This is a genomic window from Rhizobium sp. GR12, from assembly GCF_036596185.1.
Classification (GTDB): domain Bacteria; phylum Pseudomonadota; class Alphaproteobacteria; order Rhizobiales; family Rhizobiaceae; genus Agrobacterium; species Agrobacterium nepotum.
This window is the reverse complement of sequence record NZ_JASXTH010000005.1, coordinates 112,675-168,661: the sequence shown is the minus strand read 5'-3', so window position 1 is coordinate 168,661 and position 55,987 is coordinate 112,675. Positions and strand designations below refer to the sequence as shown.

Annotated in this window: 57 protein-coding genes and 2 tRNA genes (2 of these 59 running past the window's edge); 18 read left to right on the top strand and 41 right to left on the bottom strand. The window is 59.4% G+C overall.

What is annotated here, in order from left to right:
* Positions 1–119: the 5' portion of a YqaA family protein gene (locus QSK43_RS10570; protein ID WP_332303437.1), read on the bottom strand. Its footprint begins 469 nt before the window's first position; 119 of the gene's 588 nt are visible here — the first part of the coding sequence; it begins with the start codon at positions 117–119; the stop codon falls past the left edge of the window.
* A 515-nt stretch (positions 120–634) separates the two neighbouring features.
* Here QSK43_RS10570 and QSK43_RS10565 point away from each other — a divergent pair.
* The gene (locus QSK43_RS10565) at positions 635–1,273 is read left to right on the top strand and encodes an exopolysaccharide biosynthesis protein (RefSeq protein WP_332303436.1); all 639 of its coding nucleotides are present in this window, start codon (positions 635–637) and stop codon (positions 1,271–1,273) included.
* A gap of 2 nt (positions 1,274–1,275) precedes the next feature.
* On the opposite strand, the gene QSK43_RS10560 is transcribed toward QSK43_RS10565, so the two are convergent.
* Positions 1,276–1,560: a hypothetical protein gene (locus tag QSK43_RS10560; protein WP_332303435.1), complete on the bottom strand. Its 285-nt coding sequence runs from the start codon at positions 1,558–1,560 to the stop codon at positions 1,276–1,278.
* Positions 1,561–1,736: 176 nt separating this feature from the next.
* Here QSK43_RS10560 and QSK43_RS10555 point away from each other — a divergent pair.
* Positions 1,737–1,811, top strand: a tRNA-Asn gene (locus tag QSK43_RS10555).
* Positions 1,812–1,917: 106 nt separating this feature from the next.
* On the opposite strand, the gene QSK43_RS10550 is transcribed toward QSK43_RS10555, so the two are convergent.
* Positions 1,918–2,280 (bottom strand): DUF2934 domain-containing protein, encoded by a 363-nt coding sequence (locus QSK43_RS10550; RefSeq protein WP_332303434.1) that lies wholly within the window; start codon positions 2,278–2,280, stop codon positions 1,918–1,920.
* A gap of 169 nt (positions 2,281–2,449) precedes the next feature.
* Here QSK43_RS10550 and QSK43_RS10545 point away from each other — a divergent pair, with 169 nt between their 5' ends.
* Entirely contained in the window at positions 2,450–2,689 is a 240-nt protein-coding gene (locus tag QSK43_RS10545; RefSeq protein ID WP_332303433.1) for a hypothetical protein, read from the top strand.
* Positions 2,690–2,755: 66 nt separating this feature from the next.
* Here QSK43_RS10545 and QSK43_RS10540 read toward each other — a convergent pair whose 3' ends face one another.
* From QSK43_RS10540 to QSK43_RS10530, 3 genes are all read right to left on the bottom strand, one after another.
* Positions 2,756–3,199, bottom strand: a complete 444-nt coding sequence (locus QSK43_RS10540; protein ID WP_084686338.1) for a TIGR02594 family protein — start codon at positions 3,197–3,199, stop codon at positions 2,756–2,758.
* A gap of 113 nt (positions 3,200–3,312) precedes the next feature.
* Positions 3,313–3,870, bottom strand: coding sequence for a methylated-DNA--[protein]-cysteine S-methyltransferase (locus QSK43_RS10535; protein ID WP_332303432.1), 558 nt, complete (start codon positions 3,868–3,870; stop codon positions 3,313–3,315).
* A 111-nt stretch (positions 3,871–3,981) separates the two neighbouring features.
* Positions 3,982–4,269, bottom strand: coding sequence for a DUF982 domain-containing protein (locus QSK43_RS10530; protein ID WP_045017279.1), 288 nt, complete (start codon positions 4,267–4,269; stop codon positions 3,982–3,984).
* Between the two features lie 188 nt (positions 4,270–4,457).
* Here QSK43_RS10530 and QSK43_RS10525 point away from each other — a divergent pair, with 188 nt between their 5' ends.
* From QSK43_RS10525 to sseA, 4 genes are all read left to right on the top strand, one after another.
* Entirely contained in the window at positions 4,458–5,897 is a 1,440-nt protein-coding gene (locus QSK43_RS10525) for a cryptochrome/photolyase family protein (protein ID WP_332303431.1), read from the top strand.
* Between the two features lie 122 nt (positions 5,898–6,019).
* A complete protein-coding gene (locus QSK43_RS10520) occupies positions 6,020–7,057 on the top strand; it encodes a cysteine synthase A (RefSeq protein ID WP_332303430.1) in 1,038 nt (345 codons plus the stop codon).
* A 12-nt stretch (positions 7,058–7,069) separates the two neighbouring features.
* A complete protein-coding gene (locus QSK43_RS10515; RefSeq protein ID WP_332303429.1) occupies positions 7,070–7,807 on the top strand; it encodes an alanyl-tRNA editing protein in 738 nt (245 codons plus the stop codon).
* Between the two features lie 16 nt (positions 7,808–7,823).
* The gene (sseA, locus tag QSK43_RS10510; protein ID WP_332303428.1) at positions 7,824–9,245 is read left to right on the top strand and encodes a 3-mercaptopyruvate sulfurtransferase; all 1,422 of its coding nucleotides are present in this window, start codon (positions 7,824–7,826) and stop codon (positions 9,243–9,245) included.
* A gap of 145 nt (positions 9,246–9,390) precedes the next feature.
* Here the strand turns inward: sseA and QSK43_RS10505 are convergent, their stop codons facing one another.
* Positions 9,391–10,035, bottom strand: coding sequence for a dihydrofolate reductase family protein (locus tag QSK43_RS10505; RefSeq protein ID WP_332303427.1), 645 nt, complete (start codon positions 10,033–10,035; stop codon positions 9,391–9,393).
* A 55-nt stretch (positions 10,036–10,090) separates the two neighbouring features.
* Positions 10,091–10,975 carry a DUF4344 domain-containing metallopeptidase gene (locus QSK43_RS10500; RefSeq protein ID WP_332303426.1) on the bottom strand — a complete coding sequence of 295 codons (885 nt, stop codon included), beginning with the start codon at positions 10,973–10,975 and terminating at the stop codon, positions 10,091–10,093.
* A gap of 162 nt (positions 10,976–11,137) precedes the next feature.
* Here QSK43_RS10500 and QSK43_RS10495 point away from each other — a divergent pair, with 162 nt between their 5' ends.
* The 3 genes from QSK43_RS10495 (at position 11,138) to QSK43_RS10485 (ending at position 14,234) form a co-directional block, all read left to right on the top strand.
* Positions 11,138–11,605, top strand: a complete 468-nt coding sequence (locus QSK43_RS10495; RefSeq protein ID WP_332303425.1) for a DUF1203 domain-containing protein — start codon at positions 11,138–11,140, stop codon at positions 11,603–11,605.
* Between the two features lie 98 nt (positions 11,606–11,703).
* The gene (locus QSK43_RS10490) at positions 11,704–12,039 is read left to right on the top strand and encodes a PilZ domain-containing protein (protein ID WP_045016733.1); all 336 of its coding nucleotides are present in this window, start codon (positions 11,704–11,706) and stop codon (positions 12,037–12,039) included.
* A 206-nt stretch (positions 12,040–12,245) separates the two neighbouring features.
* Positions 12,246–14,234, top strand: a complete 1,989-nt coding sequence (locus tag QSK43_RS10485) for a bifunctional 2',3'-cyclic-nucleotide 2'-phosphodiesterase/3'-nucleotidase (protein ID WP_332303424.1) — start codon at positions 12,246–12,248, stop codon at positions 14,232–14,234.
* Between the two features lie 194 nt (positions 14,235–14,428).
* Here QSK43_RS10485 and QSK43_RS10480 read toward each other — a convergent pair whose 3' ends face one another.
* Positions 14,429–15,397: a LysR family transcriptional regulator gene (locus tag QSK43_RS10480; protein WP_332303423.1), complete on the bottom strand. Its 969-nt coding sequence runs from the start codon at positions 15,395–15,397 to the stop codon at positions 14,429–14,431.
* A gap of 148 nt (positions 15,398–15,545) precedes the next feature.
* Here QSK43_RS10480 and QSK43_RS10475 point away from each other — a divergent pair, with 148 nt between their 5' ends.
* Positions 15,546–16,163, top strand: a complete 618-nt coding sequence (locus QSK43_RS10475) for an FMN-dependent NADH-azoreductase (protein ID WP_332303422.1) — start codon at positions 15,546–15,548, stop codon at positions 16,161–16,163.
* 167 nt (positions 16,164–16,330) lie between these two features.
* On the opposite strand, the gene QSK43_RS10470 is transcribed toward QSK43_RS10475, so the two are convergent.
* Both QSK43_RS10470 and ilvA read right to left on the bottom strand, forming a co-directional pair.
* Positions 16,331–16,639 (bottom strand): HlyU family transcriptional regulator, encoded by a 309-nt coding sequence (locus QSK43_RS10470; protein WP_332303421.1) that lies wholly within the window; start codon positions 16,637–16,639, stop codon positions 16,331–16,333.
* Between the two features lie 77 nt (positions 16,640–16,716).
* Positions 16,717–17,991: a threonine ammonia-lyase gene (gene ilvA, locus QSK43_RS10465; protein WP_332303420.1), complete on the bottom strand. Its 1,275-nt coding sequence runs from the start codon at positions 17,989–17,991 to the stop codon at positions 16,717–16,719.
* 80 nt (positions 17,992–18,071) lie between these two features.
* Here ilvA and QSK43_RS10460 point away from each other — a divergent pair, with 80 nt between their 5' ends.
* The gene (locus QSK43_RS10460) at positions 18,072–19,529 is read left to right on the top strand and encodes a TrkH family potassium uptake protein (protein ID WP_332303419.1); all 1,458 of its coding nucleotides are present in this window, start codon (positions 18,072–18,074) and stop codon (positions 19,527–19,529) included.
* 107 nt (positions 19,530–19,636) lie between these two features.
* Complete coding sequence (locus tag QSK43_RS10455; protein WP_003496638.1) at positions 19,637–19,891, top strand: heavy-metal-associated domain-containing protein; 255 nt, start codon at positions 19,637–19,639, stop codon at positions 19,889–19,891.
* 400 nt (positions 19,892–20,291) lie between these two features.
* Here QSK43_RS10455 and QSK43_RS10450 read toward each other — a convergent pair whose 3' ends face one another.
* The 16 genes from QSK43_RS10450 to QSK43_RS10375 all read right to left on the bottom strand — a co-directional run bounded on the left by QSK43_RS10450 (position 20,292) and on the right by QSK43_RS10375 (position 36,020).
* Positions 20,292–21,785, bottom strand: coding sequence for an ABC transporter substrate-binding protein (locus QSK43_RS10450; protein WP_332303418.1), 1,494 nt, complete (start codon positions 21,783–21,785; stop codon positions 20,292–20,294).
* A 239-nt stretch (positions 21,786–22,024) separates the two neighbouring features.
* Entirely contained in the window at positions 22,025–23,035 is a 1,011-nt protein-coding gene (locus QSK43_RS10445; protein ID WP_332303417.1) for an ABC transporter ATP-binding protein, read from the bottom strand.
* A 12-nt stretch (positions 23,036–23,047) separates the two neighbouring features.
* The gene (locus QSK43_RS10440) at positions 23,048–24,112 is read right to left on the bottom strand and encodes an ABC transporter ATP-binding protein (RefSeq protein WP_332303416.1); all 1,065 of its coding nucleotides are present in this window, start codon (positions 24,110–24,112) and stop codon (positions 23,048–23,050) included.
* A 100-nt stretch (positions 24,113–24,212) separates the two neighbouring features.
* Complete coding sequence (locus tag QSK43_RS10435) at positions 24,213–25,121, bottom strand: ABC transporter permease (RefSeq protein WP_045016751.1); 909 nt, start codon at positions 25,119–25,121, stop codon at positions 24,213–24,215.
* Positions 25,111–26,055 carry an ABC transporter permease gene (locus QSK43_RS10430; RefSeq protein WP_045016752.1) on the bottom strand — a complete coding sequence of 315 codons (945 nt, stop codon included), beginning with the start codon at positions 26,053–26,055 and terminating at the stop codon, positions 25,111–25,113. Before QSK43_RS10430 ends, QSK43_RS10435 begins: the two co-directional genes overlap by 11 nt.
* Positions 26,056–26,127: 72 nt before the next feature.
* Complete coding sequence (gene cueR / locus QSK43_RS10425; protein WP_045016754.1) at positions 26,128–26,616, bottom strand: Cu(I)-responsive transcriptional regulator; 489 nt, start codon at positions 26,614–26,616, stop codon at positions 26,128–26,130.
* 11 nt (positions 26,617–26,627) lie between these two features.
* Complete coding sequence (locus tag QSK43_RS10420) at positions 26,628–27,650, bottom strand: 2Fe-2S iron-sulfur cluster-binding protein (RefSeq protein WP_332303415.1); 1,023 nt, start codon at positions 27,648–27,650, stop codon at positions 26,628–26,630.
* A 12-nt stretch (positions 27,651–27,662) separates the two neighbouring features.
* Positions 27,663–30,167 carry a heavy metal translocating P-type ATPase gene (locus tag QSK43_RS10415; protein ID WP_332303414.1) on the bottom strand — a complete coding sequence of 835 codons (2,505 nt, stop codon included), beginning with the start codon at positions 30,165–30,167 and terminating at the stop codon, positions 27,663–27,665.
* Between the two features lie 160 nt (positions 30,168–30,327).
* Positions 30,328–30,413: transfer RNA gene (locus tag QSK43_RS10410), tRNA-Leu, on the bottom strand.
* 124 nt (positions 30,414–30,537) lie between these two features.
* Entirely contained in the window at positions 30,538–31,266 is a 729-nt protein-coding gene (locus QSK43_RS10405; protein WP_332303413.1) for a nuclease, read from the bottom strand.
* A gap of 116 nt (positions 31,267–31,382) precedes the next feature.
* On the bottom strand, positions 31,383–31,916 hold the full coding sequence (locus QSK43_RS10400) for a MerR family transcriptional regulator (RefSeq protein ID WP_045016763.1): 534 nt from the start codon (positions 31,914–31,916) through the stop codon (positions 31,383–31,385).
* A 272-nt stretch (positions 31,917–32,188) separates the two neighbouring features.
* On the bottom strand, positions 32,189–32,527 hold the full coding sequence (locus QSK43_RS10395) for an integration host factor subunit alpha (protein ID WP_003512530.1): 339 nt from the start codon (positions 32,525–32,527) through the stop codon (positions 32,189–32,191).
* A gap of 243 nt (positions 32,528–32,770) precedes the next feature.
* Positions 32,771–33,742, bottom strand: a complete 972-nt coding sequence (locus QSK43_RS10390; protein WP_045016765.1) for a beta-ketoacyl-ACP synthase III — start codon at positions 33,740–33,742, stop codon at positions 32,771–32,773.
* Positions 33,743–33,746: 4 nt separating this feature from the next.
* Positions 33,747–34,808 (bottom strand): phosphate acyltransferase PlsX, encoded by a 1,062-nt coding sequence (plsX, locus tag QSK43_RS10385; protein WP_332303412.1) that lies wholly within the window; start codon positions 34,806–34,808, stop codon positions 33,747–33,749.
* A gap of 100 nt (positions 34,809–34,908) precedes the next feature.
* Positions 34,909–35,472, bottom strand: a complete 564-nt coding sequence (locus QSK43_RS10380) for a YceD family protein (RefSeq protein ID WP_332303411.1) — start codon at positions 35,470–35,472, stop codon at positions 34,909–34,911.
* Between the two features lie 8 nt (positions 35,473–35,480).
* Entirely contained in the window at positions 35,481–36,020 is a 540-nt protein-coding gene (locus tag QSK43_RS10375) for a ubiquinol-cytochrome C chaperone family protein (RefSeq protein WP_332303410.1), read from the bottom strand.
* Positions 36,021–36,278: 258 nt separating this feature from the next.
* Between QSK43_RS10375 and QSK43_RS10370 the strand changes: the two genes are divergently transcribed.
* Entirely contained in the window at positions 36,279–36,809 is a 531-nt protein-coding gene (locus tag QSK43_RS10370) for an outer membrane protein assembly factor BamE (RefSeq protein WP_045016773.1), read from the top strand.
* 75 nt (positions 36,810–36,884) lie between these two features.
* On the opposite strand, the gene QSK43_RS10365 is transcribed toward QSK43_RS10370, so the two are convergent.
* The 12 genes from QSK43_RS10365 to QSK43_RS10310 form a co-directional block, all read right to left on the bottom strand.
* Positions 36,885–39,023, bottom strand: coding sequence for a sodium-translocating pyrophosphatase (locus QSK43_RS10365; protein WP_332303409.1), 2,139 nt, complete (start codon positions 39,021–39,023; stop codon positions 36,885–36,887).
* Between the two features lie 221 nt (positions 39,024–39,244).
* Positions 39,245–40,468 carry an MFS transporter gene (locus tag QSK43_RS10360; protein WP_332303408.1) on the bottom strand — a complete coding sequence of 408 codons (1,224 nt, stop codon included), beginning with the start codon at positions 40,466–40,468 and terminating at the stop codon, positions 39,245–39,247.
* A gap of 21 nt (positions 40,469–40,489) precedes the next feature.
* Entirely contained in the window at positions 40,490–40,987 is a 498-nt protein-coding gene (gene nusB / locus QSK43_RS10355; protein WP_045017285.1) for a transcription antitermination factor NusB, read from the bottom strand.
* Between the two features lie 4 nt (positions 40,988–40,991).
* Positions 40,992–41,438 (bottom strand): 6,7-dimethyl-8-ribityllumazine synthase, encoded by a 447-nt coding sequence (ribH, locus tag QSK43_RS10350; RefSeq protein WP_045017287.1) that lies wholly within the window; start codon positions 41,436–41,438, stop codon positions 40,992–40,994.
* A gap of 164 nt (positions 41,439–41,602) precedes the next feature.
* Positions 41,603–42,235 (bottom strand): LysE family translocator, encoded by a 633-nt coding sequence (locus QSK43_RS10345; protein ID WP_332303407.1) that lies wholly within the window; start codon positions 42,233–42,235, stop codon positions 41,603–41,605.
* Positions 42,236–42,504: 269 nt separating this feature from the next.
* Complete coding sequence (locus tag QSK43_RS10340; protein ID WP_332303406.1) at positions 42,505–43,116, bottom strand: riboflavin synthase; 612 nt, start codon at positions 43,114–43,116, stop codon at positions 42,505–42,507.
* A complete protein-coding gene (ribD, locus tag QSK43_RS10335) occupies positions 43,116–44,360 on the bottom strand; it encodes a bifunctional diaminohydroxyphosphoribosylaminopyrimidine deaminase/5-amino-6-(5-phosphoribosylamino)uracil reductase RibD (protein WP_332303405.1) in 1,245 nt (414 codons plus the stop codon). The genes QSK43_RS10340 and ribD overlap by 1 nt, the downstream gene beginning before the upstream one ends.
* A gap of 2 nt (positions 44,361–44,362) precedes the next feature.
* A complete protein-coding gene (gene nrdR / locus QSK43_RS10330; RefSeq protein ID WP_003512508.1) occupies positions 44,363–44,842 on the bottom strand; it encodes a transcriptional regulator NrdR in 480 nt (159 codons plus the stop codon).
* Between the two features lie 12 nt (positions 44,843–44,854).
* Positions 44,855–46,144, bottom strand: coding sequence for a serine hydroxymethyltransferase (glyA, locus tag QSK43_RS10325; protein WP_045016785.1), 1,290 nt, complete (start codon positions 46,142–46,144; stop codon positions 44,855–44,857).
* A 363-nt stretch (positions 46,145–46,507) separates the two neighbouring features.
* A complete protein-coding gene (locus QSK43_RS10320) occupies positions 46,508–47,839 on the bottom strand; it encodes a L,D-transpeptidase family protein (RefSeq protein ID WP_045016787.1) in 1,332 nt (443 codons plus the stop codon).
* 376 nt (positions 47,840–48,215) lie between these two features.
* Positions 48,216–48,725, bottom strand: a complete 510-nt coding sequence (gene ldtR / locus QSK43_RS10315; protein ID WP_174035327.1) for a transcriptional regulator LdtR — start codon at positions 48,723–48,725, stop codon at positions 48,216–48,218.
* Positions 48,726–48,959: 234 nt separating this feature from the next.
* Complete coding sequence (locus QSK43_RS10310) at positions 48,960–49,397, bottom strand: DUF6163 family protein (RefSeq protein ID WP_332303404.1); 438 nt, start codon at positions 49,395–49,397, stop codon at positions 48,960–48,962.
* 195 nt (positions 49,398–49,592) lie between these two features.
* Between QSK43_RS10310 and hemB the strand changes: the two genes are divergently transcribed.
* The 3 genes from hemB to QSK43_RS10295 all read left to right on the top strand — a co-directional run bounded on the left by hemB (position 49,593) and on the right by QSK43_RS10295 (position 52,100).
* A complete protein-coding gene (gene hemB, locus QSK43_RS10305) occupies positions 49,593–50,606 on the top strand; it encodes a porphobilinogen synthase (protein ID WP_045016791.1) in 1,014 nt (337 codons plus the stop codon).
* A gap of 98 nt (positions 50,607–50,704) precedes the next feature.
* Entirely contained in the window at positions 50,705–51,163 is a 459-nt protein-coding gene (locus QSK43_RS10300) for an RDD family protein (RefSeq protein WP_332303403.1), read from the top strand.
* A gap of 178 nt (positions 51,164–51,341) precedes the next feature.
* Positions 51,342–52,100, top strand: coding sequence for an arginyltransferase (locus QSK43_RS10295; RefSeq protein WP_045016795.1), 759 nt, complete (start codon positions 51,342–51,344; stop codon positions 52,098–52,100).
* A gap of 97 nt (positions 52,101–52,197) precedes the next feature.
* Here the strand turns inward: QSK43_RS10295 and parC are convergent, their stop codons facing one another.
* Complete coding sequence (parC, locus tag QSK43_RS10290; RefSeq protein ID WP_332303402.1) at positions 52,198–54,450, bottom strand: DNA topoisomerase IV subunit A; 2,253 nt, start codon at positions 54,448–54,450, stop codon at positions 52,198–52,200.
* Between the two features lie 230 nt (positions 54,451–54,680).
* Between parC and QSK43_RS10285 the strand changes: the two genes are divergently transcribed.
* Positions 54,681–55,871 carry a hypothetical protein gene (locus tag QSK43_RS10285; RefSeq protein ID WP_332303401.1) on the top strand — a complete coding sequence of 397 codons (1,191 nt, stop codon included), beginning with the start codon at positions 54,681–54,683 and terminating at the stop codon, positions 55,869–55,871.
* 43 nt (positions 55,872–55,914) lie between these two features.
* Here QSK43_RS10285 and QSK43_RS10280 read toward each other — a convergent pair whose 3' ends face one another.
* Positions 55,915–55,987: the 3' end of a SulP family inorganic anion transporter gene (locus QSK43_RS10280; RefSeq protein WP_332303400.1), read on the bottom strand. The gene runs 1,409 nt beyond the window's last position; the window shows 73 of its 1,482 coding nt (coding positions 1,410–1,482); its start codon lies off the right edge, out of view; the stop codon is at positions 55,915–55,917.

The window sequence follows — 55,987 nt, the reverse complement described above, 5'->3', positions numbered from 1 at the left end:
AGCACATCCGCAGGAACGACGAAGACCGAGCTTTCGACGAAGGCCACGATCGCCAGCCACCACACGGCGGTCTTGCGCGCCGCAAGAGCCATCGTCCAAGCGTAGATGTTTTTCAGCATTTCATGTTCCCGGGAAAGATCATTGTGGGGGCGAGGTAGAGCCAAGGCCTCTCAGCGGCGGTTATGCGGTTTGTCGTCAGGTGCGGGCTTGAGCGGCCAGCCGCCAGATCAGGATTAGACACAACGCAAGAGAATGGCAAATGTTGGAAGATTTATTTTGCATTGCGAAGAACGGAAAAGACGAGCAATTCCAAGCTGCGATGGCAGCCGGTTGCTGCGATGCGAAATTTCATCCTTAGGTAGATAAGTCGGCCTTTTTGTTGTAGAATAAGGCGTGGCGGACAAGAGGAGGAAGTTATCATGGACTATGTAGGCTTCATTACGTCGATCAATCCGGTCATACTCGCGATCCTGCTGATTGTTCTTCTCGCAGGCGTCTATAGCAAATGGGTTTCCCACTAGCCGGGACGAACAATATTGCCAGCCGACAAAGGCGCCGATCTTCCATCGGCGGTAGGCATTCGGACGGATGAATGTTATCAAACCCGGAGTTAAAACAACTTCCGGGAAGCGGTATGTCGAAGGCATTCACTGATACATCTGAAAAGCTCAGCGCCACGCTCGAAAAGCTGATCGGAAAACTGCAGGGTCAGACGATCACGTTGCGCGAGCTTATGGAAGCGATCGGCGAACAGGGCCTGTTGCTGATCTGTGCGATAGCCTCCCTGCCCTTCCTCATTCCGGTCTCCATTCCGGGTGTCAGCACCGTGTTCGGCGCGGCGATCATTCTTGTCAGTCTCGCAATCACCCTCAACCGCCTGCCATGGCTGCCCGCCAGGATTCTCGACAGGCAGATGGAAACGGCAAAGCTGGTGCCGGCGCTGAAAAAAGGCATCGCCGTCGTCTCGAAGCTCGATCGCTTCATCCGCCCGCGCATTCCCGTGCTGACGACGGGCATTGTCGCCAACAGAATAAACGGTCTTGCTTTGATGACGGCGGGCGTGTTGCTGATGATGCCGCTCGGCTTCATTCCCTTTTCGAACACGCTGCCGGGCGTCGCCATCCTGCTTCTGTCGGCGGGCATGATCCAGAGGGACGGCGTCACGGTGCTTGGCGGTTATTTGTTCCTCGGCCTGACGGCGATCTATTTCACCGCGCTCGCCTATGCCGCCTTCTGGGCCGGACAGGGCATCAGCAGTTCCATCGGCGGCTGAGCCTATCGCTGGCCTCTGTTGCGGGTGTCGCGGTCGCGGCGGTTGCGCCGCGATGCCCACCAGACCGCCAGCCGTCGCCGCCCGCGGCGAACTGCCGGCAGATCGTGGGAGAGCACGATAAGACCGAGCGGGACCATCCAGAAACCGAGAATGGGCAGGAACCCAAGCGTTCCACCCACCACCAGCGCCGAGCCGGTGACGATCCTGCCAACGCGCGAACGCGGCATCGCGACGCTCCATTTTCCCAGATTGAGGCGACCCGTCCTGTGGTCTATTCCGAATTTCATTCCATACTGCCCTTTAGCATGCGGCCTGTGGATAATTTTTTGACCGTCGATAAGCCCGGAAAATCGGGACTCCGGCGAGATAAAACAAGATGAATGCGTTTTTTTTGAAAAAACCGCTTGGCAAATCGGAAAAGCATTTGTATTACCCCGCTCACACCGCGCCAAGCAGCGCACGTTCCCTGGTAGCTCAGCGGTAGAGCATTCGACTGTTAATCGACAGGTCGCCGGTTCGAATCCGGCCCGGGGAGCCAATTCTTCCAAAACATATAATGAAGAGCGAAGTGCAACTGCACTCTCGCCCAATCCGGATCGTGATCGTGGCGTCTCATCCCGACCGATAGCCGGGCCGCACGGATGTCAGGTCTTGCTGGCCGCGCGCTTTGTCGCTTTTGTCGTACCGGTGAGTGCCGGCGGATCGCTGGCCGGGAAACTTTCCTCCAGGCTCTCGGTCAGATCATCGTCTTCTTTTTTGTGGCTCGCGGCCTTCCGTTCTTTCTGAAGTGATTTTACCGCCGGTGACCTGGTTTTTTTCGTCGGGACCTTTGCGGCGGCGGGTTTCGTCGCGCCGTTTCCGCCTCTGGTCTTGACGGTTTCCGCAGCTGCTGAGACCTCCCGTTCAGCCTCCGTCCAGTGTCGCTCGTGGTGCCCTTCCGGCCTTCCTTCCCTCTCCCATATTGCACGCGCTTTTTCACGGATTGCAGCTTCGCGATCATGGTTCATAGCGGACCTCCCTCTTTCGTTGCGCCGGTTTTAATTGTGCCGAGGGAAAAACAGAAAAGCTCGGAGATTGTTCCGCCTTCCACGTAAGGAATGCGCATTTCCTCAGAAATAGGGAACCGTCCTCTCCGCCAGATCGTTTGCCCGGCAGGAACCCGCAGGAGGACCATCCATGAGCGATCCGAAACAGAAGAAAAACGAACCTCTCGATATCAGAGACGAGGACGTGCCGCATTTCGAAACAGACAGCGAGCTTAAATCCAAGGAAGGCGAGATTTATCCGGACGAATCTATGAACCTGCGTGCACGCCGGCAGGCGGCGCGGCAGCATGAGGACGCCTTCATCGTCGCCACGGACCTTGAGGACGACGACCAGCGCGAGGCCGCGCCCGGCGTCAGGGAACAGCCATAAGTCCCCTAAAACGCATAAGGCGGGCCGTAGCCCGCCTTTATAAGGATTGCAGTCCCTGTCCGGTCGTCAGCGACGGACGGAAACGATGGTCTTGCGGTTGAAGTTCGACACCTGCACCCGGCCGGACTGATTGCCGCCGAGGATTTGCGCGGTCTTGCCGCTCATGCTCTTCAGAATCCCGACGTGATAACCGCGACCGTTGCGAACAACGACGACATCACCCGGCTTGGCCGCACCGAGGGGAACGGCATAACCGAAGGAGGACCAGGATTTCGCAAATCCGTAGGATTTGGGAGACTGCCGGCCGGCCTTGCTGGCGACGGCATGCAGGAACAGGCCGCACCACGGCGTGCTGCGGGGATTTGCCCCGAGAATATTCTTCAGGCTCTTGTTGTTTTTGGATTCATGCAGCCCGGTGTATCGTTCAGCCTGGTTCAGCATGCCCGCCGAAGCGGACGCCACGGCTGTAAAAGACAAGGCTACGGATAGAATTAACGTGGATACTCTCAAACGTCTCGCCCTTATGTTAGAGGGCGCCCGTGTATTATGACAATTTAGCGACAATTTGACGAGATAAGGGCAGAAATCAGACGGCTATTCATGCGGACTGATCTGTCATTGCTTCAAAACAGGCTACCTTGGGCCTCGTCGGCGCGGCCGCGGCCCGCATTTTCGAGATCCAGCATGCGTAATTTGGTGTTCGTTCCACCCGGCGCGGAAAAGCCGCCCAGCCGGCCGCCGGCCGCCAGCACGCGATGGCAGGGAATGATCAGCGGTACAGGATTTCTCGCCATGGCCTGACCGACATCGCGGGCTTTTTCCATGCCGAGGCCCAGCGTTTTGACAATGCCGCCATAGGTCGTCGTGTGGCCCCAGCCGATTTGCCGCGCAACGGCGTAAACATCGAGAAACAACCTTTCCTGCCCGGCAAGATCGAGTTCGACGGGGGTAAAATCGATCTCCTCGCCGCTGAAATAGCGGGTGATCATCGCGATCACCTCACGGGTGCGTGTTTCTGGAACCGCAATCGAGGCCGATGGCAGGCGCTTCTGGAGAAGTTTTTCGGTCTCACCGGCGTCGGCACTGGGCAATTGCAAACGCACGATACCGCGCCCTGCCCATGCGAGGCCGCAATGGCCAAGGGCTGTGGGAAAAACAATATAGCCGTGGTGGTTGGTCATTGCCGTATCCGTCCGCTTTCGGCGCGCACGATGCCATATCCTGCGTTCGAAACAACCCATTTGGGATGCGGTTTACAGGCGGCCTCCTACATAATCCGTGCAGAAACCCGGTCAGGATGCGATTTTACCCTGCTCCTCGACCTTGTTTCCCTCCTCCACCAGGCATTGCGCCTGCCGGCTTGCGGTCACGAAAGCCGCGCGGGCGATTTCGCCCGCCACGTCGCCCATAAGCGAGGCGCGGCACAGGCGCAGCGCCTGTTCATGTTCCTTGCCGCCGCGTTGCGGCCATTCGTGCTGGAGAAAATCGAAGGCCTCGTAAACGCCGTTGAAAATCCGGGGAGCGCCGTTTTCCAGGGATATGGTAACGGGCTTCTCCCACTTAACGTCATTCAGCAACATTGATTGCACTTCCATGTTCTATTAACCCGCGACAAACGCCGGCTCCTCCAGTTGGTTCCCTTCACCAGCGGTTTCAAGGCCAGAAAAATAACCCTCGAGAAACCATGTGCCCCATCTTTCCATTCTAGCCGATTTGCGGAACAAAGCGTTTCAACACTCGTTCAAGTGGAAGTGAACCGGGTCCCTTCATGCCGATAAAATCCTCGCCCGTCATCGTCTGGTTCCGCAAGGATCTGCGCCTTTCGGACAATCTCGCGCTTCTTGCAGCGGTGGAGCACGGCGGTCCCGTCATCCCAGTCTATATCCGGGAAAAAGCCTCCGGCCCGTTGGGCGGCGCGCAGCAATGGTGGCTTCATCATTCGCTTACCTCGCTCATCACCGCGCTGGAAAAAACCGGCAGCCGTCTTGTGCTTGCAAGCGGCGACGCTGAAGAAACACTGCGGCATCTGATATCCGAAACCGGCGCGGATGCGGTGTTCTGGAACCGCCGCTACGAACCGGCCGGCATGGCGACGGATAAGGTGCTGAAGCAGAAGCTCCGAGACGACGGTCTGACGGTCCGCAGCTTTTCCGGACATTTACTGCACGAACCGTCCCGGATGCAGACAAAATCAGGTGGTCCCTACCGGGTCTACACGCCCTTCTGGCGGGCGCTGGAGGGCGGCGAGGAGCCGCATGCGCCGGCGGACGCGCCGAAGAGCCTGAAGGCGCCGCCGACATGGCCGAAATCGGAGAAACTCGACGATTGGAAGCTTCTGCCGGGCAAGCCGGACTGGGCCAGGGATTTCAGCGAGATATGGACGCCCGGCGAAACTAGCGCGCGGGGAAAACTCGACGATTTCATCGACGGCGCGTTGGGAGGGTACGAGGAAGGCCGTGATTTTCCGGCAAAGGACGCCACCTCGCTTCTCGCTCCGCATCTGGCTCTCGGCGAAATATCGCCCGCCGCCGTCTGGCACGCGACGAAGGGCCTGTCCCGCCATATCGCTTCCAACGACATCAGCCGTTTCCGCAAGGAACTCGTCTGGCGGGAATTCTGCTACCATCTGCTGTTTCATTTTCCCGAACTGGACGAGAAGAACTGGAACGACAGTTTCGACGCCTTCGGCTGGCGGGACGACGAGAAATCCTTTGACGCCTGGACGCGTGGCAGGACGGGTTATCCGATCGTGGATGCCGGTATGCGGCAATTGTGGAAACACGGCATCATGCATAACCGGGTGCGGATGATTGTTGCTTCCTTTCTCATCAAGCATCTGCTGATCGACTGGCGCAAGGGCGAGAGATGGTTCCGCGATACGCTTGTCGATGCCGATCCGGCTTCCAACGCCGCCAACTGGCAATGGGTGGCGGGTTCTGGCGCGGATGCCTCGCCGTTTTTCCGCATTTTCAACCCCATCCTTCAGGGCGAGAAATTCGATGCCGATGGCGACTATGTGCGCCGCTTCGTGCCGGAGCTTGAAAAGCTCGACCGCAAATTCATCCACAAGCCGTTCGAGGCGCCGGAGGAAGTGCTGAGAAAGGCGGGCATCGAGCTTGGAGAAACCTATCCCCGGCCGATCGTCGACCATGCCAAAGCACGGGAAAGAGCGCTTGCCGCCTATGCCGCAGTGAAGAACCACACATAAAATTGGGTATCGGCAAAATTTTGCGTGGCGAAGCCGAAGCCGGGAAGATAATTTCTTGCCTTGAGGCGGTTGTAACGGGACATAACGGCACCTAATTTCCGCTCAGACAAGAAGGCTCAATCATGACCATTCATCCCTCTGCGCTCAGTGCTATCGGCAACACGCCGCTCATCCGTCTGAAAGCTGCCTCTGAAGCGACGGGGTGTGAAATCCTCGGCAAGGCGGAGTTCCTCAATCCCGGCCAGTCGGTGAAGGATCGCGCGGCGCTCTATATCATCCGTGACGCCGAACGGCGCGGACAGTTGCGGCCGGGCGGCACCATCGTGGAAGGTACGGCGGGCAATACCGGCATCGGCCTGTCGCTGGTCGCCAATGCGCTCGGCTACAAGACGGTCATCGTCATTCCCGAGACGCAGAGCCAGGAAAAGAAGGATGCGCTGAAACTTCTCGGTGCGAAGCTGGTCGAGGTCCCGGCAGCGCCCTATTCCAATCCGAACAACTACGTCAAGGTCTCTGGCCGACTGGCGAAACAGCTTGCCGCGACCGACGAAAACGGCGCGATCTGGGCCAACCAGTTCGACAATATCGCCAACCGTCAGGCCCATATCGAAACGACCGCACCCGAAATCTGGGATCAGACGGACGGCAGGGTTGACGGTTTCATATGCTCTGTCGGCTCCGGCGGAACACTGGCGGGCGTGGCCGACGGCCTGCGCGACTTCAATCCTGATATCAAGATCGGTCTCGCCGACCCTGATGGGGCCGCCCTTTATGAGTTTTACAAGAACGGCGTCCTGAAATCCGAAGGCTCCTCCATTACCGAAGGCATCGGCCAGGGGCGCATCACCGCCAATCTGGAAGGCTTCGCGCCGGATTTCTCCTATCGCATTTCGGATGCAGAAGCCCTGCCGGTCCTGTTCGATCTGGTCACCAAAGAGGGACTTTGCCTCGGCGGCTCCTCCGGCATCAACATCGCCGGCGCAATCCGCCTTGCCCGCGAGCTTGGTCCGGGGCATACCATCGTGACGATACTGTGCGACTACGGCAATCGTTATCAGTCGAAGCTGTTCAATCCGGATTTCCTGCGCTCCAAGGGGCTTCCGGTTCCACAATGGCTGGCGACGAAGAGCGAGATTGCGGTTCCGTACGAAACCGTTTGAGGACATGCCGAAATGCCTGTGAATGCCCTGTTCCGTGACGATTTTTATCTTTCCACCGCAGAAGCGATCGTCACGGCGGTGCATGAGGATGGTGGCATAGAACTCGACCAGACCTGCTTTTACGCCACATCCGGCGGCCAGCCGGGCGATAGTGGTTTTCTCGAGCGGGCCGATGGTTCGCGCATCGAACTCGGTGTCACCAGACATGGTGCGGACAAAAGCGTGATCATTCATGTGCCGCTCGAGGGCCAGCCTTCCCCCGAGGTCGGCGAGAAGCTGACCCTGCATGTGGACTGGCCGCGCCGCTACAAGCTGATGCGCATGCACACCGCCTGCCATTTGTTGTCCGTCGTTTGCCAGTGGCCGATCACGGGTGCTGCCGTCGGCGAGGACGAATCGCGCGTCGATTTCGACATGTCGGAAACCATCGACAAGGACGTCGTGACGGCGAAGCTGATGGAACTGGTGAAAGCCAACCATCCCGTCTTCCTGCAATGGATCACCGACGAGGAGCTTGCAGCCAATCCAGGCATCGTCAAATCCAAGAATGTGCGCCCGCCAATGGGCCTTGGCCGGGTCAGCCTCGTCTGCATCGGCGAAAATTCCAGCATCGACAGCCAGCCATGCGGCGGCACCCATGTTTCCGAAACGCAGGAAGTGGGCGATATTCACATTGCCAAGATAGAAAAGAAGGGCAAGGAGAACAGGCGGTTCCGCATTCGTTTCGGCGCGCCTGAAGCTGCTGCCTGAAATCAGGAGAGACATCGTGAGCACGGATAAGAGCCGTTTCGTCGTTTCGGCGGACTGGGTAGAAGCACAGCTCGGCACTGCCGGGTTTCGTCTCGTTGATGCCTCGTGGTATCTGCCGGCGCATAAGCGCAACGGCGCGGAAGAATTTGCGACCGGTCATCTGCCGGGCGCCGTGTTCTTCGATCAGGACAAGATCGCCGATCATACCACCGGATTGCCGCATTCCCTGCCCTCCCCGGAATTCTTTGCGGAACAGGCCGGCGAGCTTGGCCTCAGCGAGACTGACACGATCGTGGTCTATGACGGCCCCGGTTTCTTTTCCGCACCGCGCGTGTGGTGGATGCTTCGGGTGATGGGCGTGCGCAAGGCCTATGTTCTGGATGGCGGTCTCGACGGCTGGAAGCGCGAAGGCAGGCCGCTCGAAACCGGCACGCCGGAAATCGAGCCTGCGACCTTCACACCGGATTTCAACGAAAAGCGCGTGACCTCGCTTTCGACCATGCGCGGCATCGTTGACAGCGCTGAAAGGCAGATCGCCGACGCCCGCGGCGCAGGGCGTTTCACTGGCGACGAGGCCGAGCCGCGCGCCGGCATGCGGTCGGGCCATATGCCCGGCGCGCGCAGCCTGCCCGCCACCGCCTTTTCCGAGAACGGTCATTTCAAGGACCTCACCGCCATCCGCAAGATGGTGACTGACGCCGGCATCGATCTTGGCAAACCCGTCGTCACCAGCTGTGGCTCGGGCGTCACCGCCGCCGTCATCACGCTCGCACTGGAATCTCTCGGCCATCAGGACAATTCGCTCTATGACGGCTCCTGGTCGGAATGGGGCGGGCTGGAAGATACGCCTGTCGTCACCGGCCCCGCCGAGCCGGTTCCCGTGGTATCGCATGGGCCTTTGAAAGCGCATGTCACGCAGCTGGAAATGACGACGCCGCCGAAAGTCAGCCTGCCGATCCCCGTCAACATCCAGACGGCGCTGATGCGGGTGACCGATATTCCCCTGCACTTCTATCGCTACATGTACTGGCGGGTTGGAAAACGCTGGCACTGGCAAAAACGTATGCGCATGAGTGACGCGGAGCTGTCCGCTGTCCTCAAGGATCCGAAGAACAGCGTCACGGTGCTTTACATGAACGGTGCGCCGGCCGGTTTTTTCGAGCTGAACAAGGCGAGCGACGAGGTAACCGAGCTTTCCTATTTCGGGCTTCTCGAAGAGGCGATCGGTGCCGGCGTCGGCAAGTGGTTCCTGTTGCAGGCGCTCTACGCCGCCTGGCAGGACAATCCCAAACGCGTGACGGTGACCACCAACACGCTCGACCATCCGCGCGCGCTGCAACTCTATCAGATGATGGGCTTTTCGCCGGTTGGCACCTATGAGGCCTGGGTGGAGCCGCTATCCGACACTGAGCTTCTTGAGATCTCGCTGCGCAACTGAGTTCTATCGGTCGGGTGCCGCGTGTGCCGTTCCCGATCGGCTCACTCCCTTCATTCCTGTGCTTGTCACACGAATGAAGGTGGAGGAGGCGTCACCACGAGAAATAGCTGTGCGGTTAGTGAGCATGCCAAAAACGGCGCAGCATTCAACCCTTGTCGATGATCAGGTGTGTGGCGCCCTCGCCCGCTACCGTTCCAGTGCAACGGTAGCCCAGGGCAGGCAAATCCAGCCCCTCGAGGAGATTTTCTCCCCTTCCGAGAAATACCGGCGCAAGCGCCAGATGCAACTCGTCGATCATGCCTGCGGCCATATATTGCCGGATGGTGGAAACACCGCCGCCGATCCGGACATCCTTGCCATTTGCCGCCGTCAGCGCCATGTCGAGGGCGGCCTCGATGCCGGTGGTGACGAAATGGAAGACCGTGCCGCCCTTCATGGTAAAGGAGGGGCGTTCGTGATGCGTCAGCACGAAAACCGGGACGTGATAGGGTGGTTCTTCGCCCCACCAGCCCTTCCAGTTTTCATCCGGCCAGTCGCCGCGGATAGGCCCGAACATGTTGCGGCCCAGAATCCACGCACCGATATTCTCGAAGCTTTTTTCGGAAAAATGCTCGTCCGTGCCGGTCGAGCCGCCCTCCTTGCCGAACATGCGGTGGAAGGTGCGGGTCTTGAACACCCATTGATGCAGCGTTTCGCCGTTCACGCCCAGCGGGTTCTGAAGAGACTGATCCGGTCCGGCGCCATATCCGTCAATCGAAATGGCGAAATTGCGAACGACAACCTTCGGCATGGCAATATCCTCCCATTCTCACGAGGACAGGCTGCCATGCATCCGGCAACCGGCCTCAGATTTCTCTTTCCAGATTGACGGCCGTCGGAATTTGTCCGCCGGCAGCGCCCTTGTCTTCCGTGACATTGTTCAGAAGATGATCGGCAATCAACTCAGCCTGGAATTTACCCAGCTCGTAGCAATAGGTGATCTCGCGCTTTTCGGCCGACCAGTAGACATCGGGACGCCCGCAGGATCTGGCCGTCAATTTGACGTCACCCTTCAGACCATAAGCGCCGAAACTGCGGCTGATAAGATCGAGAACCTTCGATTCCTTGACCATGATGGCGTAAGGCTCAAGCTCCGGGTCGCGCGGCGGCATGTAACTCACGGTAAATCGGGACGGCGTCTGCGTGCGGTGAGGCACCAGAAAATTCTCCCATGCGGCGGCGATATGCGGATAGGCGGCACCGCATTTGGCGAATTCGCCATTGGCCAGCCCCATCATGGCGGCAAGATCGCCGTAACCGTCCTTGTCGCGACCGACCATCAGGCAGGCCATATTGCGGTCGCGGTTCCTGTCGGGAATGAGTGCCGAAAAGACCGGCGCTTCGTGCTGGGGCAAGGCCTCCGCCTCGCGCGCCAGGTACCAGCTGTCGGTGGCGTTGACGAGCGCGGTGTCGAGCCATTCCTCGTTGGCCTGAAGGATAAGCGTGCCCGCCAGCTGGTCCGCCGGGGCCTGTGCACTGCCGGTCTCCGGCGTTCCGTAATCCGAGATCAGCATGCGCGCACCCTCGTGATAAAGCGAGAAGATCGCATTGCCGATAACGAAATTGACCGCCTGCTGGAGCTGATCGTCGGACAGGCCGTCGAGACCGGAGGCGACCTGCGCCTGCGTGTCAATCGGAACCGTCAACGAAACGAAAGCCAGCGGGACGGCGGCCAGAAAACGACGGAACATAAATTGAGACCTTCCGGGATCGAGGAGCGCCACTGATTCCCGAAGCTAACGAGTCATGCAATGGGCTGGTTGCGTCGCCCGTCAAGAATCGGGTGGATAGAGGCTTGTTTCGGGATCATAGCTGCAAAGAAGCAACGCCGATCCGAACCAGAGGGGACCGCAATGACCGATCTCGTTTTCACCGCAATGCCGGAAGGGCAAGCCGCAGCCTTCCGGGCGGGAGCTGCCGACGCCTATGGCAACCCGCCGGAAAAAGCCGTTTCTCCCGGCGGCATGCCCTGCCGCCATTGCCTTTCCCAGATCGGCGAAGGCGAAGGGATGCTGATCCTCGCCTACCGGCCCTTCCCCTCGCTCCAGCCCTATGCCGAAACCGGCCCGGTCTTTCTTCATGCGGAGGCCTGTAAGCGCTATCCGCACACGGACGCCATTCCGCCGATGCTGGACAGCCCGGACTATATCGTTCGCGGATATGGCGCTGACGACCGCATCGTCTACGGCACCGGCGCGGTTACGGCGACGGGCGAGATCGTTTCACGCGCGGAGCATCTCTTGCAACGCGCAGACGTCGCTTACGTGCATGTGCGCTCCGCCCGCAACAATTGCTATCAGTGTCGTATAGACACAGCATAATCGCGCGATTACTTGCAATTTTAAGGAAACAGCTAAACGGCTCTCAAACTTTCTGCGCCATGATACTGGCATCGGAAACAATTGATTTGAGTAGCAAAATGACAAACAACCTTAACATTGCGACCCGCACTGCAACCCGCAGCAAAACCAGGATCTTTGCGACCGTGCACTATTTCAGCCAGTCGACCAGAGGCCGCGTGCTGGACCTGTCCGCCACCGGAATGGCGCTGGAACTGGATGGACCTTTCGCAGCCGCCAAGGGAAGCCGGGTCAAGGTGCAGAGCGAGGATCTGGGCTTCATCGAGGGCGTCGTGCAATGGCAGCACCAGAACCGCCTCGGACTGCAGCTCAAACTCTCGACCAATACGCTGGCGCAGCTTTCCTCCTATTTCCGCTTCTTCCACGAAGACGTGAAGCCGACGCTCGCCCGCTGACCTATTCGGTCCGGAAGCAAGGATGCGCAGACCGGACATGACGCATTCGCGGTGTGCGCCATGTGCCCTTGCGATAAAAAATTTATCAAACGGTTGAAAACTGGCCGGGGTGTCACTGGCTTGTCATTTTGTTGATGGACTCCTCGTCGATTGCTTCTACCTTGTCGTTTTTCATGACAGAGCAAGCTTCATACGAAGGAGTCCCCATGTCGTCGCTTCTCGCTCTCCACCCCATCACCCGCCGTTCGCTTCTCGGCGGCATTGCGGCCTCCTCGGCGCTGGTGCTGCTGCATCCATTCGCCGCGCGCGCCGCAGCCAATCAAGCGCATCTGCGCATCATGGAAACGACTGATATCCACGTTCACGTCTTTCCCTATGATTATTACGCCGACAAACCGAACGATACGATGGGTCTGGCGCGCACCGCCTCGATCATCGGCACCATCCGCGCTGAAGCCGGAAACTCGATGCTGGTGGACAATGGCGACTTCCTGCAGGGCAACCCGCTTGGCGACTACATCGCCTATGAGCGCGGCATGAAGGCGGGCGACAAGCACCCAGTCATCAATGCCATGAATGTTCTGGGCTATGATTGCGGCACGCTTGGCAACCACGAGTTCAATTACGGCCTCGACTATATGTCAAACACGCTGGCGGGCGCCGGTTTCCCTTACGTCTGCGCCAACCTCACGAAAGGTGAGCTGGCTTCCGATCCCAAGAAAGACGATCTGTTCTTCAAACCCTATGTCATCCTCGAAAAGCAGATCCGTGATGGCGCAGGCGTGACAAGCCCGGTCAAGGTGGGCGTCATCGGCTTCGTGCCGCCGCAGATCATGATGTGGGATTCCAAGAACCTGGAAGGCAAGGCCCAGACGCGCGATATCGTCGAGGCGGCCAAAGCCTGGGTTCCTGTCATGAAGGAAGAAGGTGCCGATATCATCATCGCGCTCTCCCATTCCGGCATCGACGGCAAGGGTCAGAGCGAACGCATGGAAAACGCCTCGCTTTATCTGGCGGGTGTCGAAGGCATCGACGCGATCTTCACCGGCCACCAGCATCTGGTGTTCCCCGGTCCGAAGACATGGGACGGCATCGAGGGTGTGGATGCGGTCAAGGGCACGCTGCTGGGCAAGCCGGCCGTGATGGCCGGTTTCTGGGGCTCGCATATGGGCCTGATCGATTTGCTGCTCGAAAAGGACGGCAAGAGCTGGAAGATCGTCGACTTCACTTCCGAAGCCCGGCCGATCTACCACCGCGACGACAATCGCAAGATCGTCGCCGACTTTACGGACAAGCCGGAGGTCATCGCCGCCGCCAAGGCCGATCACGAAGCGGCGCTCGCCTATGTGCGCCGCCCGGTCGGCAAGACGTCGGCCCCGCTCTATTCCTATTTCGCGCTGGTGGCCGACGATCCTTCCGTGCAGATCGTCTCCAACGCCCAGACCTGGTACATCAAGGACATGCTGAAGGAAGGGCAATACAAGGATCTGCCCGTGCTTTCGGCAGCGGCGCCCTTCAAGTCGGGCGGTCGCGGCGGTGCGGATTATTATACCGATGTCCCCACCGGTGACATCGCCATCAAGAACGTCGCCGACCTTTACCTCTACCCCAACACGGTGCAGGCGGTGCTGATAAACGGCGCGCAGGTCAAGAACTGGCTGGAAATGTCGGCCGGCATGTTCAACACGGTCGAGGCCGGTGCAAAGGACGCACCGCTCTTGAACGCGGATTTCCCGTCCTATAATTTCGACGTCATCGACGGTGTCACCTACCAGATCGATGTCTCCAAACCGGCGAAATTCGACAAGGACGGCAAGGCGGTAAACCCCGACAGCAACCGCATCGTCGACCTGCAATTCAATGGCAAGCCGATCGATCCCGAGCAGAAATTCGTGGTGGCGACCAACAATTACCGGGCAAGCGGCGGCGGCAAATTCCCGGATATCGCCGCCGACAAGGTGATCTTCGTGGCGCCGGATACCAACCGCGACGTGATCGTGCGCTATATCATCGATCAGGGCACCATCAATCCGTCAGCGGATGCCAACTGGTCCTTCGCTCCGGTTGCCAATACGTCCGCGATCTTCGAGACCGGCCCGAAGGGTCGCCATTATGCGGCGGATATCAAGGGCGCGAAAATCGAGGATGCCGGTGACGGCGCGGAAGGTTTCGCGAAGTTCCGCCTAGTGCTCTAAGGATTAAAGCCCTCCCGGCGTTTCATTGGCCGGGAGGCATTTATTCAATTACGACTGCTTACGATGCGCAGCAGCAGCGGCAATTCCGCCGGTGGCTTTTGCGCGATGCGCTGCCGCGACCTTCTCCCCGGCGGGAAGAAGAAACAAGCGGCAATCTTCCGACCCATATAAAATTGTCACGCTGGCAGCCAATGTCACTCCGCGGCGACAGCAATGTTCCGTTGCTTGTTCGCGGTCAGCATTTCGCCGAAATCCTTGTGCTTCGGGCACGTCGACAGGCGCTGCTGAAATGCCTCGGCGAGCCACTGACCGGCAGGACCGGCGGGTGTATCGACCCGGCGGAGCGCAAAGAGCGGGTATTCGCCCTGCTCATAGGCCTCGAGATCGAGCGCTTTCAGGCTGCCATTGGCAAGATCGTTGCGGACGATCGATGCGGGCAGGCCGCCCCAGCCCAGACCACCCTTGATAAGCTGGTACTTCGTGGCGATGTCGCTGATCCGCCATGTCTTGTAGGAAAGCACGTTGAAATCTCGTCCCTTGGTCAGTCCCGACGCATCGGTAACGACAAGCTGAACCTCTTCGCGCACATCGGCCAGACCCAGCGGCCGTTCGATCTGCGCCAGAGGGTGATCCGCAGCGACGACCGGCAGCATGAAGGAATGGCCAATCTTTTCAACGACAAGCTCATCGTCCTGACGCAACAGCGCCCCGCCGACACCAATGCCCGCCTTGCGGGAGAGCACCATGTCCATAACCATGCCCAACTCGCCGACATTGAGGCTGAGGGTGACGGTGGGGAATTCCTTACGGAAATCCCGCAGCACCGCAACAACGGCTTCCGCCGGGACCATGGTGCTGATGGCGACGGAAAGTTCCGCCTCAAGCCCCTGTTTCAGCCCCTTGGCGCGCGCACGCATCTCCTGCAAACCGGCAACGATGCGCCTTGCATCCTCCAGCATGGCACGACCCTCGTCCGTCAGCCGGGGCTGGCGTACGCCATTGCGCTCGAACAGGCTGACCTCAAGCTGCGTCTCGAGATTGGCGATGGTGTAGCTGACCACCGACTGGGCGCGATTGAGCGCCCGCGACGCAGCGGAGAAACTGCCGGTCTCGGCCACCATCAAAAATACCTGCAATTGGTCGAGTGTCGGGTTCGCGTCCATGTTCCATCCACTTTATCGATAGGTTACTTCCATATTATCACAGTTTTCTTGATGGCTGCAATTTTTCATATAGGGGCAAAGGCGGTGCATCATGCACCTCTGCCCTCCCAAGCGCCCGTCAATCCATCGCTTATGCAAGGAAAAGACCATGTCCAATATTCTGCTCATCACCTCCAGCCCGCGTGGCGACGAATCGGTTTCCAACAAGTTTTCCGGTGAACTCGCAAGCAAGCTGAAGGCCAAGTCGGCTGCCAACACCCTTGTTCACCGCGATCTCGCCGCTGACCCGATCCCGCATCTCGACACCGTCAAGACCGCCGCGATCCGCAAGCCGGCCGACCAGCGTACGGCTGAAGAAGCAATTGCCGCCGCATATTCCGACAAGCTGGTTGCCGAGCTTCTGGCCGCCGACACTGTCGTCATCGGCACCGGCCTCATCAACTTCAACATCTATTCCGGCCTGAAATCGTGGATCGACAACGTCGCCCGCGCCGGCCAGACCTTCACCTACACCGAAACCGGCCCGATCGGCCTTGCCACGGGTAAGAAGGTCTACATCGTGCTGGCCGCCGCCGGCGTCTATTCGGAAGGTCCGGCCGCTCCGCTGAACCACGCAGTACCCTATCTGAAGACCGTGCTCGGCTTCATGGGCATGACGGATGTGGAAGTGATTTACGTCGAAGGTCTGGCTTTCGGTCCGGAAGCCGTAGAGAAGGCCGTTGCCGCCGCCGGCGCCAAGGTCGCCGAACTGGCGCAGGCTGCCTGAGGCATATTTTGATGCGAGGCGATGCCGGCAGGATTGCCGGTATCGGCCAAGCTATATTCCGTAACGGCCGTGCCATGTCACGGCCGTTATTTTTTGCCGAACAAAGCCGCATATAGGCGGCAACGGCGCTTCGCCTTAAGAAGGTGAGCCGGCGGAGGAAAACATCATTATTTTCCCGGAAAAAGCGATGCGCCGTTCTGGTCGATGATCAGCTTTGCCTTGCGGATCGTGAATTCCACCGCGTCGTCCATGCTGGTGAAGACATCGGCGCGCACGAACTCGTGCACCAGCGTTTCCGCGCCATCCTTTTTCTCGATACGGCCCGCCAGGCGGAATTGGCCGCCTTCTTTCAGCGGCGTCGCATAGATCAGATACTCTCCATGCGCGTGCGGTTCCGACTGCGCTGCCTTCTGCGGCGCGTCTGCAGACTGGCCGGATCCGAAGGCCGAAAGGATTTTGGAAAAAAACGATGCCATGGTTTTCACTCCCTCAAATCTATGTCGTCTTTCGAAGGGCGGATATGTTCCGCCCTTCCCCGTCGCTCTAACCCTAATCAGATGATCAGGTTCGACAGGATGTCGTTTTCGGTAATATCTTCATAACCGAGACCTGCAGCCTCGAAGCGCTCCAGAAGCCCTGCGAAGTTTTCCGTAGCGCTCGTTTCGATGCCGATCAGGATCGAGCCGAAATTGCGGGCCGATTTCTTCAGGTACTCGAAGCGGGCGATATCGTCGTCCGGGCCGAGCAGATTGAGGAAATCGCGCAGCGCGCCGGGGCGCTGCGGCAGGCGCAAAATGAAGTATTTCTTCACGCCGGTGTGCCGCATGGCGCGTTCCTTTACGTCCGGCAGACGCTCGAAATCGAAATTACCACCGGAAACAACGACGATGACCGTCTTGCCTTCCAGCTTCTCGCGGCCAAGCGTCTCCAGCGCGGCGATCGACAGCGCACCCGCCGGTTCCAGCACCACGCCTTCGAGGTTCAGCATCTCGATGATCGTGACGCAGATGGCGTTTTCGGGAATAAGCAAAACCTGCTCAGCCGGAAAATCCTTCAACGCCTTGAAATTCAGGTCGCCGATGCGGGCGACGGCGGCGCCATCGACGAAATTGTCGATCTTGGTGAGCGTTACCGGCTCGCCGCGTTCGAGGCTTCTTTTCAGGCTCGGCGCACCTTCCGGTTCGCAGAATACGAAATTTTCCTTCTGGACCGTACCGGCCAGAAAACCCGTCAGGCCAGCCGACAGCCCGCCACCGCCAACCGGCATGATGACGATCTCCGGCTTGGTGCCTTCCGGAAGCTGGTCCATGATTTCAGCGGCGACCGTTGCCTGACCTTCGACGATATCCTCATGGTCGAAAGGCGGCACCATATAGCCGTCATTGTCTTCCACATATTTGCGCGCGGCGGCGTAACACTGGTCGAATATATCGCCCACCAGACGGATGCTGATGAATTCGCCGCCGAAGATGCGGGTCTTGTCGATCTTCTGCTGCGGTGTCGTCACCGGCATGAAAACGACGCCGTGAACGCCGAAATGGCGGCAGGCGAAAGCAAAACCCTGCGCATGGTTGCCGGCCGAAGCACAGACGAAAATCTTGCCCTTGCCGGCCTTGGCCACCGCCTTGCGGAGAAAATTGAATGCGCCTCTAATCTTGTAGGAACGAACCGGGGACAGATCCTCACGCTTCAGCCAAATCGACGCGCCATACCGACGGCTGAGATGTTCATTCAACTGCAACGGCGTTTCCGGGAATATCTCCCGCACTTCCCGCCGCGCTGCTTCCACAAGCTGCTTGTCCACGATTGTCAATCCATTGAAATTCATAATGGCACCCGCTATGCCATAGGAAGTCGTCGGAGACAAAGACTCATTTCAGCGCAGCCACGAACCCTGGGTTTCATTTCTTGAACAGCAACCTTATGCGCTCGGTCATATATGTGGCGTCCATCTTCGGGCTGTACATGGCGACGGCCATGTTCCTGCCGGCGCTAACGGACCTTTATTACGGCAATGACGACTGGATGGTGTTTGCGCTGTCGGGCTTCATGTGCGGCGGCTTCGCGCTTGCCTGCGCGCTCGCCACACGCGCACCGATCGCGTCCTTCAACAAACGTTTCGGTTTCCTGCTCGTCAACGTGCTTTGGCTGGTATTTTCGATTGTCGGCGCAGTGCCGCTTTATCTGTCCGAACTTGATCTGACGCTCGGCCAGGCCATATTCGAATCCGTGTCCGCCATCACGACAACGGGTTCGACCGTGATTTCCGGTCTCGACAACGCGCCGCAGGGCATACTTCTGTGGCGCTCGCTGCTTTGCTGGCTCGGCGGCATCGGTATCGTCGCGCTCGGCCTGTTCATTCTTCCGCTGTTGCGGGTAGGCGGCATGACCTTTTTTCGAATGGAATCATCCGACACGGGCAACGATCGGCCCTTCGCCCGGCTTGCCAGCTTCACCCGCGCTTTCGTGGCGATCTATATTATCATGACCATGGCCTGCACGGTGGCTTTCGATTTTGCCGGAATGTCGCATTTCGATGCCTTGAACCACGCCATGTCGACGATCGCGACCGGGGGGTTTTCCACCCATGACGCATCCTTCGCCTATTTCAACAACACGGCGCTGCTATGGATCGCCACCATTTTCCTGATCTTCGGAAGCCTGCCCTTCTCGGTCATGATTCTACTTGCGGTGCGCCGCAGGTTGGAGACGCTGCGCGATCCGCAGATTGCCGTCTTCCTCGGTTATCTCTGCGCGATTTCCATCGCGGTCGGCGTTTATCACCACCTTAGAAACGGTGTGCCGCTGGACGACGCGCTCAGCCATTCCTTCTTCAACATGACTTCCATCCTCTCGACGGGCGGCTTTGCCAGCGACGACTATACGCTCTGGGGGCCATTCGTCATCATCGTTGCCTTTTTCGCGACTTTCATGGGTGGCTGCTCCGGCTCGACCGCGGGCGGTATCAAGGCCTATCGTTTCCTGATCATGTTCAATGTCGTTCGGGCCGGGCTGAAAAAGCTGATCTATCCGAACGCGGTTTATTCGGTCCGTTATGGCCAACAGGTGGTCGATCCCGATACGATCAGGACCGTTTTCCTGTTCGTCAGCTGTTTCATCGCGCTCTGGATCGCCGGCAGCCTCACCATGAGCCTGATGGGATATGATTTCCTGACTGCCACATCGGGTGTCGCGACGGCACTCGCCAATGTCGGCCCGGGCATCGGCCCGATCATCGGACCTGTCGGCAATTTTTCCACGATCAGCGACCCGGCGCTCTATCTCCTGTCGGTGATGATGCTGCTCGGACGTCTCGAAATCCTGACGGTTCTCGTGCTGCTGATGCCGATTTTCTGGCGCAGCTAAAAAGCCGGCGTGCTCTTTCAGCCTGCCTGAATAAAGCGCTTGACCTTCCCACGTTGGAATAGTCCAGGCTCCTCCTGTTACGAATTCCAAACCAAGGAGAACCGCCTATGTGCACCGCCCACCAGCATCACCCCGAAACCGCTGCCGCACCTGTTGATGCCGACCTTTCCTTCCACGTTGAAGACATGACCTGCGGTCATTGCGCCGGTGTGATCAAGGGCGCGATCGAAAAGACCGTTCCCGGTGCCGCCGTGCATGCCGATCCGGCAAGCCGCACGGTTGTGGTTGGCGGCGTCTCCGATGCTGCACGTATTGCTGAGATCATCACCGCCGCTGGCTACACGCCGGAAGCACGCGCCTGATCCGAAGAGATACCGGCGGCGCGCTCATTCCTGCCGCCGCCGGGTCGCCTTGCCTGCCCCGCCTCACGCCGAATGCGCGTGATGGCTCTTGGACGACACGGAGTTTCGTCCCTTTTCCCTCCCCACACGGCGGATGCCCTCCTCCTTTTGATAAAGGATGACGGTGGAGGTTTTCCCGGTTTTTGGAACTCGTATTTCTCAGCGGCGGACAAGGTCCAAAACCTATCCTTCGTCATGCTCGGGCCTGTCCCGGGCATCTGCTACCTATTGATTTTACGATATGTGGATAGATCCTCGGGACGGGCCCGAGGATGAGGCTGAGTGTGGGGGATGGTTTACCCACAGTCGAAACCCGGCTCTTTCGAGCCGGGCCATACCTCGTCAGCAATGCCCTGCTGGCTTACTTCACCGCAAGATCCTTGGTCATGATGAAGTAGTTGATCGGATGCGGCTTGAAGTTCACGACCTTGTCCGAATAGGCATCGAAAGCGGTCTCGTGGATGAGGTAGACGGTGATGGCTTCATCGAAAATCCTCTTCGCCGCCTCGGCATAGATGGCGTAACGCTTGGCCGGCTCAGCCACCGAATAGGCCGATTTGATCAGCTTGTCGGTCTCCGCACTGCAATAATGGGAGATGTTGTAGCCGCCTCCACAGGTATAGTCAGCATTGAGGAAGCCGATCGGTTCGGCAACATCGGTGGCGTAACCGCGTGACAGAAGAGCCATGTCGAAATTGCCGGACAGGAGATCGGACTCGATCGCAGTGTAATCGGCAACACGGACATCGACCTTTATGCCGATTTCCTGTAATTGAGCCTGGATAACGGCGGCAACATCCTTGAGTTCGGTTCTTTCGGTGTAGGCCAGAAGCGACAGCTTCAGACTGCCGGGAGCAATTCCCGCCTCTTTCAACAGAGCTTTTGCCTGCTCTACGTCGTAAGCGGGTTTGACGTCTTGCGGCGCCCACGGTTCTCCCGGCGCGAACGGCATCGTTGCGGGCTTTACCGCGCCTTCGTAGATGCTGTCGGCAATACCGGCGGTGTCGATTGCGGCCCGGATCGCCTGCCGAACCTTGATATCCTTGAGTGACGGCTTCGAATTATTGAGCAGCATCTCCGTAATTCGGGGCACTGTAATCGGCGCAACCTTGACGCCCTTCGTAGCCTCGACGGTTTTTATCGCCCAAGGCGGAATCACGCGCGAAATCTGTACCTCACCGCTTCTTATCTGTGTGGCGCGCGTATCGGCATCCGGGATAAAGTTCACGCGGCCACCCGCAAGCTTCGGCATACCATTCCAATAGTCATGGTTGGCGGTCAGTTCCATGTATTGGTTGACATCGACCTTGGTGATCTTGAATGGCCCGGTGCAGGTTCCGATCGGATCGACCTTGCCGTCCTTATAGGCGGATGGCGCGAGGATCGACGTCGCAGGGCTTGCCATTTGCGCCGGCAGCAGCACCGATGGCTCGATGGTCGTGATCTTCACGATATCGTCGCCACCAGCATCGACGGCAGCGATCAGCTTGGGCGAAAAGGCACGGGCCGGAACGGGTGCTTTCAGAAGATTGGTGAGTGCATTGACTGCGGCCGCAGCATTGAGCGGCTCGCCGTTCTGGAACTTCACGCCCTTGCGCAGCTTGAATTCCCAAACCTTGGGTTCGGTCTGCGTCCAGGATTCGGCGAGGCCCGGCTCCAGTTTCGTGTCATAACCGACGCGGACCAGGCTTTCGAAACACCCCGCGCGAGAACCGAGATAGGCATCGTCGGAAGCCATCTGCCAGCCGGTCTTGACGCCGGTATAATCGTCATAGGTAATCGTATCGGCCTTCGCTGCGGAAGCCCCAAAAGAGACCACAACGGCGCATGTCGCCAAGAGTGTGTGCTTTATCATTGATATATTCCCCTTTTATTTTTGATGAAAGCATTCAAAAGTCGGTCATTTCACGATATTTACTAAGTAACTCCAACAAATATCGAAAACAAAAGAATACCACCCGGATGTTTTGCAAACATCCGTTCGAATATCATTCATTTTACGCTTTTATACTCGGAATTTAATTCCGATATTTCTTCGCAAACGCACAATTCATCTGTTTTTATCGAACAGCAAAACTGTAACTGCGTTGTTTCTCAGCCCCAATCACGCCAGTGATGACACCGAGCGAAATGCTCTCCGGTAACGCCTTCAAGAGCCGGTTCCGTTTCACCGCATATCTGCGTCGCATGCTTGCACCGCGTGTGGAACTTGCAACCGCCGGGAGGATTGAGGGGGCTGGGCAGCTCGCCATCCAGAAGCATTTCCGGCGCATATAGTCCCGTTTCATCAAGCATGGACGAAGCAATGAGAGCCTTCGTGTAGGGATGCTTCGGCGCACGGAAAAGCTCCTCGCGGTCAGCGATTTCAACGATCCGCCCGAGATACATCACTGCGATGCGATCGCAGAGATAACGCACCACGCGCAGGTCATGGGAAATCATCAGGACCGTCAAACCGTGACGGCGCTTCATGTCCATCAGGAGGTTGAGGATCTGCGTGCGCATGGAGGCATCGAGCGCCGATGTCGGTTCATCGCAGACAAGAAAGCTTGGATTGAGCAGAAGCGCACGCCCTATGACCACGCGCTGCAATTGCCCGCCGGAACACTGGCTTGGATAACGATCGTAATAGGAGGCGTCGAGACCGACCTCCTCCAGCATCTTGAACACGCGTGCCATACGTTCCTCGCGCGTGCCGATGCCGTGCTGGGCAAGAGGTGCTTCCATGCTCTGCCCGATACGCATGCGCGGATCGAGCGCCGAATAGGGATCCTGAAACACCAGTTGCACGACCCGACGCATGCGCCTGAGCGTCTCGCCCTGCATGTGCAAGATATCGTGCTCCCCGATGCTGACCTCGCCTTTCGTCGCGTGGGTCAGCCGCGTTATCAGTCCGGCGACGGTGCTTTTGCCGCAACCGGATTCGCCGACGAGGCCCAGCACTTCCCCCTCGCCGATAGTCAGGGAAACATCGTCGACGGATTTCACCACCCGGTGACCAAGGCCCGATACCGGATAATATTTGCAAAGGTTCTTTGCGACCACATACGGAGGCTTGTTGCTGTCCGCCGATGGCGGGATCTGTGTTTTCGCTGTCGATAACATCGCCATCCTCCCTTAGCAGACCGCGTGACTGGTATGGCTACCGGCATGTTCGTCACCGACCGCCCAACACCGCGCCTTGCGCCCTTCGGGCAAGGCATTCAAATCCGGTTCCGTCGCCATGCAACGGCCACCCATGCCCGCCGAATTGGCAAGCGCGCAGCGCGGATGGAACCGGCAGCCACAGGACATGTCATGGGCCTGCGAGCTTGAGCCGGGGATTGTCAGCAACTGTCCCTCGCTGTCCGTGGTCAGAAGCGAGCAGCTGATCAGCGCCTTGGTGTAGGGATGTTGCGGTGACTTGAGGATCGCCTTCGTCGGCCCCTCCTCCACGATGCGACCGGCATACATGACGGCTATTCTATCAGCGAAAGCGGCGACGACCGAGAGATCGTGGGTGATGAGCAGCGTGGCGAGCCGCCGCTTCCGGCGTTCGTCGTCGAGCAGGCGCAATATCTGTGCCTGGACGGTGACATCGAGCGCCGTCGTCGGTTCATCGGCGATCAGCAGTTGCGGATTGCCGGAAAGTGCCGCCGCGATCATGACGCGTTGCGCCATGCCGCCGGAAAGCTCATGCGCGAAGCATTGCGCCCGTGCCGACGGGTCGGGAATTCCGACGTCGGACAACAGTCCGACCACCCGGCCGAGCGCGGCATGCCGGCTCATCTTGCGGTGGACCCACAGCGGCTCGGCAACTTGTGTCCTCACCCGGCTGGTTGGATCGAGCATGGCCTGCGGTTGCTGGAACAGCATTCCGATATCTGCCCCGCGCAGCGCATCAAGTTCGGAAGATGAAAGAGCGAGGATGTCACGCCCGGCAAAGGAAATGCGGCCGGAATTGATTTCCGCGCCCTGCGGCAGCAGCCGCATCAGCGACAGCGCCGTCATGCTCTTGCCGGACCCGGATTCGCCGACAAGTGCTACGACCTCCCCGGCATTGACGGAAAGCGTCAGGCCGGAGATGACAAACTTTCGGCCGTTTGGAGCCGGCACCGAAACGTGCAGGTCCTCGATTTCCAGAAGCGGTGTCCGCTCCGGGGATATGGCCGTATTGGCATGCGTGTATCCTTCGATATTCATAAGAGTTCCCCTTATTATTATTGCATCGGAGGCATTTGCGTATTTTCATGCGGCTTCAGACGATATTACTCTCCTTTGGGTTCAGTCGCCTCTTTTGGCGTCAATGACCGTTCGATTTCTTGGTATCCATGTTCAGTCCGTGGCCGATCCATGTCACGCTCAGGGCCGCCAGGAAGATCGCCAGCCCGGGCGCAATCACCAGAACCGGCATCCGCTCGGCATAGGCCTGCGCATCGGCCAGCATCAGCGCCCAGTCGGCGGCTGGCGGCTGCACGCCGAGACCGAGAAACGACAATCCGCCTACAGTGATCAGCTTGTGGCCGAAGCGCAGGAACGCGACGGCCGCGATGGGCCAGATCGTGTTGGGAATGACATGCCGGAAGATGATGAAGCGCCGCGTGCACCCCAGCACCTCGGCGGCGCGCATATATTCGCGGGAATTGATCGAAAGCGTCAGCCCGCGTGCCAGCCGCGCAAAAGGTGTCCAGCCGACAATCGTCAGCGACGCGATCAGCGTTCCGTATCCTGGGCCGAAGATCGCGACGAGGAAAATGGCGATGACCACATCGGGAATGGCAATCAGCAGGTCCACCACGCGCATCAGGAATTCGTCAAGCACGCCACGGCTGCGGCCGCTGATGATGCCGATGAAGGTTCCGATGCCGACCGACAGAATGACCGTGATGGCGGCAATGGTGACCGTAAAGCGTCCGCCGATAAGCAACCGGCTCAAGACATCACGTCCGAGATGGTCGGTCCCCAGCCAGTGGGCGGCGCTTGGCGGGTTCAACCGCAGGCGAAGGCTTTGCTGCGCCGGGTTGTAGGGCGAAATCCACGGCGCGATCACGAGCAGCAGAATGATGACGAGAAAAATCGCCGATCCCACGTAAAAGGTCCAATGCCGCCCGCGAATGAAGTCCGTGAACCGGTCGAGTGTCGAGGGGCGCTTGGGAGTGACAGCCATGGGCAAGGCGGCTACCGACGCGCTCGGGAAGAGGCTAGTGGTCATGTTGACCTCGCATTGCTGGATTGATCAGGACATAGAAGCCGTCGGCCAGGGTATTGATCAGGATGGACAAGGCCACGATGCAAATGAAACCGCCCTGCAGCATCGGGATATCCCGATTGACCACGGCGTCGTAGAGAAGCCGGCCCATGCCGGGGATGGCGAATATCACTTCCACGACAACCGATCCGCCAAGCAGGCCCGCGAGCCACAATGCGAAGAATGTGACGATCGGAAGCGAACCGTTGCGGACGCCGTGCCGCATGACCGTGCTGTGCATGCCGAGACCACGGCTGCGGGCCGCCGTGATGTAAGGCGCGCGCAGAACCTCGGCCATGGCAGCGCGGGTTACCTGCGTGAAATAGGCCAGCGGGCGCAGCGTCAATGTCAGGGCGGGAAGCACCAGGGAGCGCCAGCTATCCCATCCCGCAGACGGCAACCAGCCGAGATAGAGCGCAAAGACCAGCGCCGACATCGGCGCGAACCAGTATTCCGGCGTTGCAACGAAGGTCTGGATCATCAGCGTCGCGAAATTGTCGAGCCGACCGCCCGGACGCATCGCCGCCAATGTGCCGAGCGGCAGGGCGACGGCGACCGCGATTGCCAGCGCCGTCAGCGCCAATGTCACCGACACACCGAGCGAGCGCAAAAGCTCGCCGGCCACAGGCTGGCTGCTGCTGAAGGAAAATCCCAGATCGCCACGCAGAGCGCCCGACAACCACGCGAAATATTGCACGTAAAGCGGCCGGTCGAGCCCGAGGCTTAATCGCAGGGCCTCAACCGCATGCGGATCGAGCGCCGTATCGCGCATGCGCGAAAACAGAATGGTGCGGGCCGGATCGCCACCCGCCATATAGGGCAAAAGAAACGCGATGACGGAAACGATCGTCAACATCAGGCATAGAATAAGGAAGCGCTGTAATATCTGTATCCACATGGCCTGGTTTCCTTCACCGCAATCGGCGTTTCAACTGCAATCGACTATCGCTCCCTGGCGGGGAACGGCTGTTCATTTCATATGGCGCTGTAGCTCCATCACCGAACCAGACGTGCCCTTCAGCATGCCGGAACGCTTGGGCAGGATCGCCACCGGGGTAAAATCGGGATCTTCGGATTGGGCCAGATCCTGAATGATCGGACAATCCGGTTCGCCATTATCAGGGCAATAGGTTGCGAGATTTCGAAGCGTGTCGGCCATCTCCCGTAGCGTATGCATCTTCGCTTCGAGATCGACGACATGCTCCATGACGATGCGCTTGACATCGCAGGAGGCACCGCCCGGATCCCGCCACAGGGTCATGAGCTGCCTGATCTTTTCGATCGAAAAACCGAGATCGCGACCGCGCCGGATGAAACGCAGCGTTTCCAGATCGTTGGCGGTATAGACCCTGTAGCCGGACTCCGTGCGGCTTGCCGATTTGATCAGGCCGATCATTTCGTAATGCCTGATCATCTTTGCGGAAACACCGGATGCGGTGGCGGCTGTACCAATATTCATCGATCCTGCTCCTATCTTTCCGGGGTGAAAAACACGTCTGCATGAATGTCGGCAGGGCGGATGCCCCTTGCCACGAGTTGCGGCACCGTCGCCTCGATCATCGCCGGCGGACCAGCGAGATAGGCCTTCCAGCCATCGAGATCGTCGAAATCGTCCGCCACCGCTGAGCCGACATAACCGCACCGCATCTGCGCATGTTCTTCATTCGAGAGAACCGGAACGAAGCTCAGATTGCCGTGCCGTGCGGCAAGTTCTTCGAAACGGTCGACCATATAGAGGTCACGCTGCGCACGCGCGCCGAAATAGACGTGGACCGGGCGTTCGCGGCCCGTGGCCAGTCCCGAGGCAAGCGCTGCCTCGACAACCGCCTTGACCGGCGCCAGCCCCGAACCGCCGGCTATGCCGAGGATCGGTCCGCAATGTTTTTCCCGCAGGTATGAAGACCCGAAGGGACCAACAAGCGTAACAGGGTCGCCCGCCCTGGCAAGTGTGAAGATGCGGCCGCTGGTGAGGCCGCCGGGGACATGCCGGATATGAAACTCGATCAGGTCCTCATCGATGCCGCTGGCAATGGAATAGTCACGCGGCGAACAGTCCGGATAAAGCAGGCGCACATATTGCCCCGCCTTGAAGGTGAATTGCTCGCGGTCGTTGAGCCGGATGCGGATGAGCTTGATGTCATGCGTCGCATCCACCGCCTCCACGACCACACCGTCGAAACGGCCGGTCGGAATATCGGCGATCTCATCGTCGCCGTCGAGCCAGCCGATCGTCACATCGCTCATCGGCACCGCGCGGCAGGCAAGCGTCAGGCCCTCCGCCTTTTCCTCTTCGGTCAAAGAAAAGGGCGTGTGCTTGAGAAGGTCGATCTCGCCGGAGACGAGGTGCGATTTGCAGGCTCCGCACCGGCCCATGCGACAGCCGTGAGGATAGGAAATCCCGGCGGCAAGGGCTGCTTGCAGGACGGTCTCGCCCTGCGCCGCCACAATGCTGCGTCCGATCCATGGTAGATAGATGGTGTTTTGAGACGTCATCAAACCCGTCTCCTATTCGGCCGCTGCGAGTTGCGTGCCGGATGATCTGTCCTGAAGCGGCGGGCGGAAGCTTTTGAGACGCAGTGCATTCGTCAACACAAACACGCTGGACAGCGCCATCGCTCCGGCAGCAAGGACAGGCGACAGCAGAACGCCATTGAAAGGATACAATATTCCCGCCGCCACCGGAATGAGCGCCGCATTATAGGCGAAGGCCCAGAACAGGTTCTGACCGATATTGCGGATCGTCGCCTTGGACAGCGCGATGGCATTCGCGACGCCGCGCAAATCGCCCGACATCAACACGACGTCAGCACTTTCGATGGCGACATCCGTACCCGTGCCGATGGCAAGTCCGACATCGGCTGCCGCAAGGGCCGGCGCATCGTTGATGCCATCGCCGACAAAGGCCACCCGCCGGCCGCTGGCGGCGAGCCTTTTGACTGCCTCCACCTTGCCGTCCGGCAGCACTTCCGCCACCACCTCGTCGATACCGAGACGCCGGGCAATGGCTTCCGCCGTGCGGCGATTGTCGCCGGTGATCATCACGACCTTGAGGCCAAGCGCATGCAGCGCTGCGATTGCTTCCGGCGTCGTCGGCTTTACCGGATCGGCAACGGCAATGATCGCGGCCAGCCTGCCATCCACGGCGGCATAAAGCGGCGACTGCCCTTCCCTGCCCAGCCGGTCGGCATCGTCCGCAAACATCGCGACATCGTAACCGAGCTTCACCATGAACCGGTCCGCTCCCGCCTCGACCTTGCGGCCGTCGATAATCGCCGCAACGCCGTAACCGGGGGTCGCCTCAAAGCCATCAGCATCGGCAAGTGTCATGCCACCATGTTTTGCCGCCTCGACGATCGCCTCTGCAATCGGATGTTCGGAACGGCTCTCAAGCGAGGCGACAAGGCGCAACACCTCATCCGGATCGAAGCCTTCGGTCGTGGTAAAATGAACCAGTGTCGGCTTGCCGAGCGTCAGCGTGCCGGTCTTGTCAACGGCAATCACGTCGGCGTCGCGCAAAGTCTGGAGAGCATCGCCGCGCCGGAACAGCACGCCCATTTCGGCAGCGCGTCCGGTTCCGACCATGATAGAGGTCGGCGTGGCAAGACCCATGGCGCAGGGGCAGGCGATGATGAGGACCGCGACGGCGTTGACGAGCGCAAAGGTCAAGGCGGGATCAGGCCCAAGAATGAACCAGACGATGAAGGTGGCGAGCGCCGCCAGCATCACCGCCGGCACGAACCAGCTGGTCACCTTGTCCACCAGCGCCTGTATCGGCAGTTTGTCGGCCTGCGCCTCCTCGACCATGCGGATGATCTGCGCGATCAGCGTATCGGCGCCGACCTTCGTCGCTCGGAAGGTGAAGGAGCCGTTCCTGTTGACCGTGCCGCCAACGACTTCGGAGCCTGCCGCCTTGGTTACCGGAACCGGTTCGCCGGTGATCATCGATTCGTCGACATAGGAAGAACCGTCGAGCACCAGACCGTCGACGGGCACCTTCTCGCCGGGACGGACCACAATCACATCACCGGCCTCGACATCCTGCAATGGCACATCGACGGTTTCACCATCGCGCAGAACGCGGGCCGACTTCGCCTGCAGGCCGACGAGCCGCTTTATCGCCTCACTGGTGCGGCCTTTGGCGCGCGCCTCCAGAAAACGGCCGAGCAGGATGAGCGTGACGATAACCGCCGCCGCCTCGTAATAGACATTGGCCGTGCCTCGCGGCAGCATTTGCGGCGCAAAAGTCGCCACCACCGAGAAACCCCAGGCGGCGGCGGTGCCCAGCACCACAAGCGAATTCATGTCCGGCGCCAGCCGCAGAAGTGCGGGGATGCCCTTCTTGAAGAACCGCAGGCCCGGCCCGAAGAGGACAAGCGTGGTCAGTGCGAATTGCAGATACCAGCTCTCGCGCATGCCGACCGTTTCCATCACGAAATCATGGATGGCGGGCACCAGATGCGAACCCATCTCCAGAATGAAGACCGGAAATGTCAGAACGACAGCAGTGGCAAGGCTGATTTTCAGGCCGCGCAACTCGGCTTCGCGCCTGTCCGGCTCATCACCCTTGGCTTTATCGGCAACGATCTCGCTCGCCTTGTAGCCCGCCTGGCTGATCGCCTCGGCCAGCTTGGCGGCAGAAACGGCATTGCCGGCGACGCGGACCGTAGCGCGCTCCGTTGCCAGATTGACGCTCGCACCGGAGACACCGGGAACAGCCTTCAACGCCTTCTCGACACGCCCGACGCAGGACGCGCATGTCATGCCCTCGATATCAAGTTCGATGGTTTTTTCGTCGACGCTATACCCCGCATTTCGCACGGCATCGATAACGGCCGGAACGTTGGGCGCTCCGGAAAATGCAATATCGGCGCGTTCCGTCGCAAGATTGACCGAAGCCTTGACGACCCCCGGCACCCTGGCAATCGCCTTCTCCACCCTGCCAACGCAGGAGGCGCATGTCATCCCGTCGATGGCTATCGTATGGCTCGCCCGGATCTGGTTTTGTGACATGCTGATGACCTCTTTTCACTTATATGGAAAAAGATAGGGCTTCCCATCGTGGCAAGGTCAATAGGTTCTTTTGGCTGATTTTCACGGAAGGATGCCGTGCGTGTGAACAGACGTGTTTTTTACGTCTGCTCACGACTTGGGGTGCAAAATCAAATGAAAATGGTGCGGACGGCGGGACTTGAACCCGCAAGACCAATGGTCGGCAGATTTTAAGTCTGCTGCGTCTACCGATTTCGCCACGTCCGCATTGCCGCGCCGCGTGCCTATCCGGCTTCGGGCTGCAAAACTGTTTCGTCATCGCCCGGGATTCGAACCCAAGCGCTGACAGCGCCTCATCTACACAGGCCGGACCGTTTCGGTCAACGGGGCCTTAGCCACACCAGGACTGATTTTTTGCCGAGGCCGGATGGGCCAGGCCTTCCCGCACGAGTTGATCGGCAAAGGACACGCCTGAGCGCGAAATCCGTTTGCGTTCCATGGCTTGCCCGCCCGCGGTTCCGGAAGAGGCCACGTCGAAGGCACCGGCATTCAGCATGTCCCGCAACCGCACCTTGGCAATGAAACCGCGCTGACGCTCTTCCATGCATCGCGCCCGGTCGATCTGCGGGACCTCGATGCCGGCAAGCTGCGTTTTCACGCCCTTCATCCAGAAAGTGTTGCCGTCCGCCACGCAATTGTTGAGGCCCGAGCGGCCGCAAAAGGCGAAGACGCCGCTTTTTTCTCCGAGAGAGACTTTTTCGACCGAGGGGCGTGTTTCCGGCAGGATAGCGGCAACCTGGCTCTGTTGTGCTGCGGGCGGCATGGCGATGGAGCGCGGCGGCACCGGTCCGTTGCCCGGTAAAACCGGCGATGCGGGCCGGATGGCAGCCGCCTTTTCCGGTGCGGCTGTCTCGCGTTTCGCAGTCACCGCGACCTTCGGGGTGCTGGTCGTCGTGGATGTTGCCTTCGCGACATGCCGTTGCGGCAGAAGGCTGTCACGATGTTCGTAAGCCTGAATGCCACCGGCAACGACGCCCAGCATCAGCACCCAGGGCCAAACGCTGCCGCCGGCCGATTTCTTCGCCGTGCGGCGCCGCGTTGTCGGTTTTCGATTGCTCACGATCAGACTCCTTTTTACGGAGCCGCATTATCGGTCAAAGGAGTTTCCGAAAGGTTGGCGTTCGAGAGCCTCTTCGCTTTTCCTGGAAATGCTCGAACAGAGCTGTGGATAAGCGATCAGCGAACCTGATCAAGCAGCCGCTTGCATTCGAGAAGATCGAACAGCGCTTCCTGCAACAGCGCCTGGTCATCCTTGCCGATGCCAGATTTGCCGACCGATATCTCGGTATCGCTGTTGCCGCCGCCGAAGCCGAAAAAGCGGCCGCTCGGCTTGGCCTTCGGGCGACCGACGACCTCGTCCTCGTCCGTATCCATCACGCGTGGTTCGGGGACTTCCTTTTCGCCGCTCGCCGCCATGATGGCTTCCATGGTTGCGAGATCGCCCGAGGCGATCGCCGCCACGAAACGGTTACCATTGGCTTTCAGAAGTTTCTGCACGCCCCTGATGGTGTAGCCGTGGTCATATAGAAGATGACGAATGCCCTTCAGGAGATCGATATCATCCGGGCGGTAATAACGGCGGCCCCCGCCCCGTTTCATCGGCTTGATCTGCGGAAAGCGTGTTTCCCAGAAACGCAGCACGTGCTGCGGCAGGTTCAGCTCATCCGCCACTTCACTGATCGTCCGAAACGCGTCGGGGCTTTTGTCCAAACTTCCACTCCCATCCGGACCTGGTGCGCAATGCATCCAGCCGAACACTGAACAAGAACGCTTTTCATCCGCCGGCCCGTGCATCACATCATGCGAAAATCGAATCCGATCCTCGCGCCGATGTCCGGAGCGGCAAGATACCAATTACTAAAATTGATTATGATGTGAGTCGACCGGATTTCAACGGCTTGCACGTCGAAATTCAAGCATGTTCACAAGAAGAATGGGGATAAAGGCTCGCCATGCGGCGAAAAACCCGTGTCGCAGCCGGCTTACGCCCCGGCTTTCTGACCTTTTTGCTTGGTCTTGCGTGCCGTATGCGCCTTGAGGATTCGCTGTTTCAGCACGTTCGACGCCTTGAAGGTCATGACGCGGCGTGGCGAAATCGGAACTTCCTCGCCCGTTTTCGGGTTGCGGCCGATACGCTCGTTCTTCTCGCGGATCTGGAATGTCGCGAAGGACGAAAGCTTGACGACCTCGCCGCGCGTGATCGCATTGCAAATCTCGTCGATGATCGTTTCGACCAGCTCGGCGGATTCGGTGCGGGACAGCCCGACTTTACGAAACACAGATTCTGCAAGATCTGCGCGTGTCACTGTCTTCCCGGCCATTTTTCCCCACAAACCGTGTCTGAATTTTTCTCTAGGAGTGAGCGAGATTATTTCCCTTGTGGCGACCGGTCAAGGGATTGTTCCAGATTCATTTGAGGCTTTCGGCAATCAGTGCAATGGCTTAGAGCGACCGGCACGGTTTTGCCGCAAGCGCGGGCCGCTTCGACGCGTTTGATCGGGACAAAGCCGCGAAAATCACGACCGATTTTTCGGCATTGCCCCGGGAAACACCAAAATCAGCCGCTACCAGCGCAGCAGCACCGCACCCCAGGTGAAACCGCCGCCCATGGCTTCCAGCATGACCAGATCGCCCTTCTTGATGCGCCCGTCTCCGGCCGCAACGGCGAGCGCCAGCGGAATGGAAGCGGCCGAGGTATTGCCGTGCTTATCGACGGTGATGACCACTTTTTCCGGATCGATGTTGAGCTTTTTCGCCGATCCATCGATGATGCGCTTGTTGGCCTGATGCGGAACGAGCCAGTCGAGATCATCAGCCGTCGTGCCCGTCGCCTCGAAAGCCTGTTCGATGACGTCGGTGATCATGCCGACGGCGTGCTTGAACACTTCCCGGCCTTCCATGCGCAGATGACCGACCGTGCCTGTCGTGGAAGGCCCGCCATCGACGTAAAGCTTCTCCTTGTGCGAACCGTCGGAGCGCAGCTGCGAGGTCAGGATGCCGCGATCGCCGGAGGTGCCCTCGCCTTCGCCGGCCTCGATGACGAGTGCGCCAGCACCATCGCCGAACAGAACGCAGGTGGTGCGATCCTTCCAGTCGAGAATACGCGAGAATGTTTCCGAGCCGATCACCAGTACGCGCTTGGCCATGCCACCGCGAATGTAGAGATCGGCTGTCGCCACAGCGTAGACGAAGCCGGAGCAGACGGCCTGCATGTCGAAGGCGAAACCGTGGGTCATGCCGAGACGGTTCTGAATGTTCACCGCCGTTGCCGGAAAGGTGTTGTCCGGTGTCGACGTCGCCAGAATGATGAGATCGATGTCATCGGGCGTCAGGCCGGCATTGTCGAGCGCCGCGCGGGCCGCCGCCTCGCCGAGCGAAGCGGTCGTCTCGCCTTCGCCGGCAATGTAGCGCTGCCGGATACCCGTGCGCTGCACGATCCATTCGTCGGAGGTCTCGACAACCCCTTCGATTTCACCGTTGGTCATGACTCGCTTCGGAAGCGCTGCCCCGAAACCACATACGATAGAGCGGATCATTCCCTTATTCCTCGTCAGCCACGAGAGCTTCGGGCGCCGGGGGCGGAAGCCGTCTTGCGTGGTAAATCTTCAGATCATTTTCAATTTTTGCCGTAAGGCCGTTATGGACCATGTCGTAGCCGACATCGACGGCGGAGGCAAAACCGATGGCGTCCGTGCCGCCATGGCTTTTGATGACAATACCGTTCAGGCCGAGAAACACACCGCCATTGACCTTGCGCGGGTCCATTTTTTCTCTGAGCACATCGAAAGCGCTTTTCGCCAGGATATAGCCGATCTTGGCAAAGAAGCTGCGGGAGATCGCCTCACGCAACAGCGTGGTGATCTGGCGCGCCGTGCCTTCGGCGGCTTTCAGCGCGATGTTGCCGGTGAAACCCTCCGTCACCACCACATCCACCGTGCCCTTGCCGATATCGTCGCCCTCGACGAAACCGCGATAATCGATGGTGCCGAGATCGGCCTCGCGGATCAGGCGTCCGGCCTCACGCACTTCTTCCTGACCCTTCACCTCCTCGACGCCAACATTGAGCAGGCCGACGGTGGGACGGTCGATATCGAAAAGCGCGCGCGCCATGGCGCCGCCCATCAGGGCGAAATCGAGCAATTGCTGGGAATCGGCGCCGATCGTGGCACCGACATCGAGCACGATGCTTTCGCCTTTCAGCGTCGGCCATATGCCGGCGATAGCCGGACGTTCCACCCGCGCCATGGTGCGCAAACAGAATTTGGCCATGGCCATCAGCGCGCCGGTATTGCCGGCGGAGACGGCAACATCCGCCTCGCCAAGCTTCACGGCCTCGATGGCGCGCCACATGCTGGAGACATAGCGGCCGCGGCGAAGCGCCTGGCTCGGCTTTTCATCCATCGCGACCGAGATTTCACAATCGTGAAAGACCGACTTTTCCCGTAGCGCGGGGTACTGTGCCAGAATGGGTTCGCATTTGCCTTTCTGCCCGTAGAGCAGAAAAGTTACATCGTTGTGCCGTTCAAGCGCCTTGGCGGCACCGGGTATGGCAACATCAGGGCCGAAATCGCCACCCATGACGTCAATCGCTATTCTGATCACTCGTCCCTTATCCTTCTTGCCGCCACTCAAGCGGATTTCGCGCGAAAATACCTTTTCCGGCTTCTGATACAATATATTTATTTCAGCCGGTTCGGGCCATTCAGTCTTTTTTCCAGTCTTTCAACACGGCGAAAGGCGATGGGCGCTTTTCTTCTTCAGGCTCGTCGACGGTCGTGTCGGTAAATTCAATGTCCGATTTGCGCGGATAGGGATCGATCGCAAGGGCGGCGAATTCCGCGACCGCAGCGCCGACATCGATGCTGTCGCCGGTAAACTGGTCGGGAATGTCAGGGCCGTCGGGGTCCAGTATGATCTCGCCTTCCTCATTGGTCACCATCCGCGCCAGCTTCGATCCTTCCGGCACGAAAATATGCTCCACGGTCTCGTCGATCTTGCTGGAGACCGGCTCCAGCGTCACGATGCAGGCCTGGGTCACGGCGGCATGCACCTCGCCCTTGATCTTCACGCCATCCCTCTTCCAGCGGGTAACCTGCAATTCCGCCTTCAGATATTCGACGGAAAGCACATTCCAGAATTTCGCCAGCGCCTTCAGCTCCTCGGCATTGGCTTCGAGACCAATCCTGACGGGATTGGCGGAAATATGACCTACCTTTACGGGATAGGAAAAAGGCAGGTCGTCATTTGCGGGGTGTCGCGCGTTCATCTCAAATCTCATTGTCCAGGCAAGGGCAGCGTCAGGCTTCCGGTTGCGATTGTATCTTCAGACTTGGCAGCGAGGACGGAAGATGTTTCCATCATCCAGCCCGCCAGCCCGTCCAATTGCGGTGCCTTCTCATCTGTCTGCGGATATATATTGCGCCGTAGGGCCGCGGCAAGGGCAACGGGGTCGGATGCATCCAGCGCCGCCGCGTAGGATTCGAGCCGCCCGTAGAACATGCCGGCGAATTTCTTCATTCTTTTCGGCACGCCCTGGTCGCCGATACCAAGTTCACGGATGGAATGATCGATATCCTGAAAAAAGGCGTCGACGATCTCCTGGGCAATTTCCTGCCCGCTGACGCCGGAGGATTTGGTGCGGCGGAAATAGAGAATCATGATGACCGACAGCATCTCGAAGCGGCCCATCACAGTGTCTGGGACGCCGAGATCGAGATAAAAAGCGGGCGTGCGTGCGGCAGCCGTCAAGGTCGCGTATTGCCGGTCGACTACGGCGCGGTTGTTGTTTTTCTTCTTGAACAGCCCGAATATCATCTTTTTTTCCGAACGGGCTGGTGAACCGCCCATCGCACTTGTTGCATGATCGCCAAAGCTGGTTTACCGAAGCATCCACGAATTGCAATGCTGTCGCGGTCACGTTCGTCTTTCGGCTGAAACAGTCGAAGAGACCGAGGAGTGCCAAAAGGCCGGGAAAGCATTGAAATTGAGGGGTGATCGGGTTTTTCCGTCCCCGGATTGACACAATCATGTGCACAGACACTGTGCATCACGCAATGCCGGAAGGTGCCATTCATGATCGCAGTCGGAGAAAAGCAGTTGAGCAAGCAGAAATCCGCAAGTCACGGCAAAATTCTGAGCAAGACCGCCATCGCAATCGTCATCGCGTCCGGCCTGCTTTCCGCCTGCACCAAAACCACCGACGTGTTTCACAACGGCTACATCATGGACGAGCAGTCGCTTCAGCTGATCCCGGAAGGTTCCAGCCGCGAGCAGGTTCTCTTGACCATGGGCACGCCCTCGACCACGGCGACCTTCGGCAACGAGGTTTTCTACTACATCTCGCAGAAGCGCGTGCGCCGCGCCGCTTTCATGAAGCCGACGCTGGTCGAGCAGAACATTCTCGCCATCTATTTCAACAAGGACGGCGTGATCGAGCGCAAGGCGAATTACGCGCTGCAGGACGGCAAGGTCTTCGACAGCATTTCGCGCACCACCCCGACCGGCGGCAAGGATCTCACCTTCCTGCAGCAGCTGCTCTCCGGCGGCACCTCGGGCGCCAATATCGCCAAGAGCATTCTCGGTCAGGGCAACAACACACCCTGACCGGAACAGAACGGCAAAACCAAAGGCCCGTGGATCGCTCCACGGGCCTTTTCTCTGTGTAAACCCGGAAGGTGTTCAGCCGGCAAGAACCGCCAGCAGCAGCAGCGCCACGATGTTGGTGATCTTGATGGCCGGGTTGACGGCAGGACCGGCGGTGTCCTTGTAAGGATCGCCGACCGTATCACCCGTCACCGACGCCTTGTGGGCGTCCGAACCCTTGATGTGGCGCACGCCGTCCTTGTCGACGAAACCATCCTCGAAGCTCTTCTTGGCATTATCCCACGCGCCGCCGCCGGAGGTCATGGAAATGGCCACGAACAGTCCGTTGATGATGACGCCGAGCAGAGACGCGCCCAGCGCCGCAAAGGCCGAGGCCTTGGAGCCGGAGATCAGAAGTACGCCGAAATAAACGACGAGCGGCGCCAGAACCGGCAGCAGCGACGGAATGATCATCTCCTTGATCGCCGCCTTGGTCAAAAGATCGACCGCCCTGCCGTAATCCGGTTTTTCCGTGCCGGCCATGATGCCGGGTTTTTCCCGGAACTGCCGGCGCACTTCTTCCACGATCGAACTTGCGGCCTTGCCGACCGCCGTCATGGCGATGCCGCCGAAAAGATAGGGGATCATGCCGCCGAACAGCAGACCGGCAACGACGTAAGGATTGGCAAGGCTGAAGGATATTTCGCCAATGTCCTTGAAGTAAGGATAGGTGTCGCCATTGGCGGCGAAATAGGCCAGGTCGTTGGAATAGGCCGCAAACAGCACCAGCGCGCCGAGACCGGCCGAGCCGATGGCGTAACCCTTGGTCACGGCCTTGGTGGTGTTGCCGACGGCATCCAGCGCATCGGTCGCCTTGCGCACATCCGGATCGAGACCGGCCATTTCGGCAATGCCGCCGGCATTGTCCGTTACCGGACCGAAAGCGTCGAGCGCGACGATCATGCCCGCCAGCCCAAGCATGGCGGTGACCGCGATGCCGGTGCCGAACAGGCCGGCGAGCTGGTAGGTTCCGATGATGCCGCCGACGATGACGATGGCCGGCAGCGCCGTCGATTCCAGCGAGACCGCTAGGCCCTGGATGACGTTGGTGCCGTGGCCGGTCACCGATGCCTGCGCGATGGAGTTGACCGGGCGTTTGTTGGTACCGGTATAATATTCGGTGATGACCACGATCAGCGCCGTCACGACAAGGCCGACGATGCCGCACAGGAAGAGGTTCGCGCCGGTGATCTCCATTCCGGCAACGGTGCCGATGGTTCCCCAGCCGACCGTCGCATAGGTGGCAACCGCGAGGCCGGCGATCGAGAAGATGCCGGTGGCGATCAGCCCTTTATAGAGCGCGCCCATGATGGAATTGTTGGTGCCGAGCTTGACGAAGAAGGTTCCGGCAATCGAGGTCAGGATGCAGGCGCCGCAAATCGCCAGCGGATAGGTCATGGCGCTTTCAAGTATGGGCGTTCCGGCAAAGAAGATCGAGGCAAGCACCATGGTCGCGACCACCGAGACGGCATAGGTCTCGAAAAGGTCGGCCGCCATGCCGGCGCAGTCACCGACATTGTCGCCGACATTGTCGGCGATCGTTGCCGGGTTGCGGGGGTCGTCCTCCGGAATGCCAGCCTCGACCTTGCCGACGAGATCGCCGCCGACATCCGCGCCCTTGGTGAAGATGCCGCCGCCGAGACGGGCGAAGATGGAGATAAGGGACGCACCGAAACCGAGCGACACCAGCGCGTCGATCACTTCGCGCGATCCGGCCGGATGGCCCATGACCGAGGTCAGGATGAAATAATAAATGGAGACGCCGAGCAGCGCGAGACCCGCCACCAGCATGCCGGTGATGGCGCCCGACTTGAAGGCGATGTCGAGACCGGCGGAAAGGCTGTGGGACGCGGCCTGCGCGGTGCGCAGATTGGCCCTGACCGAAACATGCATGCCAATGAAACCGGCAAGCCCGGAAAGCACCGCGCCGACGAGGAAACCGGCGGCTGCCATTGCCGACAGCAGATACCAGGCAAGAACGGCGACGATCAATCCGACGATGGCGATGGTGAGATACTGACGGGTGAGATAAGCCTGCGCACCTTCACGGATAAAACCTGCTATTTCACGCATACGCTCGTTGCCCTGATCGGCATCGAGAACGCTCTTGGTTGTCCATGCCGCGTAAACCACGGACAGGACCCCACATAAAATGACTATGGGTATTACGGTCATGCGCACTTACCTCCCAATAGGCCGGGTCTCACTCCCTCCCCGGCGTGGCGAAACCTTGTGCAAGGACCGGCGCGATCATGTGCGCACCAGGTCCTGTCGTGGCCATATATTCCCCTCCCAAGGAAAAATGACCTGCGCGGCAAGATTGCGTTGGCGAAAGGCGCGGCGTCAAGCCCACAAATTCGCCTGAAACATGAAAGGGGTAGAGAACGAACGCGATCTTACGCGGCGTTCCTGCGTGGGGTCAGCAGCAGAGACACGACCAGCAGCAGGCAAAGACCCGCAACGGGCCAGATGACGAGGTTCATCACCGACCAGCCCCAGGCCGTGAACACCTTGCCGGAAGAGAAGGACGAAAGCGCCACCGTGCCGAACAGCACGATATCGTGAAAGCCCTGCACCTTGTCCGCCTCATGCGGGCGGTAGCTTGACGTGATGATGGCGGTTGCGCCGATAAAGCCGAAGTTCCAGCCAAGCCCGAGAAGAATCAGCGCCGCCCAGAAATTCCACAATTCGATGCCCATATGCGCGACCACAGCGCAGGCCATCAGCACCACGAGACCGGCTGCTACGATTTTTTCCGCACCGAATCGCGCAATCAGCATGCCGGTGAAGAAACTCGGGCCGAACATGGCGAGAACGTGCCACTGGATGCCGAGCGTCGCAAGTTCTGTCGGAAAACCGCAGCCGATCACCATGGCGAGCGGCGCGCCGGTCATCATGAAGGTCATCAACGCGTAGGAACCGATGCCGCAGACCATGCCGGTGATGAAACGGCGCGTGCGGACGATTTCCGACAGGGGTCGCGCCGCCTGCGCGTGGATGGACGCCGCCTTCGGATCCGGTAACTTCAGAAATGACAGAATGACGATGGCAATGATGCCGAGCGGCACCAGCGCGATGAAAGCGCCGGCGAAGGTGACCGGCGCGAAGACATCCTTGCCGAAAATGGCAAGCTGCGGCCCGACGATGGCCGAGATGATACCGCCCGCCAATATCCAGGAAATGGCCTTCGGTTTGTAGAAGGAGGGCGATGCATCGGCGGCGGCGAAGCGGATTTTCTGCGTGAAGCCGCCGGAAATGCCGATCAACAGCAGGCCGATGGCGAATAGCCAGAAGTCGGAGCGGAAAAGCGCCACGGCAGCGATGCCGCCACCAATCGAGGACATCAGCGCACCGACCATGAAACCGGCCTTGCGGCCGAGAAAACGCGACGCCGCAGCAACGCAGATGGCGCCAAGCGCCACGCCGATGTTGAAACCGGTGAGCGGCGCAGTTGCCAGCGACTTGTCCGCGCCGAGCAACTGATAACCGGCGAGCGCACCGACCGAAAAGCTCAAGGGCGCAGCCGATCCCATGATCGCCTGCGCGGTGGTCAGAAGGAAGACGTTGCGCTTCGCCTCGTCCAGTTGAACTTCAAGTCCGGGGACGGAAACGTCGCTCATGTCTTCCTCACCTAAGGTATTTTAGCGTTTTGCCTCGCCGCGCACCTGCTTGGCGATGCGGTCCAGAACCGCGTTCACCAGCTTCGGCTCGTCGTGTTCGAAGAAAGCACGGGCGATTTCGACATATTCGGTCACGATGACGGCGACCGGCACGTCCTTGCGCTCGAGAATCTCGAAAGTGCCGGCACGCAGGATGGCGCGCACGGTGGCGTCAAGACGCGACAGCGGCCAGTCTTCCAGAAGTGCCGAACGGACCAGAGGGTCGATCTTCGTCTGGTCGCGGACAACGCCGGATACAATGGAACGGAACCAGGAAGGATCGGCCTTCAGATAGGTATCGCCGTCAACTTCCTGTCCGAGGCGATGCGCCTCGTACTCCGCCACGACTTCCACCACGCCGGTTCCGCCGACATCCATCTGGTAAAGCGCCTGTACGGCAGCAAGACGCGCAGCACCGCGCTGGTTGGCGGGCTTTACCGAAGGCTGGCGCGGTTCGCCGCCATTTTCAATATCCGACATGCGTTCAGCCACCCAGTTTTTTCTTGAGCTCGATCATCGTCAACGCAGCGCGAGCGGCAAAACCACCCTTGTCCTTGTCGGAACGGCGCACACGCGCCCATGCCTGCTCGTCGTTTTCGACGGTGAGGATGCCATTGCCGATGGCGAGCGATTCGCTGACGGCGAGATCCATCAGGGCGCGCGAGGATTCGTTGGAGACGATGTCGAAGTGGTAGGTCTCGCCACGAATGACCATGCCGAGCGCTACGAAACCTTCATATTCCGTGCCTTCGTTGTCGCCGCCATCCAGCGCCATGGCAATGGCAGCGGGGATTTCGAGCGCGCCAGGAACCGTGATGACGTCATAGGTTGCGCCTGCCTCATCGAGCGCGAATTTCGCGCCTTCGAGAAGAGCGTCTGCCATATCGTCGTAAAAGCGTGCTTCCACGATAAGAAGATGGGGTTTGGACATGGGATTTTCCTGAAAAGGTTCGGGCCGGATCATACCGGCTTTTGCGGCGGTCAAACCACGGCTGGCCGTTTTTGGCAAGTAATTTCATGTGTCACCCGCGCAAGAGGCCCCGTTTGCGGGGCATTTGGCCGGTTTTACGCCTTATCCGGCGCAGCACGCGAAAATCAGGTTTTCTGGAATGCCAGATGGATGCCGAGCCCCATCAGCACCGTTCCGGCCGCGCGGCGGGCAAGTACCTGCACCCTGCTGGAACGCTTCAGGCGCCCGACCATGGCCCCTGCCAGAAGCACGCCGACGAGATCGGCGGAAGAAAAGATGAAATTGACGGCGATGCCGAGGATCAGCAATTGCAGCCAGACCGGGAAGGCCGCCGCCGGATCGACGAATTGCGGCAGAAACGCCAGAAAGAACAGCGCCGTCTTCGGATTGAGCACATCGACGATGATGCTGTCGATGAACGCGCGCCTTGCCGATTTCGGTTCTATGGTCAGATTGACGGCCTCGCCTTCGAGCTTGCTGCGCAGCATCGAGAAGCCGAGCCAGATGAGATAGAGCGCGCCGCAGAGCTTTACAGCGAGATAAAGCCAGGGCACCGCCTGAAACAGTACCGAAAGCCCGGCCGCCGAGGCAACGATGTGGAAATAGCAGCCGACATGGATGCCGAGAACCGCCATCAGTCCGGCAAACCTGCCGCGTGCCATGGTCTGCGCCGCCGCATAAAGCATGGCCGGACCGGGGATGTATGCAAACAGGGCGGTGGTGATAAAAAAGGCTGTCAGCAGTTCGAAAGACGGCATGATGTGTTCCCCTGCCCCGTTTGGGCCTACAGACGTCTTTATTACGTTTGCGTGTCAAGCGGAAGCAATCCGTAGAACAACAATCGGTCTGCAGCGATTATTGATGAAGGCAACGCCACCTCCGTCATGCCGGACCTGATCCGGCATCCAGCCGACGCGCGTCTGCGCGGCGAGAAAAGCCCTTTCATCCCAAAGACTTGGGCTGGCTGGATTCCGGCTCAAGGCCGGAATGACGAGAGAGAAATCTTCAGCCTTGGAACCTCCTCAGCTTACTGGGAAGGAAATTCCGCAAGCCTTGCGGCGTAACGCGCCATGGTGTCGACTTCGAAATTGACGAAATCGCCCGGCTGGCGTTCGCCCCATGTGGTGACGGTGAGCGTATGGCGGATCAGGAGCACGTCGAAATCCGTGCCTTCGACGGCGTTGACGGTCAGCGAAGTGCCATCCAGCGCGATGGAACCCTTGGGCGCCACGAATTTCGCCAGATGATCCGGGGCGCGCAGGCGGATGCGGACCGCCTCGCCTTCCGACTCGACCGACAGGATTTCCGCCCTGCCATCGACATGGCCGGAAACGATGTGGCCGCCAAGCTCGTCGCCGATCTTCAGCGCGCGCTCCAGATTGACATGCGTGCCCTTCTGCCAGTCCGCAATCGTCGTCAGGCGCAGTGCCTCTTCCCAAGCCTCTACCTCGTACCAGCGCTCGTTGCTGCCGTCTTCCGGCAATCTCGTCACTGTCAGGCAGACGCCACCATGGGAGATGGACGCGCCCATATCGATGGTTTTCGGATCATAATTGGTCGCCACCCGCAGACGGATGCCTTCGGCCAGAGCTTCCAGTTCGGACACGGTTCCAACATCGGTGACAATTCCGGTAAACATCAAAGCGGCCTTTCATAATCGAAGCAGCGGTCCGGCCCGTAGGCTGTTTCGCTGACCAAAACATAATCGCCCGGAATATCGGTGCGGTTGAGCGGCGTTTCAATCCCGCCTTCACCGATCACGACCGGGCTTTCGAACAGCATGATACGGTCCACCAGATCAGCTTCAAGGAATGATTTTGCGGCAAAAGCGCCGCCTTCGACCAGAAGTTCCGACATGCCGCGTTCGGCGAGGATGTGGAGGAGGTTTTCGAGGGTTGATGCTTCTAGGATTTCGACGCCTGCGTCGGTTAGTTGTTGGCGTTTGCGGTCCGGGTTACCCCCCTCTGCCCTGCCGGGCATCTCCCCCTCAAGGGGGGAGATCGGCAAGGGGCTATCCGCTCGCTCAAAACCTTGTCCCATTTCCCACTCTCCAGCCATTAATGCCTGATGGAGCGGCGCTCCATCGATCTCCCCCCTTGAGGGGGAGATGCCCGGCAGGGCAGAGGGGGGTAATGCCGCAACGACCACCGGCACCTCGCGGGCACTTCCCACCAGCTTAGACATCAACGGCAGTTCAAACTTGCGATCCAGCACGATGCGCACCGGCGAGCGATCTTCGAGACCAGCGATGCGGACCGTCAATTCCGGATCATCCGCAATCGCAGTCCCGATCCCCACAAGGATGCAATCACAGCGCGCTCTCAGTTCATGCACGGCGTGGCGAGCCTCATGCCCGGTGATCGCCACCTGCCCTGCACCTCTCCTGCCGATCATGCCATCGGCGGAAATGGCAAGCTTCAGAATCACATGCGGGCGTTTTTTCACCTGACGTGTGAGGTAAGCCGCAAGCGCTCTCTTGCCTTCGGCGCGCAACAGACCGGTTTCCACCACAATGCCCGCATCCCGCAATATGGAGTAACCGCGGCCGGAAACACGCTCATCCGGATCGTCCACGGCAACCACCACACGGGCCACGCCGTATTCGACCAGCGCATTGGCGCAGGGCGGCGTCTTGCCCCAGTGCGAGCAGGGTTCGAGCGTGACATAGGCAGTGGCGCCGCGCGCCGCCTCGCCAGCTATCTCCAGCGCCTGCCGCTCGGCATGGGGGCGGCCGCCAATGGCGGTTACCGCTTCAGCGATGATTTTTCCGTCTTTTACGAGAACGCAGCCAACCGATGGGTTGGTGAGCGTCTGGCCCTGATGGCGCAGGGAAACCTCGATTGCCCGGGCCATGAATTTTTCGTCATCGGCGCGGCTCGTCACGACTATGCTCCGGCGTCGGTATCGCGGGCGATCTTGGCGTTGATTTCGGCAATCACATTCTCGAAATCCTCGGCATGGCTGAAATCGCGATAAACCGAGGCGTAGCGCACGAAGGCCACGTCATCGAGGCTCTTCAACGCTTCCAGAACCTGCAGGCCGATTTCTTCCGAGGGAATCTCCGTCTCGCCGGAACTTTCCAGACGGCGGGCGATGCCGGAGACGGCCCGCTCGATCCGGTCCCGGTCAACCGGACGCTTGCGCAGCGCGATCTCGAAGGACCGCACCAGCTTTTCCCGGTCGAAGGGCAGCTTGCGGCCGCTTTTCTTGATGACCATCAGCTCGCGCAATTGCACGCGCTCATAGGTCGTGAAGCGGCCGCCGCAATCGGGGCAGATGCGCCGCCGGCGGATGGAGGTGTTATCCTCCGCCGGACGCGAGTCCTTGACCTGCGTGTCTTCGGAACCGCAAAATGGGCAGCGCATCTTTTTACTTCCTTACATGTACGGATACATCGGGAAACGGTCGGTCAGACCGACGACCTTTTCGCGCACCGCAGCCTCGACGGCAGCATTGCCCTCATCCGAATTGGCGACCTTCAGACCATCGAGAACCTCGACGATCAGCTTGCCGATTTCGCGGAATTCCGCTTCCTTGAAACCGCGCGTCGTGCCGGCCGGCGTGCCGAGACGTACACCTGAAGTGACGAAGGGCTTTTCCGGATCGAAAGGAATGCCGTTCTTGTTGCAGGTGACGTAAGCGCGGCCGAGGGCTGCTTCCGCCCGTTTGCCGGTGGCGTTCTTCTTGCGAAGGTCAACCAGCATCAGGTGGTTGTCGGTGCCGCCGGAGACGACGTCCAGACCACCTTCAATCAGCGTTTCGGCAAGCACCTTGGCGTTCTTGACGACCTGTGCGGCATAGTCCTGGAATTCCGGCTGCAACGCTTCACCGAAGGCAACGGCCTTGGCAGCGATGATGTGCATCAGCGGACCGCCCTGAAGACCCGGGAAAACGGCCGAGTTGAACTTCTTGGCCAGATCTTCGTCATTGGTCAGGATAACGCCACCGCGCGGGCCCCGCAGCGACTTGTGCGTCGTGGTGGTAGCAACGTGGCAATGCGGGAACGGCGACGGATGCTGGCCACCGGCAACGAGACCAGCGATATGCGCCATGTCGACCATGAGGTACGCGCCGACTTCATCTGCGATCTCGCGGAAACGCTTCCAGTCCCAGATGCGGGAATATGCCGTGCCGCCAGCGATGATGAGCTTCGGCTTGTGGGTGCGCGCCTTCTCTGCAACATCGTCCATGTCGAGCAGGTTGTCGCCTTCGCGCACGCCGTAGGACACGACGTTGAACCACTTGCCGGACATGTTGACCGGCGAACCGTGCGTCAGATGGCCTCCCGAGTTCAGGTCGAGACCCATGAACGTGTCGCCCGGCTGCAAGAGCGCGAGGAACACGGCCTGGTTCATCTGCGAACCGGAATTCGGCTGGACGTTGGCGAAGTTGACGCCGAACAGCTTCTTGGCGCGTTCGATGGCAAGCTCTTCGGCGATATCCACGAACTGGCAGCCGCCGTAATAACGCTTGCCCGGATAACCTTCGGCATATTTGTTGGTCATGATCGAACCCTGCGCTTCAAGCACGGCGCGGGAAACGATGTTTTCCGAGGCGATCAGTTCGATCTCGTGGCGCTGGCGACCCAGTTCCTTCTCGATCGCGCCGAAAATATCCGGATCGACTTCGGCAAGCGGACGGGAGAAGAAAGCATCTGTGTTCGACATGGTGAAGGCTCCTGAAACAGTAATGCGAAGGCGTCTTAGCGCCCTGCCCGGACAAGAGCAATACGGGCAACGAGATTTGCCCGTCAAACTGCGACGTCACAACGAAAAACGACAGTTCTTTTTTCAAAAGCAGCGGCGAAAAGAAAAAAAGCGGCGCCTGGCGGGAAGGATCAAGACTTGTGGAGAAAGGCGACAACCTCTCCTCCGTCATGCCGGACTTGATCCGGCATCCAGCCACGGCGCGTCCGCGCCGTGAGAGGAGTCTTTTGCGATCAAAGACTTGATCGCGCTGGACCCCGGATCAAGTCCGGGGTGACGGCGTATGAGGGCTACGCCGCATCCGCAAAGGCCAGCAAAGCCTGATCAGTTGCGCGGCAACAGGTCGTCATCGACAGGACCAGCCGGCTGCTCGATGCCGGTCGTCGTGTTGAGCGCCAGTTCGGCATTGCCGTCTTTTTCATAGATGTCGTCGCGGAACTGCACCACGCCGTCCTTCGCCGACCATGCGGTGATATAGACGAAATAGACCGGAACTTCCTGCCCCAGCTTGATCGGGGTGTTGACGCGGGTTGCGATGACGCGTTCCATTTCCTGGCGCGACCAGCCGGGCGTGTCGCGCAGCAGCCAGCTCGTAAGGTCGCGCACGTTCTGCACGCGCACGCAGCCGGAGGATTCGAACCGCATCAGCTTGTTGAACAGGCCCTGCTGCGGCGTATCGTGCATATACTCGTTGTTCGGATTGTGGAAGTTGATCTTCGTCGAGGACATGGCGTTGATCTTGCCGGGGTCCTGACGGAACATCAGGTTCGGGGCCTTCGGCGCGAACCAGTCGACCGATGTCGGCGAAACTTCCTGTCCCTTGCCATCGATGAGACGGATGTTGTTCCGCTCCAGATAGGTCGGGTCCTTCTGCATCAGCGGCACGATGTCCTTTTCGACAATCGAGCGCGGTGCTGTCCAGTAAGGGTTGAGGATGACCTCGTAAATCTTGGAATTGATGACGTGGGTCGGGCGGCTGGCGCGGCCGACGACGGCCGTGTTGCGCAGGACGACGCGTTCATTCTCAACCGCCTCGATGGCGGCGGCCGGAATGTTGACCATCAGGTGGCGCTGACCGAGATCACCAGACATGGACTGGATGCGTACGAGGTTGGTCTGCAATTGCGCCAGACGAATCTGGGCGGCAACATTGAGCGCCTTGGTGGTATATTCGCCGCTGACGCCATCGGCGGGAAGACCGTGGCGGGCCTGGAAGCGCTTCAGCGCACCGTCGACGTAGGAATCGAAAGCGTTGGAAATACCGGCTTCGCGCGGCAGGTCGCCGGACACCATCAGGCGCTGGCGAAGTGCCTGCACGGAAGGGTCGGAGACGCCGATCTGAAGACGCTGCTGCGTGATTGGCACTTCCGGCCAGCCGCCATTCTGCACGATCTGCTGATATTGCATGATCGCCTGCTGCATGTAGGCAGGCGCTTCGCGTCCGAGAACCGGATTGTTGGAAACAACGCCGACGGCGGAACGCGATGAATTGGCGTCGAACTGGTCATCCCAGTTGCCGCGGCGCGAGGAGCCCATGAGATCGTTGAACGCATCCTGCGCAAAAGCAGGAGCGGCAAGCGCGGCAGCGCCAACGGAAACGGCCGAGCGCAGAAGCGCGCGACGCGATACGGGATCGGATACGGATTTTTTTGTCATTTCACCTACCAGCCACTCTCTTCGGCATTCTGAACAATGCCTAAATCAATATGATTAACAAACACGTACAACGTGTCTGCCGGCCGGTAATGCTCAATGCCCAGGGTCTGGGCGCCATTGTCTGGCAGATCAGTCGGGACTTGCCGCGACAGCAGGAGAAACCGCCGGCTTCTTCACCTTTGCGGGTCCCATATCAATATGGCCAATTCGTGTCACGGGCCTTTTCTCACGAAGCTGTGTATTCCTTGCAAAACAGGGCGAAGGCGCACCCGACAGGCGGGGCTTGACACACAAGAACGCGGCGCGGTCCCAAGGCGAATCCGCAAGCCGGAGGCAAACCGATGCCCCCGGCTCAACAGTGAAACCGTCGCGGAAATTACAGGCGGTAAGCGATCGAGTCGTTCCAGAAACGGTCGAGGCGCTGCAGCAGCTTGTTCATTTCGGAGAACTCGCCGGTGCCGATGCCGCCGACCTTCTCGATGGAGCCGACGTGGCGCTCATAGAGGTGGGCAACCGTTTCGGCGATTTCCTGGCCCTTTTCGGTCAGGCTGATGCGGACCGAGCGGCGGTCGACGCGCGAACGCTGGTGGTTGATGAGACCGAGGTCGACCAGCTTCTTGACGTTGTAGGAGACGTTCGATCCGAGGTAATAACCACGCGAACGAAGCTCGCCGGCCGTCAGTTCGGAATTGCCGATGTTGAACAGCAGGAGTGCCTGAACGGCGTTGACGTCATCGCGACCCTGACGATCGAACTCGTCCTTGATGACATCGAGGAGGCGGCGGTGGAGACGTTCCACCAGATGCAGCGACTCCATGTAGAGCGAACGGATGGTATCTTCATGTGCGTCGGCAACAACGGCCTGCGGCTTTACTTTGCTATTGATCATGACTGCCTCACTGTTTTGTTTGGCGGTGTGTTTGTTTGTCTCCCGCCTTGAGTGAGAACCTAATCAATGCGCATAAAATTCTACTTAAAAGCTACGATTAATGAATGGTTACCAGCATTTTTCCCAGCGGGCCAAACTTGTGGCGAAGTGGGAATGGGCAGCGCTCATTCGTTACAAATCAATGGTTTACGGATAAAATTCGGTCAAAAAACGGGCCGAATTGCTTTATTATTATGGTAAATCAATTCTTGCGCGCTCTTCATTTTGGCGCTGATCCAGCCAAAAAGCGACCAGGAATAGTATATAAATGGTTGCCACGAGACCCTGCATGACGGGCACAAGCGTGTTGGCGCCGAAGATATGCGGCCACACCTTATACATGGCGATCTGCGTGCCGGCGCCCAGGACCCACATGACCGCGCCCCAGGACGCGCCGAGCCAGAGACCGAGGGCCGCGACGGGGAAAATCACCGCAAGCGCGCTGCCCGCCACCCGCCAGGGCAGGTTCAGCATATCGAACCGACCCTGCCCTCCAAGGGAATATCCCGTCAGCATCGCCCAATATTGCAGGCCGAACCAGAAACAGGAAAGCGCGACCAGTCTCATGAAGACCAGAAAGAGGATTTCCGTAAGCGGACGTTTCGGCAGAGGTTGAGAATCAGGTTCCATGGCCGGAAGATACGGTCTCGACGGGCGGGCGACCAGCCCATATTGAATTCCACGGCCTGCCTTGTCAAAGCGTCCTTGCCCGCAGGGGAAGCCAAAAGGGGGAAAGTCCAAGGGAAACATTGTCGCATTCGCACGGCGCATGCTTCGTGTTATGCAGCTTTCCTGACTTGGACGGGATACGAAGGACATTCTTACATGCAGGACAAAACGCATCTGGTCGACGAGATCACCGGCCATCGCCGCATGCGACGCAATCGCAAGGCGGACTGGACGCGCCGGCTGGTTCAGGAAAGCCGCCTGACCGTCGATGATCTCATCTGGCCGGTCTTCATCGTGCCGGGCAGCAATATCCTCGACCCCATACCGGCGATGCCCGGCGTCAACCGCATGAGCATCGACCGGCTGGTCGAGGCAGCGAAGGAAGCCGCCGATCTCGGCATTCCCGCAATCGCGACCTTCCCGAATATCGAGATGGACCTGCGCGACGAAACCGGCTCGAACGCGCTCGAGGCCAATAATCTCATCAATCAGGCGACCATTGCGGTCAAAAAAGCCGTTCCGAATATTGGCATGATTACCGATGTCGCGCTCGACCCCTTCACCAGCCACGGCCATGACGGCATTCTTCGCGGCGACGAGATCGTCAACGACGAGACGGTGGAACAGGTCGTCAAGGCGGCGATCCTTCAGGCCGATGCCGGTTCGGACATTATTTCGCCGTCGGAAATGATGGATGGCCGCATCGGCGCCATCCGTCGCGGTCTCGACGCGGCCGGGCATCAGAATGTCGGCATCATGGCTTACGCTACGAAATTCGCCTCCGGCTATTACGGCCCCTATCGCGAGGCCATCTCCACGGCCGGCCTGCTGAAAGGCGACAAGAACAGCTATTACATCAGCCCCGCCAACGGCATGGAGGCGATCCGCGACGCAGCGTTCGACGTGGAGGAAGGCGCCGACATGCTGATGGTCAAACCCGGCCTGCCCTATCTCGACATCTGCTGGCGGCTGAAAGAGAATTTCGGGCTGCCGACTTTCGCCTATCAGGTGTCCGGCGAATATACCCAGATCAAGGCCGCGGCCATGAATGGCTGGATCGACGGCGAGCGCGTGATGATGGAAACACTTCTCTGCTTCAAGCGTGCGGGCTGCGACGGCGTCCTGACCTATTTCGCCTTGGAGGCCGCGCGCAAACTCGCCAAGGGCTGACAGCCGACACTTATTGTATTCGGTCGTTTGCTTCCCATATTGTCTGCTGACACGGCATATGTGCCGAGCTGTCAGAACCTCTCAGGAGAAAACGACCGATGAACCTCGACCAGAACCCCACCTATGCCGCACCGGACGACTGGCGCGCCTATAGCGGCGTCCTGAGCCGGCGCGTCTTCGCGTTCCTGATCGATTATGCGATCGTTCTCCTCTTGTGCATTCCAGCCGCCGTGATCGTCTTCTTTCTAGGCGTGATCACGCTGGGTCTCGGCTTCTTCCTCTATCCGGCGTTGTTCGTCATCGTGGCGGTGCTTTATTTCGGCGCAACGCTCAGCGGTCCGTCGCAGGCGACGCCCGGCATGCGGTCGATGGGAATAGCAATGGCGCGCATGGACGGGCGGCGAATCGATTTTCTTCTGGCGATCGTGCACATCGTGCTTTTCTGGGTCATCAACTCGGTTCTGACGCCTCTGATCCTGCTTGCGGGCCTGTTTACCGAGCGCTCGCGCCTCGTTCACGACTTCTTGCTTGGCACCGTCATGGTCAGAACACGCTGATATCGAGGAAAGCCACGAAACGTGGCTTTCATATCAGGCAAATACCGCATCTCGCAGTTGACGTTTTCCGGCATTTTGCCATTCTGTGATATTATGCATGTCGCTTGAAGCGCTGCCGCAGCCCCCATGGAAATTGCGGCGCGCATTCATAACAGACGCAGGAGGCGATCACGGCTCGATGAACACGCAGGCGACGCCCTCTCCTCAATTCTATCTTACGGCACCGGCCACCTGCCCCTATTTGCCGAACCAGATGGAGCGGAAGGTCTTCACACATCTGGTCGGCCCGCGCGCGTCGGAAATGAACGACCTTCTGACCCAGGGCGGTTTCAGGCGTTCGCAAAACATCGCCTATCGCCCGGCCTGCGAAACCTGCCGCGCCTGCGTTTCCGTGCGCATCCTCACCGAACAGTTCCAGCCGACAAAGTCGATGCGGCGCGTTCTGTCCATCAACAGGGATGTCGTCGCCACGGTCCACGCCGCCGAGCCATCCACCGAACAGTTCTCATTGTTTCGCCGCTATCTCGACCACCGGCACCAGTCGGGCGGCATGTCCGACATGTCGGCGCTGGACTATGCGATCATGGTCGAGGACACGCATGTGAACACCCGCATCATCGAATATCGCGTGCGTGAGCCCGGCTCCGGCATCGATTCCAGCAAGCGCGGCGAGCTTCTGGCGGTGGCGCTCAGCGACGTGATGAGCGACGGGCTGTCGATGGTCTATTCCTTCTTCAATCCCGATCTCGAAAAACGCTCGCTCGGCACCTTCATGATCATGGATCACATCACCCGCACCCGCGCGCTGGGCCTGCCGCATGTCTATCTCGGCTACTGGGTCGATGGTTCGGAAAAGATGGGATACAAAACCCGCTACCATCCGCAGGAGCACCTGACCCCGCGCGGCTGGGAGGTTTACCACCCCGAAGAAAAGTAAAAGCGTTCGCCAAGTCATGAGGCAACGCTCGGTTCGACAACCAAACAAAATGTCTAAATGACGTACCAGGCAATCCTCCCGGTACGTCAATTACATGTCACCCGCCAAATTTCCCGCTACGCGGAAAGCCCTTCGGCACGGTACGGCCCACTGTCGCCCGTTCGGCCAGCCATTCGCGTAATTCTTCGCCCACCTTGTTGAACAGACGCCCGGCAGTGTCGGACCAGCTTAAGCCCTCAGCGAGCGCGAAGCATTTCACGTCGACGACGCCGCCATCCTTGTAGCGCTGCAGGCGCACGCCCTTGCCGCGTGACATTTCCGGCACCTGCGACAGCGGGAAGGCCAGAAGCTTGCGGTTTTCACCGACGACGGCGACATGGTCGCCCGTCACCGGCACGGCGAGCTTGGCTTCATCAGGCATCGCGACATTCATGATCTGCTTGCCCTTGCGGGTGTTTGCGACCATTTCGCTTTCGGCGACGATGAAGCCGTTGCCGCCGGTCGATACGAGCAGCAGCTTGCGTGACGGATCGTGGACGAAGGCGGTCAGGATATCCTGGTCGTTCTCCATATCGACCATGATACGGATAGGCTCGCCATGGCCGCGACCGCCCGGCAGCTTGTCGGCGCCCAGCGTATAGGCCTTACCGCCGGTGGTCAGCAGTAACAGCTTGTCGGTCGTCTGCGCCGGGAAGGCGAGCTTGGGGCCATCGCCCTCCTTGAAGGTCAGGGCCGACGTATCGGACATGTGCCCCTTCAGCGCCCTGATCCAGCCCTTCTGCGAGATGACGATGGTGACCGGTTCCTTCTCGATCATCGCCTGCTGGATCGCCTCGATATCGGCATCCGGCGCATCCGCGAACTGCGTGCGGCGACGGCCGATCTCGGTTGCCTTGGCATATTTCTTTTTGACTTCGCCGATTTCCCAGGCGACGGTCTGCCACAGCTTCTCGTCGGAGGCGAGCAGCCCCTCGATCTCGGCCTTCTCGCTGCTGAGTTCGGCGAACTCCTTGCGGATTTCGAATTCCTCGAGCTTGCGCAGATTGCGCAGCCGCATGTTGAGGATAGCTTCGGCCTGATTGTCGGTGAGCGACCATTTCGCCATCATCACCTGTTTCGGCTCATCTTCCTCGCGGATGATACGGATCACCTCGTCGAGATTGAGATAGGCGACCAGCAGGCCGCCGAGAATCTCAAGCCTGCGGTCGATGGCGGCGAGACGGTGGCGGGAACGGCGGACCAGCACGTCCTTGCGGTGCGCCAGCCATTCGCTCAGCACCTCGTTCAGCGCCATGACTTTCGGCACCTTGCCGAGAGACAGCACGTTCATGTTGAGCGGCAGACGGCTTTCGAGATCGGACAGGCGGAACAGCGATTCCATCAGGAGCGTCGCATCGACGGTGCGGCTCTTCGGCACCAGCACGATGCGCACGTCTTCGGCGGATTCGTCGCGGACATCCTCAAGCAGCGGCAGCCTGCGGGAAAGAAGCAGCTCGGCGATCTTTTCGATCAGGCGCGATTTCTGCACCTGGAAGGGGATTTCGGTGATGACGATCTGGTAGCCGCCGCGTCCGAGATCTTCCATTTCCCACTTTGCGCGCACGCGGAAACCGCCGCGTCCCGTCTTGTAGGCATCGAGAATACTCTCGCGGCTTTCAACGATCACGCCACCGGTCGGCAGGTCGGGGCCGGGAATGAACTCCACCAGCTTTTCCACCGTCGCATCGGGATGCTTGATGAGATGGAGTGCGGCGTCGCAAAGTTCGTGCGCGTTGTGCGGCGGGATCGACGTCGCCATGCCGACGGCGATGCCGGAGGCTCCGTTGGCAAGCAGATTGGGGAACGCGCCCGGCAGGACGACAGGCTCTTCGTCCTCCTCGTTATAGGTGGCGCGGAAATCGACAGCATCCTCGCTGATGCCTTCCAGCAGCAGCGCCGCCACATCGGTCATGCGCGCCTCGGTGTAACGATAGGCTGCGGCGCCATCGCCGTCGATATTGCCGAAATTGCCCTGCCCGTCGACGATCGGATAACGTTGGGAGAAATCCTGCGCAAGACGCACCAGCGCATCGTAGACCGACTGGTCGCCGTGCGGGTGGAACTTACCGATCACGTCACCGACGATACGGGCGCATTTCTTGAAGGCCGAGTTGGGGCGGATGCCCATCTCGCTCATGGCGTGGATGATGCGGCGGTGAACCGGCTTCAGGCCGTCACGTACATCCGGCAGCGCACGATGCATGATCGTGGACAAGGCGTAAGCGAGGTAGCGCTCTTCAAGCGCCGCCTTCAAATCGACCGGATGAATGTTTTCTTCTCCGCCTGACGGAGGTACAAGATTTTTACCCATGGTGCTTGACTAGCGGAAATGCCGATTCCCGGCAAGAAATTCAGGGGCCTGCCCTGTGGATGAAAGCACCCCTTTCATGAGGTTTTTTATTAACCGCGTTGTAAATGCCGCAATGCCGCCGTCATGCGAATCGATCTAAATCCTGTAGACCTTTGAATAATCGCGAATATAAATGTCACGATTCACATTTAGAACACGGTGCACATCCGCACGTTGAGGGAAGAAACACTATGAGACTGAAATCCACCCGGCAGGTTCTTTTCGCAAGTGCCGCGCTTCTTGTGCTTTCAGCACCGGCTTTCGCGCTTGATGGCGGGGACGTTCTGAAAAAGATCAATGCCGCCTACGCCGTGCAGGGCGGGGAAATCACCGCCGGCTCGGTTGCCGTCAACGGCTCTACCGTGACGCTGAACAGCGTGACCTTCAACGCGGCCGCCGATCCGGCGAAGAAAATTCCGGTCGGCAATGTCACGCTCGAAGGTGTCGAGGAAAACAACGGCGGCTACACGATCAAGAACGCCCGTTTCAACAATATCGATTACAGCCAGGAAAAAGTGGAGATCAAGGCAAGCGACATTTACATGTCCGGCCTCGTCATTCCCGCCGATGCGACCACTGGCACCGTCGATGCGCTGATGTTCTATGACGAAGCGCATAGCGGTCCGGTTTCCGTTTCCATCGACGGCAAGCAGGCTTTCTCGCTCGAGGAAAGCACCGCGACGATGTCCGTCAGCGATGACAAAACCTCCATCGGTTTCGAACTCGACGCTTCCGGCTTCAAGGCCGATCTGAGCGAAGTCACCGATCCCGGCACGAAGGACGCCATCGAAAAGCTCAATCTGCAGGCCCTTTCCGGCGACATGACCATGAGCGGAAGCTGGGAAGTGGCTTCCGGCACCGTCGATGTCGAGGAATACGCCATCGATCTCGAAAATGTCGGCCGCCTCAACATGTCGTTCGGTTTCTCCGGCTACACGCTCGCCTTCATCAAGTCGATGCAGGAAACGGTGAAGGCGCAGGCCGCAAATCCGAACAAGGAACAGGCGGACCAGGCAGCGAGCCTGGCGATGCTCGGCCTGATGCAGCAGCTTTCCTTCATCAATGCGGATATCAGCTTCGAGGACGCCAGCATCACCAAGCGCGCCATCGATTACGCCGCCAGCCAGCAGGGCATGACGGCCGAGCAGCTTTCGCAGACCATCAAGGGCATGGCGCCGCTGATGATGGCGTCGCTCAACGTGCCGGAGTTGCAGAACATGGTTTCGGCGGCGATCAACGCCTATGTCGATAATCCGAAGAACTTCTCCATCTCGGCCGCACCGGAAAAACCGGTTCCCTTCCCGATGATCATGGGGGCCGCCATGGGCGCGCCGAACACCCTGCCGAAAATGCTCGGCGTGACGGTGACGGCAAACGAATAGCATAATAAAAAGCCCCGGTTCTGCCGGGGCTTTTCATTTGTACTCAATGGAGCGGGGCTGCCGCGCCATCCTGCTTGTCGTGCAGGGCGAACCGGTCGATCATATGGGCGCTCGCC

Excerpts from the sequence above, each read along its gene's own strand:
- QSK43_RS10530 (WP_045017279.1), bottom strand. The coding sequence starts at position 4,269 with ATGTTGCTGAATGACGTTAAGTGGGAGAAGCCCGTTACCATATCCCTG.
- QSK43_RS10550 (WP_332303434.1), bottom strand. The coding sequence starts at position 2,280 with ATGAACCATGATCGCGAAGCTGCAATCCGTGAAAAAGCGCGTGCAATA.
- hemB (WP_045016791.1), top strand. The coding sequence starts at position 49,593 with ATGCAGGACAAAACGCATCTGGTCGACGAGATCACCGGCCATCGCCGC.
- QSK43_RS10520 (WP_332303430.1), top strand. The coding sequence starts at position 6,020 with ATGACCATTCATCCCTCTGCGCTCAGTGCTATCGGCAACACGCCGCTC.
- QSK43_RS10445 (WP_332303417.1), bottom strand. The coding sequence starts at position 23,035 with ATGTTATCGACAGCGAAAACACAGATCCCGCCATCGGCGGACAGCAAC.
- QSK43_RS10490 (WP_045016733.1), top strand. The coding sequence starts at position 11,704 with ATGACAAACAACCTTAACATTGCGACCCGCACTGCAACCCGCAGCAAA.
- QSK43_RS10470 (WP_332303421.1), bottom strand. The coding sequence starts at position 16,639 with ATGGCATCGTTTTTTTCCAAAATCCTTTCGGCCTTCGGATCCGGCCAG.
- QSK43_RS10495 (WP_332303425.1), top strand. The coding sequence starts at position 11,138 with ATGACCGATCTCGTTTTCACCGCAATGCCGGAAGGGCAAGCCGCAGCC.
- QSK43_RS10390 (WP_045016765.1), bottom strand. The coding sequence starts at position 33,742 with ATGATCCGCTCTATCGTATGTGGTTTCGGGGCAGCGCTTCCGAAGCGA.
- QSK43_RS10285 (WP_332303401.1), top strand. The coding sequence starts at position 54,681 with ATGAGACTGAAATCCACCCGGCAGGTTCTTTTCGCAAGTGCCGCGCTT.
- QSK43_RS10420 (WP_332303415.1), bottom strand. The coding sequence starts at position 27,650 with ATGACGTCTCAAAACACCATCTATCTACCATGGATCGGACGCAGCATT.
- QSK43_RS10505 (WP_332303427.1), bottom strand. The coding sequence starts at position 10,035 with ATGCCGAAGGTTGTCGTTCGCAATTTCGCCATTTCGATTGACGGATAT.
- QSK43_RS10500 (WP_332303426.1), bottom strand. The coding sequence starts at position 10,975 with ATGTTCCGTCGTTTTCTGGCCGCCGTCCCGCTGGCTTTCGTTTCGTTG.
- QSK43_RS10300 (WP_332303403.1), top strand. The coding sequence starts at position 50,705 with ATGAACCTCGACCAGAACCCCACCTATGCCGCACCGGACGACTGGCGC.
- QSK43_RS10485 (WP_332303424.1), top strand. The coding sequence starts at position 12,246 with ATGTCGTCGCTTCTCGCTCTCCACCCCATCACCCGCCGTTCGCTTCTC.
- QSK43_RS10320 (WP_045016787.1), bottom strand. The coding sequence starts at position 47,839 with ATGACAAAAAAATCCGTATCCGATCCCGTATCGCGTCGCGCGCTTCTG.
- parC (WP_332303402.1), bottom strand. The coding sequence starts at position 54,450 with ATGGGTAAAAATCTTGTACCTCCGTCAGGCGGAGAAGAAAACATTCAT.
- QSK43_RS10380 (WP_332303411.1), bottom strand. The coding sequence starts at position 35,472 with ATGAACGCGCGACACCCCGCAAATGACGACCTGCCTTTTTCCTATCCC.
- QSK43_RS10395 (WP_003512530.1), bottom strand. The coding sequence starts at position 32,527 with ATGGCCGGGAAGACAGTGACACGCGCAGATCTTGCAGAATCTGTGTTT.
- nrdR (WP_003512508.1), bottom strand. The coding sequence starts at position 44,842 with ATGCGCTGCCCATTTTGCGGTTCCGAAGACACGCAGGTCAAGGACTCG.
- QSK43_RS10535 (WP_332303432.1), bottom strand. The coding sequence starts at position 3,870 with ATGACCAACCACCACGGCTATATTGTTTTTCCCACAGCCCTTGGCCAT.
- QSK43_RS10455 (WP_003496638.1), top strand. The coding sequence starts at position 19,637 with ATGTGCACCGCCCACCAGCATCACCCCGAAACCGCTGCCGCACCTGTT.
- QSK43_RS10565 (WP_332303436.1), top strand. The coding sequence starts at position 635 with ATGTCGAAGGCATTCACTGATACATCTGAAAAGCTCAGCGCCACGCTC.
- QSK43_RS10340 (WP_332303406.1), bottom strand. The coding sequence starts at position 43,116 with ATGTTTACCGGAATTGTCACCGATGTTGGAACCGTGTCCGAACTGGAA.
- ilvA (WP_332303420.1), bottom strand. The coding sequence starts at position 17,991 with ATGAATTTCAATGGATTGACAATCGTGGACAAGCAGCTTGTGGAAGCA.
- QSK43_RS10560 (WP_332303435.1), bottom strand. The coding sequence starts at position 1,560 with ATGAAATTCGGAATAGACCACAGGACGGGTCGCCTCAATCTGGGAAAA.
- QSK43_RS10440 (WP_332303416.1), bottom strand. The coding sequence starts at position 24,112 with ATGAATATCGAAGGATACACGCATGCCAATACGGCCATATCCCCGGAG.
- ribH (WP_045017287.1), bottom strand. The coding sequence starts at position 41,438 with ATGTCCAAACCCCATCTTCTTATCGTGGAAGCACGCTTTTACGACGAT.
- QSK43_RS10430 (WP_045016752.1), bottom strand. The coding sequence starts at position 26,055 with ATGTGGATACAGATATTACAGCGCTTCCTTATTCTATGCCTGATGTTG.
- QSK43_RS10545 (WP_332303433.1), top strand. The coding sequence starts at position 2,450 with ATGAGCGATCCGAAACAGAAGAAAAACGAACCTCTCGATATCAGAGAC.
- QSK43_RS10360 (WP_332303408.1), bottom strand. The coding sequence starts at position 40,468 with ATGAGCGACGTTTCCGTCCCCGGACTTGAAGTTCAACTGGACGAGGCG.
- QSK43_RS10375 (WP_332303410.1), bottom strand. The coding sequence starts at position 36,020 with ATGATATTCGGGCTGTTCAAGAAGAAAAACAACAACCGCGCCGTAGTC.
- nusB (WP_045017285.1), bottom strand. The coding sequence starts at position 40,987 with ATGTCGGATATTGAAAATGGCGGCGAACCGCGCCAGCCTTCGGTAAAG.
- QSK43_RS10310 (WP_332303404.1), bottom strand. The coding sequence starts at position 49,397 with ATGGAACCTGATTCTCAACCTCTGCCGAAACGTCCGCTTACGGAAATC.
- QSK43_RS10480 (WP_332303423.1), bottom strand. The coding sequence starts at position 15,397 with ATGGACGCGAACCCGACACTCGACCAATTGCAGGTATTTTTGATGGTG.
- QSK43_RS10370 (WP_045016773.1), top strand. The coding sequence starts at position 36,279 with ATGATCGCAGTCGGAGAAAAGCAGTTGAGCAAGCAGAAATCCGCAAGT.
- cueR (WP_045016754.1), bottom strand. The coding sequence starts at position 26,616 with ATGAATATTGGTACAGCCGCCACCGCATCCGGTGTTTCCGCAAAGATG.
- QSK43_RS10435 (WP_045016751.1), bottom strand. The coding sequence starts at position 25,121 with ATGACCACTAGCCTCTTCCCGAGCGCGTCGGTAGCCGCCTTGCCCATG.
- QSK43_RS10450 (WP_332303418.1), bottom strand. The coding sequence starts at position 21,785 with ATGATAAAGCACACACTCTTGGCGACATGCGCCGTTGTGGTCTCTTTT.
- QSK43_RS10415 (WP_332303414.1), bottom strand. The coding sequence starts at position 30,167 with ATGTCACAAAACCAGATCCGGGCGAGCCATACGATAGCCATCGACGGG.
- QSK43_RS10345 (WP_332303407.1), bottom strand. The coding sequence starts at position 42,235 with ATGCCGTCTTTCGAACTGCTGACAGCCTTTTTTATCACCACCGCCCTG.
- QSK43_RS10525 (WP_332303431.1), top strand. The coding sequence starts at position 4,458 with ATGCCGATAAAATCCTCGCCCGTCATCGTCTGGTTCCGCAAGGATCTG.
- glyA (WP_045016785.1), bottom strand. The coding sequence starts at position 46,144 with ATGTCGAACACAGATGCTTTCTTCTCCCGTCCGCTTGCCGAAGTCGAT.
- QSK43_RS10295 (WP_045016795.1), top strand. The coding sequence starts at position 51,342 with ATGAACACGCAGGCGACGCCCTCTCCTCAATTCTATCTTACGGCACCG.
- QSK43_RS10515 (WP_332303429.1), top strand. The coding sequence starts at position 7,070 with ATGCCTGTGAATGCCCTGTTCCGTGACGATTTTTATCTTTCCACCGCA.
- QSK43_RS10475 (WP_332303422.1), top strand. The coding sequence starts at position 15,546 with ATGTCCAATATTCTGCTCATCACCTCCAGCCCGCGTGGCGACGAATCG.
- QSK43_RS10365 (WP_332303409.1), bottom strand. The coding sequence starts at position 39,023 with ATGACCGTAATACCCATAGTCATTTTATGTGGGGTCCTGTCCGTGGTT.